Annotated in this window: 49 protein-coding genes (2 of these 49 running past the window's edge); 27 read left to right on the top strand and 22 right to left on the bottom strand. The window is 58.0% G+C overall.

Annotation, left to right across the window (positions count from 1 at the left end; all coding sequences use genetic code 11):
• Both msrA and O2597_RS14800 read left to right on the top strand, forming a co-directional pair.
• A protein-coding gene (gene msrA, locus O2597_RS14805) for a peptide-methionine (S)-S-oxide reductase MsrA (protein ID WP_269526057.1) crosses the window boundary here: on the top strand, window positions 1-325 show its 3' portion. The gene continues 299 nt to the left of window position 1, outside the view; only the last 325 of its 624 coding nucleotides appear in the window; its start codon lies beyond the left edge, outside the window; the stop codon is at window positions 323-325.
• Between the two features lie 110 nt (window positions 326-435).
• Window positions 436-831, top strand: a complete 396-nt coding sequence (locus tag O2597_RS14800) for a hypothetical protein (RefSeq protein ID WP_269526055.1) — start codon at window positions 436-438, stop codon at window positions 829-831.
• A gap of 31 nt (window positions 832-862) precedes the next feature.
• Here O2597_RS14800 and proS read toward each other — a convergent pair whose 3' ends face one another.
• The 3 genes from proS to serS all read right to left on the bottom strand — a co-directional run bounded on the left by proS (window position 863) and on the right by serS (window position 4,077).
• Window positions 863-2,383 (bottom strand): proline--tRNA ligase, encoded by a 1,521-nt coding sequence (gene proS / locus O2597_RS14795; RefSeq protein WP_269526053.1) that lies wholly within the window; start codon window positions 2,381-2,383, stop codon window positions 863-865.
• Window positions 2,384-2,510: 127 nt separating this feature from the next.
• Window positions 2,511-2,735, bottom strand: a complete 225-nt coding sequence (locus O2597_RS14790) for a hypothetical protein (RefSeq protein WP_269526051.1) — start codon at window positions 2,733-2,735, stop codon at window positions 2,511-2,513.
• A 70-nt stretch (window positions 2,736-2,805) separates the two neighbouring features.
• Window positions 2,806-4,077, bottom strand: a complete 1,272-nt coding sequence (gene serS, locus O2597_RS14785; protein WP_269526049.1) for a serine--tRNA ligase — start codon at window positions 4,075-4,077, stop codon at window positions 2,806-2,808.
• A gap of 113 nt (window positions 4,078-4,190) precedes the next feature.
• Here serS and O2597_RS14780 point away from each other — a divergent pair, with 113 nt between their 5' ends.
• Window positions 4,191-5,294 (top strand): glycosyltransferase family 4 protein, encoded by a 1,104-nt coding sequence (locus tag O2597_RS14780; protein WP_269526047.1) that lies wholly within the window; start codon window positions 4,191-4,193, stop codon window positions 5,292-5,294.
• Window positions 5,295-5,300: 6 nt separating this feature from the next.
• Here O2597_RS14780 and thrC read toward each other — a convergent pair whose 3' ends face one another.
• Window positions 5,301-6,668 (bottom strand): threonine synthase, encoded by a 1,368-nt coding sequence (thrC, locus tag O2597_RS14775; protein ID WP_269526045.1) that lies wholly within the window; start codon window positions 6,666-6,668, stop codon window positions 5,301-5,303.
• Between the two features lie 187 nt (window positions 6,669-6,855).
• Here thrC and O2597_RS14770 point away from each other — a divergent pair, with 187 nt between their 5' ends.
• On the top strand, window positions 6,856-8,595 hold the full coding sequence (locus O2597_RS14770; RefSeq protein ID WP_269526043.1) for a cytochrome b/b6 domain-containing protein: 1,740 nt from the start codon (window positions 6,856-6,858) through the stop codon (window positions 8,593-8,595).
• 31 nt (window positions 8,596-8,626) lie between these two features.
• Here the strand turns inward: O2597_RS14770 and O2597_RS14765 are convergent, their stop codons facing one another.
• From O2597_RS14765 to O2597_RS14750, 4 genes are all read right to left on the bottom strand, one after another.
• Window positions 8,627-8,866: a hypothetical protein gene (locus O2597_RS14765; RefSeq protein WP_269526041.1), complete on the bottom strand. Its 240-nt coding sequence runs from the start codon at window positions 8,864-8,866 to the stop codon at window positions 8,627-8,629.
• A gap of 62 nt (window positions 8,867-8,928) precedes the next feature.
• Window positions 8,929-10,281 carry a YiiX/YebB-like N1pC/P60 family cysteine hydrolase gene (locus O2597_RS14760; RefSeq protein ID WP_269526039.1) on the bottom strand — a complete coding sequence of 451 codons (1,353 nt, stop codon included), beginning with the start codon at window positions 10,279-10,281 and terminating at the stop codon, window positions 8,929-8,931.
• Window positions 10,282-10,297: 16 nt separating this feature from the next.
• A complete protein-coding gene (locus tag O2597_RS14755; protein WP_269526037.1) occupies window positions 10,298-11,512 on the bottom strand; it encodes an aspartate kinase in 1,215 nt (404 codons plus the stop codon).
• Between the two features lie 127 nt (window positions 11,513-11,639).
• On the bottom strand, window positions 11,640-15,269 hold the full coding sequence (locus tag O2597_RS14750; RefSeq protein ID WP_269526035.1) for a PAS domain S-box protein: 3,630 nt from the start codon (window positions 15,267-15,269) through the stop codon (window positions 11,640-11,642).
• Window positions 15,270-15,400: 131 nt separating this feature from the next.
• Here O2597_RS14750 and O2597_RS14745 point away from each other — a divergent pair, with 131 nt between their 5' ends.
• Complete coding sequence (locus O2597_RS14745) at window positions 15,401-16,372, top strand: N-acetylglucosamine kinase (RefSeq protein WP_269526033.1); 972 nt, start codon at window positions 15,401-15,403, stop codon at window positions 16,370-16,372.
• A gap of 43 nt (window positions 16,373-16,415) precedes the next feature.
• Here O2597_RS14745 and O2597_RS14740 read toward each other — a convergent pair whose 3' ends face one another.
• The 5 genes from O2597_RS14740 to serA form a co-directional block, all read right to left on the bottom strand.
• On the bottom strand, window positions 16,416-18,092 hold the full coding sequence (locus O2597_RS14740) for a SulP family inorganic anion transporter (protein ID WP_269526031.1): 1,677 nt from the start codon (window positions 18,090-18,092) through the stop codon (window positions 16,416-16,418).
• Window positions 18,093-18,304: 212 nt separating this feature from the next.
• Window positions 18,305-18,544: a DUF6868 family protein gene (locus O2597_RS14735; RefSeq protein ID WP_269526029.1), complete on the bottom strand. Its 240-nt coding sequence runs from the start codon at window positions 18,542-18,544 to the stop codon at window positions 18,305-18,307.
• A 99-nt stretch (window positions 18,545-18,643) separates the two neighbouring features.
• Window positions 18,644-19,978, bottom strand: coding sequence for a homoserine dehydrogenase (locus tag O2597_RS14730; RefSeq protein ID WP_269526027.1), 1,335 nt, complete (start codon window positions 19,976-19,978; stop codon window positions 18,644-18,646).
• Window positions 19,979-20,113: 135 nt separating this feature from the next.
• Entirely contained in the window at window positions 20,114-20,716 is a 603-nt protein-coding gene (gene plsY / locus O2597_RS14725) for a glycerol-3-phosphate 1-O-acyltransferase PlsY (RefSeq protein ID WP_269526025.1), read from the bottom strand.
• A 113-nt stretch (window positions 20,717-20,829) separates the two neighbouring features.
• Entirely contained in the window at window positions 20,830-22,416 is a 1,587-nt protein-coding gene (gene serA / locus O2597_RS14720; protein ID WP_269526023.1) for a phosphoglycerate dehydrogenase, read from the bottom strand.
• A gap of 214 nt (window positions 22,417-22,630) precedes the next feature.
• Between serA and O2597_RS14715 the strand changes: the two genes are divergently transcribed.
• The 3 genes from O2597_RS14715 to O2597_RS14705 all read left to right on the top strand — a co-directional run bounded on the left by O2597_RS14715 (window position 22,631) and on the right by O2597_RS14705 (window position 25,288).
• Entirely contained in the window at window positions 22,631-23,545 is a 915-nt protein-coding gene (locus O2597_RS14715) for a ribokinase (protein ID WP_269526021.1), read from the top strand.
• A gap of 105 nt (window positions 23,546-23,650) precedes the next feature.
• Entirely contained in the window at window positions 23,651-24,208 is a 558-nt protein-coding gene (gene efp, locus O2597_RS14710) for an elongation factor P (protein WP_269526019.1), read from the top strand.
• Between the two features lie 186 nt (window positions 24,209-24,394).
• Window positions 24,395-25,288, top strand: coding sequence for a damage-control phosphatase ARMT1 family protein (locus tag O2597_RS14705; protein ID WP_269526017.1), 894 nt, complete (start codon window positions 24,395-24,397; stop codon window positions 25,286-25,288).
• 253 nt (window positions 25,289-25,541) lie between these two features.
• Here the strand turns inward: O2597_RS14705 and O2597_RS14700 are convergent, their stop codons facing one another.
• Complete coding sequence (locus O2597_RS14700; RefSeq protein WP_269526015.1) at window positions 25,542-26,876, bottom strand: thymidine phosphorylase; 1,335 nt, start codon at window positions 26,874-26,876, stop codon at window positions 25,542-25,544.
• Between the two features lie 213 nt (window positions 26,877-27,089).
• Here O2597_RS14700 and argS point away from each other — a divergent pair, with 213 nt between their 5' ends.
• The 7 genes from argS to O2597_RS14665 all read left to right on the top strand — a co-directional run bounded on the left by argS (window position 27,090) and on the right by O2597_RS14665 (window position 35,480).
• Window positions 27,090-28,868, top strand: a complete 1,779-nt coding sequence (argS, locus tag O2597_RS14695; protein ID WP_269526013.1) for an arginine--tRNA ligase — start codon at window positions 27,090-27,092, stop codon at window positions 28,866-28,868.
• 27 nt (window positions 28,869-28,895) lie between these two features.
• A complete protein-coding gene (locus O2597_RS14690; RefSeq protein ID WP_269526011.1) occupies window positions 28,896-29,987 on the top strand; it encodes a hypothetical protein in 1,092 nt (363 codons plus the stop codon).
• A 379-nt stretch (window positions 29,988-30,366) separates the two neighbouring features.
• A complete protein-coding gene (locus tag O2597_RS14685; RefSeq protein ID WP_269526009.1) occupies window positions 30,367-31,476 on the top strand; it encodes a cytochrome c3 family protein in 1,110 nt (369 codons plus the stop codon).
• A gap of 28 nt (window positions 31,477-31,504) precedes the next feature.
• Window positions 31,505-31,963 carry a QcrA and Rieske domain-containing protein gene (locus tag O2597_RS14680; RefSeq protein WP_269526007.1) on the top strand — a complete coding sequence of 153 codons (459 nt, stop codon included), beginning with the start codon at window positions 31,505-31,507 and terminating at the stop codon, window positions 31,961-31,963.
• Window positions 31,964-31,985: 22 nt separating this feature from the next.
• On the top strand, window positions 31,986-33,137 hold the full coding sequence (locus O2597_RS14675; protein WP_269526006.1) for a cytochrome b: 1,152 nt from the start codon (window positions 31,986-31,988) through the stop codon (window positions 33,135-33,137).
• 71 nt (window positions 33,138-33,208) lie between these two features.
• Window positions 33,209-34,150, top strand: coding sequence for an alpha/beta hydrolase (locus tag O2597_RS14670; protein ID WP_269526005.1), 942 nt, complete (start codon window positions 33,209-33,211; stop codon window positions 34,148-34,150).
• Window positions 34,151-34,154: 4 nt separating this feature from the next.
• Window positions 34,155-35,480 carry an MFS transporter gene (locus tag O2597_RS14665; RefSeq protein ID WP_269526004.1) on the top strand — a complete coding sequence of 442 codons (1,326 nt, stop codon included), beginning with the start codon at window positions 34,155-34,157 and terminating at the stop codon, window positions 35,478-35,480.
• A gap of 66 nt (window positions 35,481-35,546) precedes the next feature.
• Here O2597_RS14665 and O2597_RS14660 read toward each other — a convergent pair whose 3' ends face one another.
• Window positions 35,547-36,032, bottom strand: coding sequence for a NanQ anomerase/TabA/YiaL family protein (locus O2597_RS14660; RefSeq protein ID WP_269526003.1), 486 nt, complete (start codon window positions 36,030-36,032; stop codon window positions 35,547-35,549).
• A 323-nt stretch (window positions 36,033-36,355) separates the two neighbouring features.
• On the opposite strand from O2597_RS14660, the gene O2597_RS14655 reads away from it, so the two are divergent.
• The 5 genes from O2597_RS14655 (at window position 36,356) to O2597_RS14635 (ending at window position 41,627) form a co-directional block, all read left to right on the top strand.
• The gene (locus O2597_RS14655; protein WP_269526002.1) at window positions 36,356-37,723 is read left to right on the top strand and encodes an amidohydrolase family protein; all 1,368 of its coding nucleotides are present in this window, start codon (window positions 36,356-36,358) and stop codon (window positions 37,721-37,723) included.
• A 202-nt stretch (window positions 37,724-37,925) separates the two neighbouring features.
• Window positions 37,926-38,675 carry a MotA/TolQ/ExbB proton channel family protein gene (locus tag O2597_RS14650; protein WP_269526001.1) on the top strand — a complete coding sequence of 250 codons (750 nt, stop codon included), beginning with the start codon at window positions 37,926-37,928 and terminating at the stop codon, window positions 38,673-38,675.
• A gap of 20 nt (window positions 38,676-38,695) precedes the next feature.
• Complete coding sequence (locus O2597_RS14645) at window positions 38,696-39,235, top strand: ExbD/TolR family protein (RefSeq protein ID WP_269526000.1); 540 nt, start codon at window positions 38,696-38,698, stop codon at window positions 39,233-39,235.
• Window positions 39,235-39,660, top strand: coding sequence for an ExbD/TolR family protein (locus O2597_RS14640; RefSeq protein WP_269525999.1), 426 nt, complete (start codon window positions 39,235-39,237; stop codon window positions 39,658-39,660). Before O2597_RS14645 ends, O2597_RS14640 begins: the two co-directional genes overlap by 1 nt.
• Window positions 39,657-41,627: a hypothetical protein gene (locus O2597_RS14635; RefSeq protein ID WP_269525998.1), complete on the top strand. Its 1,971-nt coding sequence runs from the start codon at window positions 39,657-39,659 to the stop codon at window positions 41,625-41,627. Before O2597_RS14640 ends, O2597_RS14635 begins: the two co-directional genes overlap by 4 nt.
• An 11-nt stretch (window positions 41,628-41,638) precedes the next feature.
• On the opposite strand, the gene O2597_RS14630 is transcribed toward O2597_RS14635, so the two are convergent.
• Window positions 41,639-45,514 (bottom strand): S8 family serine peptidase, encoded by a 3,876-nt coding sequence (locus O2597_RS14630; RefSeq protein ID WP_269525997.1) that lies wholly within the window; start codon window positions 45,512-45,514, stop codon window positions 41,639-41,641.
• Between the two features lie 294 nt (window positions 45,515-45,808).
• The gene (locus tag O2597_RS14625; RefSeq protein WP_269525996.1) at window positions 45,809-46,954 is read right to left on the bottom strand and encodes a M24 family metallopeptidase; all 1,146 of its coding nucleotides are present in this window, start codon (window positions 46,952-46,954) and stop codon (window positions 45,809-45,811) included.
• 72 nt (window positions 46,955-47,026) lie between these two features.
• Between O2597_RS14625 and O2597_RS14620 the strand changes: the two genes are divergently transcribed.
• The 5 genes from O2597_RS14620 to O2597_RS14600 all read left to right on the top strand — a co-directional run bounded on the left by O2597_RS14620 (window position 47,027) and on the right by O2597_RS14600 (window position 52,531).
• On the top strand, window positions 47,027-47,545 hold the full coding sequence (locus O2597_RS14620; protein ID WP_269525995.1) for a DUF192 domain-containing protein: 519 nt from the start codon (window positions 47,027-47,029) through the stop codon (window positions 47,543-47,545).
• A 30-nt stretch (window positions 47,546-47,575) separates the two neighbouring features.
• Window positions 47,576-49,147 (top strand): type IV pilus assembly protein FimV, encoded by a 1,572-nt coding sequence (locus O2597_RS14615; protein WP_269525994.1) that lies wholly within the window; start codon window positions 47,576-47,578, stop codon window positions 49,145-49,147.
• A 29-nt stretch (window positions 49,148-49,176) separates the two neighbouring features.
• Window positions 49,177-50,484, top strand: a complete 1,308-nt coding sequence (locus O2597_RS14610) for an O-acetylhomoserine aminocarboxypropyltransferase/cysteine synthase family protein (RefSeq protein WP_269525993.1) — start codon at window positions 49,177-49,179, stop codon at window positions 50,482-50,484.
• Window positions 50,485-51,236: 752 nt separating this feature from the next.
• On the top strand, window positions 51,237-52,058 hold the full coding sequence (locus tag O2597_RS14605) for a DUF3891 family protein (RefSeq protein WP_269525992.1): 822 nt from the start codon (window positions 51,237-51,239) through the stop codon (window positions 52,056-52,058).
• A gap of 5 nt (window positions 52,059-52,063) precedes the next feature.
• Complete coding sequence (locus O2597_RS14600; RefSeq protein ID WP_269525991.1) at window positions 52,064-52,531, top strand: RidA family protein; 468 nt, start codon at window positions 52,064-52,066, stop codon at window positions 52,529-52,531.
• A gap of 20 nt (window positions 52,532-52,551) precedes the next feature.
• Here O2597_RS14600 and O2597_RS14595 read toward each other — a convergent pair whose 3' ends face one another.
• Window positions 52,552-52,917: a hypothetical protein gene (locus tag O2597_RS14595; RefSeq protein ID WP_269525990.1), complete on the bottom strand. Its 366-nt coding sequence runs from the start codon at window positions 52,915-52,917 to the stop codon at window positions 52,552-52,554.
• 147 nt (window positions 52,918-53,064) lie between these two features.
• Entirely contained in the window at window positions 53,065-53,277 is a 213-nt protein-coding gene (locus tag O2597_RS14590) for a hypothetical protein (protein ID WP_269525989.1), read from the bottom strand.
• 585 nt (window positions 53,278-53,862) lie between these two features.
• Here O2597_RS14590 and O2597_RS14585 point away from each other — a divergent pair.
• Both O2597_RS14585 and O2597_RS14580 read left to right on the top strand, forming a co-directional pair.
• A complete protein-coding gene (locus O2597_RS14585; RefSeq protein WP_269525988.1) occupies window positions 53,863-54,453 on the top strand; it encodes a TetR/AcrR family transcriptional regulator in 591 nt (196 codons plus the stop codon).
• A gap of 71 nt (window positions 54,454-54,524) precedes the next feature.
• On the top strand, window positions 54,525-55,274 hold the full coding sequence (locus O2597_RS14580) for an SDR family oxidoreductase (protein ID WP_269525987.1): 750 nt from the start codon (window positions 54,525-54,527) through the stop codon (window positions 55,272-55,274).
• A gap of 619 nt (window positions 55,275-55,893) precedes the next feature.
• On the opposite strand, the gene O2597_RS14575 is transcribed toward O2597_RS14580, so the two are convergent.
• The 3 genes from O2597_RS14575 to O2597_RS14565 all read right to left on the bottom strand — a co-directional run.
• Window positions 55,894-56,295: a PIN domain-containing protein gene (locus O2597_RS14575; RefSeq protein WP_269525986.1), complete on the bottom strand. Its 402-nt coding sequence runs from the start codon at window positions 56,293-56,295 to the stop codon at window positions 55,894-55,896.
• Window positions 56,292-56,534, bottom strand: coding sequence for a DUF6364 family protein (locus tag O2597_RS14570; protein WP_269525985.1), 243 nt, complete (start codon window positions 56,532-56,534; stop codon window positions 56,292-56,294). The genes O2597_RS14575 and O2597_RS14570 overlap by 4 nt, the downstream gene beginning before the upstream one ends.
• A gap of 345 nt (window positions 56,535-56,879) precedes the next feature.
• On the bottom strand, window positions 56,880-57,671 hold the 3' portion of the coding sequence (locus O2597_RS14565) for a cytochrome P450 (RefSeq protein ID WP_269525984.1). The gene runs 591 nt beyond the window's last position; only the last 792 of its 1,383 coding nucleotides appear in the window; the start codon falls outside the window, past its right edge; its stop codon occupies window positions 56,880-56,882.

Here is a 57,671-nt window from a genome sequence, read left to right as displayed (position 1 = left end):
TCCAGCAATCATCTCGTATGCAAAACTGCTCGAATGGTTCTGGAAATCGCACGACCCGACCACGCTCAACCGGCAGGGAGCGGATGTCGGCACCCAATATCGCTCTGTAATTTTCTACTATTCAGAGGAACAGCGGACCATCGCCGAAGCCGCCAAAATCAAGGCCCAAAAGCTGATCGCCGATCCGATCGTCACCGAGATCACCGCCGCTTCCGTTTTTTACCCGGCTGAAGACTACCATCAGGACTACTACCAGTTGAACGGTTCCGCACCTTACTGCCGTGCCGTGATACGCCCCAAACTTGAGAAATTACACCTCGAATAAAGACAGGGCACACCTCCTGCCATGTAAATATTTCGTAAAGCCTTGCCTCGTCGTTCACTTTGAGGATTTAGGGATTAACAACCACATTCCGCTCTGTTCCGTTTCGCCCAATGCCATACATGATCGAATGGAGAGAACGCGGGGTGTATTGGACCTACACGGGAACCCTGACTGGAGAAGACTTGCTTCAGTCCAATTTCGAGATCTATGGGGATGAACGTTTTGACGACTTAACCTACCAGATCGTCAACCTGCTTGAAGTCGACAAGGTTGATGTTTCAGAGAACCACATGCGAAAAGTTGCTCATCTGGACATGGCGGCGGCGCGTTCGAACAAACGAATACGCATCGCAGTGGTGGCCAGGACACCGGAAGCCATCGCGTTGAACACTCTGTACGAGAAGTACGTCAGCGGTGACAGCTGGCCGTCTCGCCTGTTCGAAACCGTCGAGGAAGCCGAAGCATGGATCCATGCCCCCCGGGACCTTTATCCGCCCGAGCAGTAAACTGAAACGAATTCACCGGTGCGGCCAGCGCCTAGTAAGACTTGGCAAAAATCACCCGCTTGCCCGGCTTGCCGGTGAAGACACACGGCACGACCTCGTCGAGCGTCGCATTCGGGATGCAGCGAACCGTCACCTTGTACTGCTTGGCAATGCGATCTTCCAGCTCCGTATCACAACAGAAGCCCATCGATGCAAAACCACCGTGGATTTCAGGCTGCTCCTGATTTTCCGGAGTGAAAAACTCGATAAACTCGGCCTCCGTGGTTATTTCACGGGTATGGGCATAACGGAAGGCCTTGGCCTTGGCGAACAGGTTGTCCTGAATTTCGTCCAACAGCGCCGAGATGCCGGCAACAAAGTCCACCCGAGGAATCCCCTGCTTGTCTTTCGGTGCACGGTCGCGACGGCCCACAAAGACCGCATTATTCTCCATGTCGCGCGGGCCGACTTCGACACGAACCGGAATCCCCTTCTTGATCCAGCCCCATGCTTTTTCGCCACCACGCATATCGCGGTCGTCGAACTCGACCTTGACCCGGCCATCGAGGAAGTTCTGTCCTTCCAACTCTTTCTTCAGCTCAAGACAATATTCCAGCACGGCCGCACGGGTTTCTTCCTTCGGCGTCACCGGAATGATCACGACATGGGACGGAGCGATACGCGGCGGCAGAACCAAGCCGTCATCATCGGAATGCGTCATGATCAAACCACCCACCAAGCGTGTTGAAACCCCCCACGAGGTGGTCCATGCATACTCCTCCTTACCTTCGGCACTGAGATATTTGATCTCACTGGACTTGGCGAAATTCTGCCCCAGGAAGTGCGAGGTACCGGCCTGCAGGGCCTTACGGTCCTGCATCATCGCCTCAATCGCAAAGGTGGCATCGGCTCCCGGGAAACGCTCGGCTTCGGTTTTTTCACCGGTTATCACCGGCATCGCCATGTAGCTCTCGGCGAAGTCCGCATACACTTCGAGCATCTTGCGGGTCTCTTCCATCGCTTCTTCCGCAGTCGCATGAACCGTATGCCCCTCCTGCCAGAGGAACTCAGCCGTACGCAGGAACAGGCGGGTGCGCATCTCCCAACGGACCACATTGGCCCACTGGTTGATCAGCAAGGGCAGGTCGCGATAAGACTGGACCCATTTGGAAAACAGTTCCCCGATAATCGTTTCGGAAGTAGGACGCACAATCAGCGGTTCCTCCAAGGGACCGGCCGGCTGGAGCTTGCCGTCCTCATCCGCCTCTAAGCGGGAATGCGTCACCACCGCGCATTCCTTGGCAAAACCTTCTACGTGGTCCGCTTCCTTCTGCAGAAAGCTCATGGGAATAAAGAGCGGGAAGTAGGCGTTCTTGTGTCCTGTTTCCTTGAAGCGGCGATCCAGCTCACGCTGGATATTTTCCCAGATCGCGTAGCCCCAAGGCTTGATCACCATGCAACCGCGCACCGGAGAGGTTTCCGCGAGATCAGCGGCCTTGACGACCTGTTGATACCATTCGGGATAATCCTCGACCCGAGTCGGAGTAATTGCGGTTTGTGCCTGCTTAGCCATAAGGGGTGGTAGCAAAAGCGCCCCGCTCCAGCCTGCAATCCCAAACTGCAGTCAGCAAGATGCCGCCAACAACACGAACCGCCTTCAGCAAACGTACGTTGAAACAGTCGCGTCCCCAAATGCCGCCTCAGCGGTGATCGCCCATCCAGCCACCTTGCACAAAATCAACCAAGGGCGCGACCACTCCGGGAAAGAAATTATAGAGCACCAGTCCAACAGCCACGATCCCGATGACAATAATCAGGCCTTTCCCCGCGCTCTGGATCAACTTCAGCACCAAGACCACCAGCACGATCAGTATGGCCCAGACAACAAAGTTGCCGGACATCAAGGCGTCTAGTATACCTTCCATACCTCCTTATCTTCCAAAGACGGCGGGCACATGCAAGCTTATGCGACTCGGGCAATGAACGTAGCGAGCACTACTTAGCCTCCCCGATAAACTCTTGCTGCATCCAGTATTGGAGGCATTCCGGCACTTTCACGCGTCCGTCGGCCTGGAGGTTGTTCTCCAGAATCGCCGCCAAAACACGAGGCACGGCCAAGCCCGAGCCATTCAAGGTATGAGCCGTAACAGGCTTACCGTCCGGCCCGCGGTAGCGGATCCCCGCCCGACGGGCCTGGAAATCGGTAAAGTTACTGCAACTGGACACTTCCAGCCAACGCTTCTGTCCCGCCGCAAACACTTCGAGGTCATACTGCTTGGCGTGCGGGAAGCCGATGTCACCGGTGCACATACGCAAGACCCGGTAAGGCAACTCAAGCTTTTGCAGGAGACCTTCCACATCCGTGCGTAGTTTCTCCAGCTCATCCATACTGCTTTCCGCCGAGGTCCACTTCACCAGTTCGACCTTGTCAAACTGGTGCAGGCGGTTCAAGCCGCGGACATGAGCGCCCCAGCTGCCAGCCTCACGCCGGAAACAGGGAGTATAGGCACAACGGCATATCGGAAGCTGCTCCGCATCGAGGATCTCATCCCGGTAGAAATTGGTCACCGGCACTTCCGCAGTCGGAATCAGGTACAGCCCTTCGTTCTCGTCGACGTACATCTGCCCCTCCTTGTCCGGCAATTGCCCGGTCGCGGTTGCACTGGCAGCATTGACCACGATTGGAGGCATCACCTCCTCATAGCCGTTTTGCTGGGCCTCCTGAAGGAAGAAGTTGACCAGGGCACGGACCAAGCGCGACATCTCGCCGACATAGAAGGGAAAACCGGCCCCTGCAGCCTTCACCCCACGCGCAAAGTCGATCCGGGCTTCAAACCAGGGGATATCGAAGTGAGGCACCGCATATGGGAATGCCGCATCGGCATCGCCCCAAGTATCCGCGACGACATTATCGTCCTCGGTCTTCCCCACCGGCACGCTCGGATCGGGCAAGTTCGGAATGGCGAGGAAAGCATCTTGGAATTTTTGGTCCGCATCCTTTGCGGCCGACTCCAGCTCTTTCGCCTGGGCGGCAATCGCCTTCATCTCCTGCACCTTCGCGATGAATTCCGGAGAGCCCTTCTTCAGCGAGGCCATCTCCTGGTTCGCAGCTTTTTGCGCGGCACGGGCTTGTTCGGCCTCTGTGATCCGGGCACGACGGGCCACATCGAGCTCGAGCACCGCATCGATGTCGCAGTCGAATTTCTTGTTGGCTATGGCAGCGCGAACAACGTCCGGCTGCTCGCGAAGGAGCTTAATGTCAATCATGGCTCAGAAAAGGAAAGCGCGGATGAGAAGGCAAAGGAGCCGAGGGGTCAAAGCGATATTTAAGGTGAAATCAGGATTGGAACCCCGATAAAAGCGTCACATGGTGCCTTTGAGTGAAAGTCATCCAAATACTGCCCGAATTGAATGCCGGGGGTGTCGAACGCGGCTCCCTTGAGATCGGCCGCGCACTCGTCGCCCGCGGACATAGCTCTATCGTCATCTCGAATGGCGGCCGTTTGGTGGAGCAACTGGAATCGGAAGGGAGCCGCCACATACAACTCCCCGTCCATCGCAAAAGCCTGTTATCACTCAAACTGGTTGGCGTGCTACGTGCCTTATTCCTGAAAGAACAGCCGGATGTCATACACCTGCGTTCGCGCGTGCCGGCCTGGCTGGCCTGGCTGGCATGGCGCAAGATGGACCCACTGACCCGCCCCCGTCTGGTGAGCACCGTGCATGGCCTGTACTCGGTCAACTTCTACTCGAAAATCATGACGCGAGGGGAGAAAGTCATCTGTGTCTCAGAGACCGTCCGCGACTATGTCAAAAAGCACTACCCCGACGTCTCCGCAGGCAAGCTTTGCGTGATCCACCGCGGTGTCGATCCAAGCCAGTATCCCTATGGCTATGCCCCGGAGACCGAATGGCTCCAGCAATGGGAAAGGGATTATCCGGACTTGTCAGGCAAGTATGTCGTGACCTTACCGGGACGAATCACCCGCTGGAAAGGACAACTCGATTTCATTGAAGTCGTCGCACGCCTGAAGGAAGGTGGCATTCCGGTTCATGGACTCATCGTAGGGGAGCCTCATCCCAAGAAACTCGAATTCTTCGAAGAGGTGAAACAGACCATCTCCGAGGCCGGGTTGAAGGAGCATATCAGCCTGGTCGGCCATCGCAGCGACCTGCGAGAGATCATGGCAGTCTCCGATGCGGTGGTCTCCTGTTCGACCGACCCCGAAGCCTTCGGTCGGGTCAGTCTGGAAGCGCTTTCCATCGGTAAGCCGGTGGTCGCCTATGACCACGGGGGCGTGCACGAGCAACTCGATGCGCTTCTCCCGGAAGGAAAGGTTCCAGTCGGCGATATAACGGCCATGGCTTCGCGTCTCAACGACTGGTATCAAGCGCCGCACCATCCGGAACAGGACAATCCCTTTACGCTGGAGAACATGCAGTCCCAGACGCTCTCGGTGTACGAAGAGCTCCTCCGAGCCTGACCCGCCTCAGGACGGGAGGTTCACATGCTGCCGCATGAAGGCCTTGATCGCTTCCGGAGTCGGTTCGACCTGGTGTTTCACAATCTGACGGGCCTTGAGCGCTTCCAAGGAAGGATGGGTCGACTCCAGCCCGATGGCATCGACGATCGTATCCGGGAACTTCGCCGGATGCGCGGTCGAAAGAATGATTTCGGGACCGTTCTCATCCACAGGCGCAAATCCACAGGCGGTATGGGGATCGATGACGTAGGTAAAGGAATCGTAGATCCGTCCGATAATGCCGGGGATCTCAGAGTCATCCGTACGTGAGCTGCTGAAGCTGCTGTCATCAAAATCCTCAAAGACGTACTTTCCGGTCTCCTTGAAGGTCTTCATGATTTCACGTACCTTGGCCGGATCCTGCCCGACTGCGTAATAGAGGAAGCGCTCGAAATTCGAAGCCACCTGGATGTCCATCGAAGGCGCCAGGCTCGGAGCCACCGCATCCAGTTCGTAGGTCCCAGTGGCAAAAAGCCGGTGCAGGATATCATTCTGGTTCGTCGCCACTCGGAAGCCCTTGATCGGCACGCCCATTTGTTGAACCAGCCAACCGGCTAGCACATTGCCAAAATTTCCCGTCGGAACCACAAAGATGACAGACTCACGGATCTCAGCCGGAAGACGGAAGAAGGCCGAGAGATAATAAACGCACTGCGCCAGAATACGGGCTAAATTGATGGAATTGACTGCAGACAAGCCCACTTCCGCGGCAAACTCGCGATCCTCAAACACCGTCTTCATCGCCGTCTGGGCGTCGTCAAAACTGCCCTGGATCGCCAGCGGAAAGACATTATCCGCCCCCGTACAGGTCATCTGACGCTCCTGCAGCGGGGAAATCCGCCCATCCGGATACAGGATGAAAGTCGTCACACCCGTCTTGCCGAGCAAACCGTGGATGGCTGCCGCACCGGTGTCCCCCGAAGTCGCGCCCAGCACTGAAATCGGACGTCCCGTCCGTGCAATCTGCGCCTCATAGAGATTGCCCAGCAACTGCAGGGCGAAATCCTTGAATGCCAGCGTCGGCCCGTGAAAGAGCTCCAGAACATAGTGCGTCTCGTCCAACTTGCGGATCGGAGCGATCTCAGGATCGTCGAACTTTGTATAGGAACGCTGCACGATGCCACTGAGCTCGGAACGATCGAGATCGGTCGCAAAGATGGCAAAGAAGGCCTCACAGAGTTCGGCGTATCCCAGCGATTCCCACTCCGGAAGGTACGCAGTCAGGTCCGGCAGTGCTTCCGGCAAATAGAGGCCACCGTCCGGTGCGAGGCCCTGCTCCACTGCGGTCGAAAAACTGACAGGCGGCACCTGTCCACGCGTGCTGATGTATTGCATACCCGATAAGAAGTCGGAATTCAGACGGCTTTCGTCAATAGACAAAGTCGAGCAGCCACCCGGATCGGCTCAGACCAAGCCGCAAAATCCCAGCTAATACCACCTCGAAATACATTTAATACCAAGATTCGCCGGGACTTATCTCATTTAAAGCGGGACAGGAAATAACTATTCTTTGGGCATCGAAATGCGACTGTACCCCATCGCTTTTACACTGCTGAGCGCCCTGTTCGGCAGTCTACTTCACGCATCGGAGCCCGCCCCAGCCTTCGATAACGCCGACTGTTTCCTCTGCCACGACGATGACACGGCGAAGTTCGAGAACGGGCCGCGTACCGGCCAGTCGATCTATGTCAATCCGGAGACCTACTCGACATCCGTCCACGCCGAGCTGACCTGCATCGAGTGCCACGAAAAACTCGACGTGGACAGCCATCCGGATGGCACGCCCCTCGCTCCGGTTTCCTGTGCGAAGTGTCACGAAGACCAGTCCGCCAGCTACGGGGTGAGTGCCCACGGCGCCAACGGCACACTCAAGCACGGCGAAGACACCATCGCCTCCCCCAGCTGCAGCGGCTGTCACGGCACTCATAACATCCTCTCACCGTCCAAACTCGAGTCACCTCTCAATTTCCTCAACCTCACGGAAACCTGCGGCCAGTGCCACACGCAGGTCGCCACCGACATACGCGACAGCGTGCACGGCTCCCCCGAAGCCCGTGGCCGCCGCGAATCACCCGTCTGCACCGACTGCCACAGCGAACATGCCATCGCCCCCTTGGAGCGCGCGGCCAGCATCCATCAATCCGGCGAGGTCTGCGCCCAATGCCACGCCAGCGAGCGCCTCAACTCAAAATACGGGATCGAGCCCGACCGCGTCGGCAGCTACCAAGCCAGTTACCACGGGCTGGCCACGCGCCTCGGCGACACCGCCGTCGCCAACTGCGCCAGTTGCCACGGCTACCACCTGATTCTGAACTCGGAAAACCCGCGCTCCAGTATCAACCCTGCAAACCTGCGGCAGACCTGCGGCGAATGCCACCCCGGAGCCAGCGAGCGATTCGTCAGCGGCGAGATCCACCACCCCTCCGCCGAGCCCGGCAAGAGCGACCTCGGCGCACGCGTCAACCTGTTCGTCCGAAGCTTTTACAAACTACTGATCGTCGTCGTGATCGGCTTCATGCTTTTCCACAACGGACTGGCCTGGCGTCGCCGCGTGCTGAAGCATCTGAACAATCCACGCCGCACGGTCGTCCGGATGAGCCCGCAACTTCGCATCCAGCATGCCCTGCTCGCCGGTAGTTTCATCTACCTCGCTCTTTCGGGCTTCGCCCTCGCCTACCCCGACTCGATTCTGGCCTGGGTCCTCGGCGGACACGAAGGCTTCCGCCGCTGGAGCCACCGCATTGTCGGCGTGTTCATGCTCCTGCTCGGTGGCTACCATGTGCTCTTCCTCCTCATCGCACGAGAAGGCCGGCAGTTGCTCCGCGACATCTGGGTGCGTTGGCAGGACTTCCGCGACATCAAGCGCAACCTCGCTTTCTACCTCAACCACAAGGCAAACAAGGCGCGCTTCGGCCGCTTCGGATATCCGGAAAAGCTGGAATACTGGGCCGTTTTCTGGGGCACCCTCATCATGGGGCTCAGTGGCTTCCTCATCTGGCTGAAGATTCCCGTCACCCAATACCTGCCACGCTGGATCATCGAGGTAGCGACCTCCGTGCACTTCTACGAGGCCGTCCTCGCCGTGCTCGCCATCATCGTCTGGCACCTCTACCATGTCATCTTCGATCCGGGCGCTTATCCCATGAACGGCGCCTGGCTGGACGGCAAAGTCACCCCCGAGTGGATGGAAGAAGAGCATCCGCTGGCAGAGCGGGACGATGCGCCCCAGCCGGGCGCAAAACACGACGAAAATCCTTCTTGAAACTCAGCTTGCTGATAATGCAGGTGGCGATTCAAGCCTGCCCGACCACAACCGATACGAAGATTAGGGCCAGTCCGGACAGTTGCATGAAAAACGGCTTCTTAGCCTCGCTCCAATGGACAATCAGAAAAATGAGCTGCACCGGGGAAAGCAGCAAACAGCCAAGGCCCCAGAGGACACTGACCGAGAAACTTTCAATCAGGAGCCATATCCACCCGATAATTACAATCGCCAATCCAATAAGATCCAGTGCTGTTACCAGTGATTCCACATACAAATCCTCAAGACGTTACTTCAACCCGTCAAATAATTTTCGCCGACGGACGTCGTCTGCTAGAAACGGGAGGCAAAGCTTTGCCGTAATTGAACCTGCGCATCCGGCCCCTCCACCCAACTGTCTCCATCCAGCCCGTAGACGAGGACCGGCTCAAAATAACCGGCCCCCACCGCCTGATTGATCAAGTCCTCGGCGGAGAGGCAGACCCGACCGGCATGCGGCTGGAGCTCAAAACGAACATCCGCCACGCCGTGATAGGAGCGATAAACCAACTCCGTGCAGGCGAGACGGTCGGCCGAGCTGAAATCGAAGATAAAGTCATAGAGCTTGCCCGCATGCGTGAGCCCACGCGCGATCACCAGTGCCACGGCTTCAGCTGCGAGTTGTGGACGAAGTACGGTAAAGGCATCGACCTGGAGGGTGTCCTCCGGCGGGCGCAGGCGCACACCGTCTTTTTTCGCTTCTAGAAAACGGATGTCTTCGCCGATCCCTTCATGGGGCTCCAGACCGAGCCGGGCCCGTTGATGATTACTCCCAATATAAAAGGCGGCATGCGGCCAGAAGCCAGGCAGGAAGAGGTTACTCACCGCATCGTCGTGCCGGGTAACCAAGACATCGCCCGGTTGCAAAAACGACTCCAAACGTGCGCGTATTTCCGGTGTGACCCGCTTGCCCGCGCCGCGCGGTTTCACAAAGGGCTGTTTCAGTTCAGCGATGGCACTGCCACTGATCCGGAACAGCTGGAACATCGTCTTCTGGTAGCCCGAACGGCGACGGCGTAGATAGGAATGGATCCGGTAGCGTAACCGGCTTTGCAGGAAGTCCTCTCGCCGGGCACTGAAAAACGCCTCCTCGCCCCGGATCAAGCCGACCAGCGGTCTCAAATCTTCGTGCGATTCCAAGGCCTCGATCCCTTCGCGGTGCCGGCGGAAGTAATGAACCGCATCGTCGAAGCCCCACCACCGACGGGGCGATGTCAGGCTCTTGTACACCTGCGTGAAACTATTACGCTCCAGCCCATAGCGAGGCTCCGCCTCATCCAGCTTCACCTTGACCAGCGGGTGCGCTTCCGCCAACGCGACAAGATAACTGGCCGAACGGACCAGAATCGTCGCCGCACTGAATGCAACCAGAAAGGCCTCCAGACTGGGCGTGGCGTCCGCTTGGTACTTACCGGCACTGATCGCCCGGACGCACTCCAGCAAGCTGGTCCGAACCGCCAGATAGCGGGCATAGATCTCACGCAAGCGCTCATCCTCGTCCGGGAGAAAGTAGCCCCGTGTTTCCGCCGCGGCAAACGCATCCATATAGGAGCGGACTTCCGCCTCGCGCGGAAGCGACTCGGCGGCAGCCAGCACAACCGGCACGTACGACAGGGGGTCGACCACATGTGCCGCAGGCTCGGTCATTTTCGTGCGGGGAAAACTAGGCGCCTAGGTCAAAAGCCTTGTGCACGACCCGGGTCGCTTCTTCCGCATCCGCCGGGTCGATACCGACCGAGATCTTAATCTCAGAGGTACTGACCAACTGGATGTTGACGCCGGCCTCGGCCAGGGCTTCGAACAGTTTTGCGGCCACACCGGAATGTGAACGCATGCCGACACCCACCACGGAAACCTTGGCGATGTCGCTGGCTTCAAACAGCTTGCCACTGGCTTCATCGGGGAAAGAGGCAGTCACCGCCTTTTCCGCACGGTAAATATCATCCCGCGGCACCGTAAAAGTCATGTTCGCCTTCCCTTCACGGCCGAGATTCTGGACGATCATATCGACACTGATCCCCGCATCCGCCAGCGCTTTGAAGAGCTTGGCAGCGGTCCCCGGACGGTCCGGGAGATCGCTCACCACGATCTTGGCCTGGTTCTTATCAAGCGCGACGCCACTCACGACGACGTCTTCCATGGAAGCGACTTCTTCTTTCACGATGGTTCCGGGATTGTTGTTAAAACTGGAGCGAACTTCAAAAACGACGTTAAACTTCTGGGCGAACTCGACGGCACGGTTCTGCATGACCTTGGAGCCGGAGCTGGCCAGTTCGAGCATCTCCTCGTAGGAGATTTCATTGAGCTTTTTGGCATCCGGGACCAAACGGGGATCCGCCGTATAGACACCGTCGACATCCGTGCAGATCTGGCAAAGGTCAGCCTTCAGGGCGGCCGCGATCGCAATCGCACTCAGGTCGGAACCGCCACGCCCGAGCGTCGTGATCTGGCCCTCGGGGGTGTGCCCCTGGAAACCGGCCAGGATGACGACCTTGCCTGCATCCAATTGATCTTTGAGGTCGCCGCCGGAAATACTGGTGATCCGCGCGCGGGTATGGAAGGGGTCGGTCAGGATGCCGGCCTGCAGACCGGTCCGGGAGACCGCAGGCACCCCCAGCGAATGCAGCGCCATTGCCGTCAAGGCGATGGTTTCCTGTTCGCCGACCGCGAGGAGCATATCCATTTCCCGCTCATCCGGATTCGGGTTGAGAGCCTTGGCCCGGGCAATCAATTCGTTGGTCACGCCGGAACGCGCGGAGACCACCACGACGACCTGGTTCCCGGCATCGTAGGTTTCCTTCACGCGGCGGGCCACATTCTTGATGCGGTCCACATCGCCGACCGAGGTGCCACCATATTTTTGGACGATTAAAGACATTGATTTGCAGATGAAACCGCCCAAAGCAATACGAGCCGCGCGAAGTTTCAAGGCCAGAGTTACATTGCCGGCGAATCCGGAAACCTACTTCTCAATCAAGTAGTAGACGGTATCAGGTCCTCAAAACTCATTCAGCCAGAAATGACTGCAAGGCCTTCAAAGCGGCATTTTTCGCCTTGGAGAGCTCATCCGCACGTTCCAGCACTTCTTCCAACAGGCTTTCGATGGGGTACATTTGAAGTTCGCGAGCGAGCGCACTCAGCGAGCAGCATTCGCAGTTCAGCGCCACCCCTTTCAGGGAATGCAAATGAAAACGGAGCGTTTCGGGATCCTCCCGCACAAGCCCCTCCCGCACCCCACGGTGGTGCTGTTCCATCTCCTGACAGGCACGCGCCGCCGCGTCACGGGCCGAGGCGACATCCTGCATGAGACGATTGAGATATTCATCCCGGTCAAAAACCGGCATCACATCGGGATCCTCAGCAGGTCGATCCGGCGGGGAAATCACCTGCACATGCGGACCACTCTTCAGGAGAAACGCATCCAGTTCGACGATCAGCTTGTTCCGGTCGATCGGCTTGGAAATGTACGCGTTAATGCCGGCATCGAAACAGGCCTTGCTGTCTTCCGGCCGGGCGTGCGCCGTGACCGCGATAATGGGAATCTCCCGGTTCCCTTCCCCCGCTTCGCCGCTGCGGATCCGCCGGGAAGCCTCGTGCCCGTCCATCCGGGGCATTTGGACATCCATCAGCACCAAGTCATAATCCTTGGATTTCAAGGCCTCGATCGCCTCAATCCCGTTTTCGACAAAATCGATTTTCAAGCCGGTCCGTTTGAGCAGGGTGGCCGCTACGAGCTGGTTCGTCCGGTTGTCTTCCGCAAAAAGCACCCGGGCCTCCAAGTCCTGGTACCGGCCAACGTGCTTGGGCCAAGACTTCGCAACCGGACGAGTCTCCGGGGCGGGCTCGGCCGCATCGGGAACATCCACCTCGACGACCGGCAAGGTGAGGATGAACCAAAATTCAGCCCCGGAGCCGTACTCGCTTTCACAGCCGATACGCCCGTCCATCAAGCCGACCAGATTCTTGGAAATGGCCAGTCCCAATCCCGTCCCACCGTAGAGCCGGGAAGTACTGCTGTCGATTTGACTGAACTCCTTGAATAATTTGTCCTTCAGCGCCCGCTTGATCCCGATCCCCGTATCCTTGACCGCAAAACGGAGCATTACGGAATTGTCGCGGCGGCGGCTGGCGGTTTTTTCCACCACCACGTCCACCCGGCCACGCGCGGTAAACTTGATCGCATTGCCAATCAGATTGACGAGAACCTGCCGTATCCGAGCCGGGTCGCCCCGCAACTTATCGGGCACATCGCCCTTGACTTCACAGTAGAAACCGAGGCCACGTCCGTTCGCCTTGTGAAGAAACATCGTATCGAGTTCCCCCAGCAACTCACCCAAGCTAAAATCGCGAATCGCCAGCTCCAAACGACCGGCCTCAATTTTGGAGAAATCAAGGATGTCATTGATCAGACCAAGCAGCGCCATTCCACTGCTGTTAATGATGTCGACACACTCCTGCTGCTCGGGCTCGAGGCTCTTGACTTCGGAGAGGATCTCCGCCATCCCGATGATCCCATTGAGCGGCGTGCGGATCTCATGACTCATGTTCGCAAGAAACTGGCTCTTCGCACGGTTCGCTTCCTCGGCCCGATGCGCCAAGCGGGCCAGTTCTTCGCGTTGTTCGACTGTATGTGTGATATCCCAGTTTGTTCCGATCATCCGCAGCGCCTGTCCCTCTTCGTCAAACTGCACAATCGAGATGCCACGCATGTGCCGCACGGCACCGTTCGGCCAGACAATCCTGAATTCTGTATCGAAATCGGCGTTCCCCTCCAGCACCTGGCGTACAATCTCAGCCATACGCTCCCGGTCCCCTTCATGCAGGCTCTCATACCAGAGTTCATAGCTTGCCACAACTTTCAGGGGCGAGCGGCCATACAGCCGGAACATCTGCTCGTCCCAGATTAATTCACCGTTCAATATATTCCATTCCCAGATGCCGATACCTGAACCACGTGTCGCCACGGTCAGGCGATCCTTCGTCGCCAATAACCGCGCTTCCAATTCACGGTTCGCCGTCACGTCTTCCATTTGCGAAATGAAGTGCAGCGGGTTGCCCTCCGCATCACGTACCAGTGATACCGTCAGATTCATCCAAAGCTCGTGCCCTTTCGCATGCAGGTAACGCTTATACAATTGGTAGCTATTGCGTTCCCCCTGCACCGCTTCCCTGTTAAGGTCCATCCCCAGTTCAAGATCGTCCGGGTGGACAAATTCCCGAAAATGCCGTCCGACAAGATCCGAAGGGGAATAGCCCAACATACGGCAGAGCTTCTGATTGACCTCGGTCCAGGTTCCATCCAAGTCGGCGATCACCATACCACTGCCCGAGTTCTCGAAAGCACTGCGAAAACGCTGTTCGCTTTCGTGCAATTCTTTCAGAGCCTGCTTGCGCAGCGAAATATCACGTGCCACCCCGACGTACCCGCGAACCTGTCCCTCTGGATCACGCATCGGCGTGACAATCAAGACCACCGGGACCCGGGCTCCATCTTTACGAAGATAGGTCCACTCCCGCCGGTCCAAGCCCTCTTGGCGCGCCTTCGCAACGAAGATTTCAAACCCCTCGACCGTCCGTCCCAGCGCATCCTTCAATTCCCCCGCATAGGCCGACACCTCCTCGGGCACATGGAAGATATCCGGACTACGCCGTCCCAGGACTTCCTCTTTTTCATAGCCCAGCAATTTCTCTGCGCCGGAATTAAATACGGTAATCATCCCCTCACAATCGGTCGCGATAAAACTGAACTCCGTGGCCGAATCCAGAAGGTTGCCCATGAAACTGGATGCGGATTCATAGTTGATCCTCAAGCGCTTCTCGCGGTCGATATCCTGCAGCACACCGTAAATACGCACACACTGCCCGTTCTGGAACGCCGACTGGCCGATGGCGCGCACCCAACATTCGCGTCCCTTGGCGGTCAGGATCAAGAGCTCTTCATCGTAGGCCACCCCTTCTTCGATCGCACGTCGCACACACTCACGGATCCGGCCCCGCGCCCAACTCGCCTCATAGAATGCAATCCCGCTTTCGATATCGGGGACATAATCCGGATCAACCTCGTGAATCTCTTTCGTCGTCGGCGACCAATACAGCTTGCCCGTCCGGCAATCATATTCCCAGGCCCCCAGACGAGCGACCCGGGCGGCCTCATACACCAAATGCTGGCTGTCGCGCAGCTCCATCTCGATCTTCTTTTCCCAACTGATATTGCGCATGATCGAGACATACTGGCTCGCCTTCCCATCCGGACCACGCACTGCATAGAACAGCGAACGGACCCAGAAAAACTCGCCTTCCCCCGCGCGCAGGCACAGCTCTCCCTGCCAGTTTTTCCCACCATCGAGGTCCGTTTCGACCAAGTCCCATTGTCCCGGCATGTACTTCTCGCAGATCAGCCCCGGATAACTTGCACCCAACGCATTGCCGCCCGCAGGATAGAGCAATTGGTTGAATGCATCATTGGCATAGGTGATCACGAAGCCGGTATCCATGATTGCGACCAGGGCATACTCGTTGAGCGCCGCGAACAAACCATCCATTGCATCGGGACTTAAGGGAAATTGAGATTCGGCCGGCGGGTTCTGATCCATGATCAAGTGAGTCTCGGCAAAGCTAGCCGCGAAGGCAGGCATTGACTAGTAAAAACGGGGAGGCATTCCACCTTGGAGTTTGTTAGGCGTCCGTCAGCATGGGAATGCCTTCTCGTTACAGGGGCTCGCAATTCGCGCTTTTGTTTCAGGCCCGGAGCATCTAATAAGAAAGCATGCGTAAAGTAATCGGGGTCGACGGCGGAGGAACCAAAACACATGCCGTCTTGGCCACGGAGGCCGGAAGGGTCCTCGGACAAGGGACTGCCGGCGGTTCCAACCTGAACGAAGCCGGTGTCGACGGCGTACAAAGCGCGCTGCACGCCGCCGTTGCCAAAGCCTTCAGCAAGGCCGGGCTGCGCATGGAACCCGTCGATGCCCTCTTCCTCGGCATGGCCGGCGCCAGCAATGAAACGGACCGTACCCGCATACGACAGGCAGCTCTTAAACTGGACATTGCAGCGCACGCACGGATCGAAGTCGACCACGACCTGCGCATCGCCCTGAGCGGCGGCTTGGGAGGACGTCCCGGTATCGCACTCATCGCAGGAACGGGATCGGCCTGCTACGGGCGCGATGCATCCGGCACGTCCGTACAGGTAGGTGGCTTTGGTTGGCTGGTGGACGACTTGGGCAGCGGCTATTGGATCGCATGCCAGGCACTCAGCCGGAGCGTCCAACAGGCAGACGGACGACTGCGCGAAAGCCGGTTGAAAACAGCGGCCCTTCAATTTCTAGGCATCCCCTCAATGGATCGGTTCCGGGACCGTGTCTACAAGGAGGGGCTCCGACGCAGTGAACTCGCAGCCTTCTGCAAAGTGGTTCTCGAGCTGGCAAAAGCCGGAGATCCCGACGCCGGTGCGGTCGTATCCGAGGCTTTAATACATCTGGCACAGTTGGCGGAAACCGCGGCAACCCGGCTCAAGCTGACGTCAACCGAAATCGTTTTCGCAGGCGGCCTTGTTTCGAACGAAACATTCCGCTCACAACTTGAATCCGTAATCCGCGACAGGTTAGCCAACGTAAGCTTCACCGCCCCCTGCCTGCCACCAGTTGGCGGCGCGCTGGTAGAAGCATTACACTTGCTGGGAGAGCAGGTCCCGCAATCCGTACTGACAAACATTGGCGCCGGCCTCAGGACCGCCTAGCTTTGGGCTACCGTCTTCCCTGGATAAATCAGAGCTGAGCAAATCAGTCCTTTTTGTCCGAAGCGAAAATGGTGATATCCGCAGATTCGACACCAGTCAGGGATTGGGCACGCTTCAACGCATTACGCGTCGACATGTTGATATTATTGGCATCAAAACGGAAGAACTGCTCCTCGCCCAACACTTCCATGAGGCCCGACTGCTGGAAGATCCGCTCGACCTCGGTGTGTGCCCCGCTGACCAAGATCGCACAATGCTTGGTCTTCGCGAATGCAATCAACTCCTTCAGGGTGATCGCCACCGTGGCATCCAGATGGTGGGCATTCCGCATGCGGAGGATGATCGCCCGCTGGTTCGGGTGCCCGACCAAGTGTCGCATTTGCTCGAGAAAGAGGTCACTGGAAGCAAAGAACAAATCGCCCTCCACGTGAACGATGGCGATCTCCGGCCGCTCGGTTTGCTGGCTGGCCTCGACCAGGCCGCCTTTGTCGTCGAATGCGATTTCCTTGAGGTCCGGACGGGCGGCCTTGCGCATAAAAAGAACGATGGATGCCGTGGCACCGAGATAAATGGCGGTATCCAGGGGCAGAAGCATCCCCCCGATCAAAGTGACAAAGAACACCGCGGCATCGCTCTTGGTGGTCCTCACCATCATGGTGATGTTCTTCATATTGATCAGAGAGATCCCCACCATGATCACCACTGAAGCCAACGCAGGCTTCGGCACATAACCGACAAAGCGCCCGAGAAGGAACAGGCCCAAGATGAGAAGAACCCCGCTCATGACACTGGAAATCGGGGTACGGGCGCGACTGTCAAAATTGAGCACCGAGCGCGTCAGCGAGCCCGAAACAGCCATCCCCGAGCCAAAAGCACAGGCGAAATTGGCCATTCCCATACTGAGCATCTGCTGGTTCAAATCGACTTGGTCCCCGGCCTTGGCGGCCAGCGTCTTGGAAATAGACGAGCTTTCCAGCAGCGAAAGGAAGGCCACGGCAAGCGCCGCATTGGACAGGCCATAAAAGTCATTCCAGTTAAAATGCGGGATACTCAAGGGCCAGTTGGAGGCACTGATCGGCTTGAGCATTTCCACCTCGACGCCGAGATGCCTCAACCAAGCCGTCAGCCCACTCACCAGAACCAAGGTCACCGCTACGGTCGGCAAACCCTTTGCGAAACGCTTGAGAGGGATAAAAATAGACACTGTCAGAGCCCCAACGAGGAACGCTTCCCAGTGAATTTCGGGGAGTCCCCGCACGAGATTATAAAGGGACTCCGCAAATGTCCCCGCTCGCGCAACATGCAACCCCAGCACCGTCTTCAACTGGTTGACGATGATGAGAAAGGCCGCCGCGGTGATGTAACCGGTGATGACGGTACGCGAAACATACTGCACCATCGACGCCACCCGCAGAAAGGCGCCGAGTATCATGAAGACGCCAACCAGAAGGAGCAACAGGGGCAAGGCCAGCACCGCCTGCTCCGGACTGTAGTTCAGGGTCAGGAAGGCCGAAAGCAACATCACCGCAGTCGCGTTCGAAGGCCCGAGCATGATAAAGCGCGAGCTGGCCATGATCGGGCCGGTGATGGTGGAGAGCGCGGAACCGAAAATACCGATCTGAACCGGCAGGCCAGCAATCAAGGCGTAAGCCATGCTCTGCGGGAAATCGAGCAGCGCAACATTCAGGGCAGCCCGCGCGTCACCGATTGCTTTCTCCACCGAATAATTGCGCAATGTGTCCAGCAACGGAAAAAATCGAAGCCCAAAGCGCCGTTTTACTTCACTACCCTCTCCCATAAGCGATTCTACGTCCGTTTTTCAGACAGAAAGCGGGCCAGCATTCAGAATGCCTCTTTAATCGCAACTGCGAAATCCACAGCATTCATCATGTTCAAAGCCCTTATAGGGGCTATGACAACAGATGCCCGGAACTAGCCTAGAATCAGCAAAACCAACCAGGGTGTAAAATTAAAAACCATGATGAACAGTTTGTAATGGGCCAGGTAAGTCTGAAGCGCTTTCAAGGTCTCGCTCCGGTCCATTTCGAACAGGCCCTTGAAGATCGAGCAGATAAAATCCTTCAGCAGCCAGACCGCCAGCGCGCTCATGCTGTAAAGGATGGCGTTGATGACCAGGCACCAGAAAAAAAACTGTTCCAGATCTACATTCATGCAAGACATCAAGGCTAGTGCGCTCAACTGTAAAACGCAACTCTTTACCCGGCCCCGGGAACGGGCTCCAGCGAACCGGCTGGGGCGGCAGACCTGCGCTTAAATCAACTTGGAGGGATCGAACACGCGGAAGCTCACCGGCTTTCCCAACACAATGGCTTCGGCCGCCAGACTCAGCTTGGCGGCATTGACGGCGGATTCGCCGGCCTTGTGGGTCGTGACCATGATCAGGGCACTGCCGTCTTCCAGTTCCTTCTGGTTGACGGTCGCAAAGCTGATGTGGTGCTCGGCCAGGATATTGGAGATCCGGGCCAGCACGCCTTCCTGGTCCTTGACATGAATACGCAGGTAATAGCGGCCTTCCAGCTCCTCCGGTGTGGTCAGTTCGAGTCCGTCCGCCAGTTGCTGGTACACTTCCTCGTCCTCTTCGCTGATTACCGGTGCCGGCGCGCCCTGAAGCATGAAAACCGCATCGGCGATATCGCTGATAACCGAGCTTGAAGTCGCGTCCTGTCCGGCTCCGCGCCCGATCAAAACCGTGGTACCGACCACGTCGCCGGTCACGCTGACGCCGTTGTACACTTCATCCACCCCGGCAATGACTTCCTTCTTGGAAATCAAAGCCGGATGCAGGCGAACGGAGAGCTTGTTGGCCTCGAAATCCCGTGCAATCACAGCGAGCAACTTGATTTTGTAGCCAAGCTGACGCGCGATTTCGATGTCATCAGCCGTGATGTCACGGATGCCTTCACAAATAATCTCGTCCAGCTTCACCCACTTCCCATGGGCAAGGTAGGCGAGGATGACGGCCTTGTGGGCGGCATCGATGCCATCGAGGTCCAGTGCCTCGTCCGCTTCCACATAGCCCAGCGCGCGGGCATCGCCCAGCGTCGCGTCAAAAGTCAAACCTTCCCGTTCCATGCGCGTCAGGATGTAGTTGGACGTGCCGTTCAGGATTCCGAAAATGAGCTTGAAGCGATTGGCCACGAGCGCCTCGCGGATGGTCTTGATGATCGGAATGCCCCCGGCCACCGAAGCTTCGTAGAAATAATGTCCGCCGCTCTTGCGTGCGAGTTCAAAGAGTTCCTCACCATGTTCGCAAATCAGCGCCTTGTTGGCAGTCACGACTATCTTCCCCTGGCTCAGCGCACGACGTGTCAGATCCAACGCCTCCCCGGTGCCCCCCATCAGTTCACAGACAATATCGACCTCCGGATTTTCCACCACTCGGGCGGGATCGGTCGAATAACGCTCCGCCGGCACTTCGACCTCACGCTGCTTGCTAGCATTTTTGACCACAATTTGCGTAATGTCGAGATGGGCACCCAACCGCCGCTCCAGGGCCTGGCGGTTGTTTTCTATATTCTTCCAGACTCCTTGCCCGACGACGCCGAAGCCAAGGAGACCGATGCGGATGTTACGTTTCTCTGCCATGATATTGAGGAAGCGGACAGCCAATACGAGCCAATCGAAGTTTCAAGGACAGACTTTGCTTGAGCCAGGTTCGCAATCGCGCGCAAGGCAAAGGGAGCGCCGTAGAAATGCGGCGCGACAGCCGAAACGAGCCGCTTACTTCTTGAAGCTGTTTTCCTTCCCCTGAAGGAGGCGCGAGATGTTCGAGCGATGACGCACCACGATCAAGACGCCGAGCAAGAGCGCGAGGGTCATGCGCGGATCCGCCACACCGTGCAGGCAATAGGCACTCACCGGCAAACTGAGCGCAAACACGATCGAGGCCAACGCAACGATCTTGCTGGTATAATACAGCGCCAGCCAGGCAATCAGACCGATCAACAAGACCAGCGGCATGAGAGCCAGCAGCCCTCCCATCGTGGTGGCAACGCCTTTTCCCCCTTTAAACTTGAGAAAAACCGAGAAGCTGTGGCCGATAATCGCAGCCACCAAGCCGATAATTCCCATCCGCAGGCCCAGTTCGCCTCCAACGAGCAGCAGCGGCCAGCCGGCTGCGGCAAAGCCCTTCAAGGCATCGAAGAAGAACACCAGATTCCCCCACTTTGCCCCGAGCGTACGCTTCACATTGGTCGCACCGGGATTGCCGCTGCCTTCCTTGAAGATATCCACCCCCTTGGCTTTGGCCACGATCACCGCAAAGCTGATCGAACCGAGGAGATAACCGATGACGGAAACAAGCGTGATCTGGAACGGGGACATGGGCAAATGGACGGGGGACGCTGGCCCTCAAGCATCCACATTGACGAAAAACCTATCTTTAAAGCATGAAGGCGGATGGCTGAGGGCAGCCATCCGCCTTCTACCCGAAACGCTTAAAGCTTGATCACGCGATACTTTTCAATCGCAGGATGCTCGACCAGTTTCTTGGCTGCGGCCTCGGAAGGTGCGCTGTCGAGCTCAAAGACACTGACCGCAAAGCCCTCGCCCTTGTCGCGGCTAAGCGACATGTTGGCGATATTGACCTGGTCCTCGCCCAGGGTCACACCAATGAATCCGACGATGCCAGGAACATCCTTGTTCTTCAGGACCAACAGGGTCGCATCGGTGTTCACCTCCACCCCATGACCGTCGATGGTCACGATGCGCGGGTTCTGGTTCTTGCCGACCAAGGTGCCGCCGATGGTGCGGGTCTTGCCGCCCTTGCAGGCAACCTCGACCTCGATCAATTCGTTGAAGTCCGCATGCGTGCTGCTCTTGACCTGCTCGCTTTCGATTCCCAGACGCTCGATCTTCTTCGGCGCATTGACGTTGTTCACGTGGTCCGAGATCTCGCGCAGGTAGCCGCGCTGGATCGCATTGGTCAAAGGCAGGGTGTCGAACTCGACGATCTTGCCATAATAACGGATCGTGATCTTTTCCACGCCTTCCGGCGCAAGTTGCTGGGCAAAAGTACCGATCTTCTCGCCCAGTCCGATATAGGGACCGAGCTTTTCCAGCACCTTCGGGTCGACCGAAGGCATGTTGATGGCATTGATCACCATGCCGCCCTTCAGGGTCTCAAGCATCTGCTTGGCCACGTCAATCCCGACATTTTCCTGGGCTTCCTGGGTGGAGGCGCCGAGGTGCGGGGTGAGCACAAGATTCGGAATGCTGCGGAGCGGGCTGTCCTCGGCCGGCGGCTCGTCCTCATAGACGTCCAGACCGGCGGCAGCGACCTTGCCGCTGTTCAAAGCTTCAATCAAGGCAGCTTCTTCGATGATACCGCCACGGGCACAATTGAAGACGCGTACGCCGTCCTTCATGCGGGCAAAGGCGTCCGCATTGAGCATGTGCTTGGTCTCGGCCGTCATCGGCATGTGTACCGTGATGTAGTCGGCCTGCTCGATCACTTCGTCCAGGGTCGCCTGTTTCACGCCCAGAGACTTGGCACGGGACTCGGTCAAATACGGGTCATAGGCCAGCACATCCATGTTGAAGGCCATGGCACGCTTGGAAACCTCGGCACCGATACGGCCCAGGCCCAGCACACCGAGGGTCTTACCGTTGAGTTCGGAACCGGTGTACTTCTTGCGGTCCCACTTGCCTTCGCGCATGCCGGAACAAGCCTGCACAATCGGACGGGTGCCCGCCAGCATGTGAGTAAAAGTCAGTTCTGCCGTGGCAATGGTGTTGCCGGTCGGCGTATTCATCACGATCACCCCTTTATCGGTGGCGGCCTCGATATCGATATTATCGACCCCCACACCGGCACGCCCCACAACCTTCAGCTTCGGCGCAGCCGCAATGACTTCGGCAGTGATCTTGGTATCGGATCGCACGGCAATCGCGTCGACGTCCTTGACGAGTTCAAGGATCTGCTCTGGGGAGGACCCGTAGGCTTCAATCACTTCAAAGCCTGCTTCAGCTTTGAACAAATCAACGCCAATGGGTGAGATGCGGTCTGCGACTAGTATTTTCATGGGAAAAGCGCGCGATTAAATTTCCCCCGCCCCGAATTGCAACGAAAAGAAGTCCCCGCTTTGCCATTGCCCGCTCAAATCGCCGTGAAAAAACCACAACTGGCACCCAAACAACAACTTAGTACCGGATCGGAAAATGCGGCCGTCCGGTTGACAAGAAGCCGTGTTCACCAAGCATATTGCGGGGTACCGCAACCGGTCACATCCATTTATTATGCGCACCCCTATCCTGAACCTCGGTTCTCTCAACATCGATCACGTCTATAAAGTGCCGCATTTCGTGCGCCCGGGCGAAACACTTTCTGCGGAGTCCTACGTCTGCAACCCCGGCGGCAAAGGCCTGAACCAATCGATCGCCGCCGCCCGGGCGGGTGCCAAAGTCATTCATGCGGGTGCAATCGGGCAGGACGGTGTTTTTCTAAAGGACATCCTTCTAGACGCCGGAGTCGATACCACACGTATCGTCACCCGGAATGTCGCAACCGGACATGCCTTGATCCAGGTCAATGCCGACAGTGAAAATGCGATCGTGCTCCATGGCGGGGCGAATCTGGCACTGACACCGGGCGATGCGGATGCCGCCTTGGCCGACCTGCCCCCCGGCACCATCGCACTGACACAGAATGAAACCAACCTGACGGTCGAATTCCTGCACAAAGCGAAGCGCCGTGGGCTCACAATTGCCTGGAATCCGGCTCCGATTAACGATACCTGTGAGAACGTGCCTCGCGACATCCTTGACATCTTAATTGTCAATCAGGTCGAGGGGCAGGCTCTCAGCGGGGAATCCGAACCTGATGCGATCGTACGTTCACTGTCGGAAGGCATGAAGCCGGGCGCGACCGTCACACTCACACTGGGCAAGCAAGGTTCCCTGACCATGTCGATGGGGCGCATGCTTCGAACGCCGGCCTTTCCAGTGCCCCATGCGGTCGATACCACTGCCGCCGGAGACACCTTTATCGGTTACCTGCTGGCCGGTCTGTCTCAGCAGACTCCACTTGCAGAAGCACTGGTTCAAGCCAGTGCGGCCTCGGCGCTTTGTGTCCAGAAAGCCGGGGCCGCCTCATCGATCCCCCTCGCAGCCGAGACACGAGCCCTCCGGAACAGCGACCGCTCAGGCAATTAATCCCTGGGACTCATTGCGTTCTCAATGCGCCTAGCCGCTTGACAGAGCCTGTCCGGACTGGCAAATCGATGCGTTTTTCATCTTTTCACCTCAACCACCTTCAAAATGGCATCTCCCACAGACGTTCGTAAAGGCAAAGTCCTGAATTACCAAGGCAACCCGCACCTTGTGCTGGATGTGCAGCACCGCACACAGGGTCGCCAAGCCGGCTTCATGCAGGTCACCATGCGCAACCTGAATACCGGGTCCAGCACCACCACCAAGATCCGCACGACCGATTCCGTCGAGATCATGCACACCGACAACAAGAAGCTCGAATTCAGCTATGTGGACGGTGACGGTTACCATTTCATGGACCCGGAATCTTTCGAGGACATCATCCTGGACGAAAGTCTGGTCGAGGATGCCAAGGACTTCCTGGTCGAAACGACCCCTTACAGCGTACTGCACGTGGATGACAAGCCGATCTCCATCGACCTGCCGGCCTCCATCGAAATGAAGGTCATCGAATCTCCGGAAGGCGTCAAAGGCGACACCGCCAGCAACGTCCAAAAACCCGCCAAGCTCGAAACCGGCCTGACCATCCAGGTGCCGCTCTTCATCAAGGAAGGCGAAATCATCAAGGTTTCCACCTCGGAAAAGGCCTACATGGGCCGCGCCTAAGGCGATATAAGTCGGATAAGCATTTGCACAACGGCAGGCACCTTCAAGGGCCTGCCGTTTTTCATCCCCCCCCCCCTCGGGATAGGCGACAAGCAGCCAGAGCAAGAAGGCCGATGCCCGACTACCGGAGCACCAGAGCTGCCGATTTGTTTTGTGCTTCTTCACGTGAAGGGTTTCACTCGAACCATGAATCGGGCCCCCTGTGCGATGCGGACCAAACTGGACTGTTTTTCCTGCTTCCTGCGCACGGGTCTGCAAACGGCACGTCTTTCCGGCACCAATGATGACGAACTGCAGCGTCTGATGACGCGCTTTTTAAAAATCCTGCAGGACTTGCCGGACAAGGAGTCCCCCTTGGGGGTGACTTCCAGGATCCAAAACCTGATCCGCAAAGAAACAGGCGTGCAGGACCCCTACCTGAGCGTAAAAAACGAATGCACACGGGAGGCCGAACAATACCTTTCACAACTGAACTCAGAGGTCTCCTTGGCCCCCGCTCCCCTCGACACAGCCCTCAAACTGGCCGTAATCGGGAATGTCATGGATTACGGCGCCGACCCACTCTTCAAGCTCGGCAGCCTCACCAGGCGCTTGAACACGACGGAGTTTACAGTCGATGCCACCGGACACTTCATCTCAGAGCTGAATTCAGCCCGAAGGATGGCCTACATCGCCGACAATACAGGGGAAATCGTCTTCGATTCGATCCTCATCGAGCGCCTGTTGAATGACTACCGTATCGAAGCCCTACACCTCGTGATCCGGGATGAACCCTTCCTCAATGACGTCTCCGACGAGCGCCACATCCCCGACGCACTCCTCCACAACCCCCGCGTCAAAATCGAACGCCTCTCGGTCGACCCGGCCCGCCGGAATGAAGCCGTCTGGCAAAGTGTGATCGCCTGCGACATCGTTTTAAACAAGGGCATGGCGAACTTTGAAAACTACGCCGACCAACCCGGATTCTTTTTCCTCCTGATCAGCAAGTGCAAGCTGGTCAGCGACCTCATCGCCGCTCGCGTACAACACCCGGTCACCACCGGAGACTGGATCTTCCTCCACCAAGCCAAGGAGGCCTGATTCCACTTTGAATAAGGTATGACCTAATTCATCCCCCTCCCACCTGCAACAGTCTCCGCTCTACGAGCTTCCCGCTACGCTCTCCGAGCTACGCCGGACACAGACGCCGCTCAAGAGCAGGTGCCCTCCCCCATCTCGTATCTCGTATCCCGCATCTCGCATCTCGCATCTCGAAACTTCCCCATCCCCACATCCGCACAAAAAAGCCCCGGCCTAAAAGACCGGGGCTTTGCCTTAAAATGCAATCGCGTGCTTATGCCACACGCTCGACGATCAGTTCCGGCGGATTCGGACGCTTCGGAGCCAGACGGTAGGCGCTCTTGAGGAATTCGAGCGCTTCCTCCATCTTCGCCTCGTCGTTGTAGTGGATCATCATGAGCGGCTCGCCCTGCTTGACCTGCGTGCCCACCTTCTTGATCTCGGACACACCGACTGCGGGGTCGTACTTGCCGTTCTTCTGCAAGGCCAGCTTCTGCACACCCTCGGCAATCATGCCTGCATTGATAGTGTGAACGTAGCCGCGCTTCGGCGCCGGCAGCTTGCGGATGTGCTTGGCGGTCGGGAACTTGTCCGGGTCGTCGATTACCGATGTGTCGCCGCCCTGGGCCTCGACCATTTCCTTGAATTTCTCGAGGGCCGATCCGTCCTGGAGGTGACGCTCCACGGTCTGCTTGGCGGAAAGGGTCGAACCGGCCACACCGGCCAGACGAACGATTTCCATCCCCAGCTTGAGTACCAACTCCTTCAAGTCCTCAGGTCCTTCCCCCTTCAGCAGTTGGATGGCTTCCTTGATTTCCAGCGCGGTACCGACGGTATCGCCGAGCGGCTGGTTCATGTCGGTCACCAGAGCCACGCAGCGGCGCTTCATGGAACGGCCCACACGGGTGATGGAACGGGCCAACTGCTTGGCTTGCTCCACATCCTTGACGAAGGAACCGTTGCCCCACTTCACGTCCACCACCAGACCTTCGGCACCTTCAGCCAGCTTGCGGCTGAGAACGGAACCGGTGATCAGTGGGAGACTCGGGATGGTACCGGTCTGCAGACGCAGCTTGTACAGCATGGCGTCCACCGGCGCGATTTCTTCGTCCTGCTTGATAAAGGTGCAACCGACTTTCTTCAATTGAGCCTTGAAGCCTTTCAAATCCAACTCCGGATTGAACTTCGGAATGGCCGATAGCTTGTCCAGATTGCTGATGACGTGCTCTTCATCCACCCCGTTCATGGTCGGCATGACCACACCGCAGGCCGCCGCCAGCGGCCCCAGAACCAGAGTCGTCTTGTCACCCACACCACCGGTGGAATACTTGTCAATCTTCGGACGTGCAATGCCGGTCAGGTCGATCACCTCCCCGGAGAGCATCATTTCCTCCGCAAATACCGCGGTTTCCTGTGCGGACATGCCTTGGAAGAAAATCGCCATGGCCAACGCAGCTTGTTGAAACTCAGGAAGTTCCTCATCCAAGATGGAATCGACAACATAGCGGATTTCCTCATCGGTAAATTCCCCACCGTCCCGTTTTTTCTCCACCAGATAGCTGAAAGATGGCTTGATAAACTTTCGTGCGCTTATGATCTTCTTTCTCATTCAGTAATACTATAATAGATGCCCGTTAAGCTGCCCTAATGGCATAAACCTTTATGCATGAGCTTATTAAGCTTTCTTGTCGAGCTTAAAGTAAGTCAGGCCTCAATTATTACCTCGACTGACCACTATGCAGAAGCGCTATAAGTCACCTCAAAAGCGCCTTGGTTCCAAACGCGAGCTTGACCCTTTGGCAGCAGTATTTTGCTTGGGCGGATGCAGGTCTGGTTCAATCCATCCACAGGAATCGAAAACGCGCTCAAGCAAATCGCGGCGAACACCGAGGGCTTCGGTCCGGAGTTCGTCCCCGGTGTGCGTCCGGCGGACCCCAAGTTCGGCGACTTCCAAGCCAACGGGGTGCTCGGCTTCGCCAAGCGGAACAAGGCGAACCCGCGCGAGCTGGGCCAGAAGCTGATCGACGCGGCCCAGGCCTCCGGTTCCTTCGACCCGCAAATGGTCGAGCTCTCCCTCGCCGGCCCGGGCTTCATCAATTTCAAACTCACGCCCGCCTTCCTCTGGCAATGGCTGCAGCAGTTCTCCACCCGCGAGGACTACCAGGGCGGCGCCGGCGACCTGAAGAAAGGTCGCAAGGTCGTGATCGACTACCCGAGCGCCAATACCGCCAAACAGGCCCACATCGGACACCTGCGCCCCATGGTGATCGGCGAAGCCATCGCCCGCCTGCTCGATTTCTGCGGCGCCGACACCATCCGCGACAACCACATCGGCGACTGGGGCACCAATTTCGGCACCCTGATCATGAAGATCAAGCGTGACGGGATCGACCTCAGCAACATCGGCGATCACCCGCTGGCCGCACTCGACCAACTCTACAAGGACGGCAGCGCCCTCGAAAAAGACGAACCCGAGCTGCGTGATGTTTCCCGGAACGAGCTGGTCAAGCTGCAGAGCGGCGACGCGGAAAACACCGCCCTCTGGCACCAGATCGTGGACATTTCCATGGCCGCCTTCGACAAGCTCTTCGCCCAGATGGGCGTGCATGTCGACATCGCCCTCGGCGAATCCTTCTACCGCGACAAGGTCGAGCGTATCTACGAGGAACTGACCCAAGTCGGCCTGGCAGAGGAAAGCGACGGCGCCCTCGTGGTCTGGCACGACGAGGTCAAGAAGTTCGCCCGCGACAACGAGCGCCCCTTCCCTTTCAATATCCGCAAGCAGGACGGCGCCTCCAACTACGCTTCCACCGACCTCGCCACCGTCCTTTACCGGGTGGAGGAGTTCAAGGCCGACGAGGTCGTTTACCTGACCGACGCCCGCCAGCAGGACCACTTCCAGCAGCTCTTCCTCACAACCGAGAAATGGTTCAAGGCCAAGGGCTATCCCCTGCCAGCCATGAGCCACGTCTGGTGGGGCACCATCCTTGGCGAGGACAAGAAACCTTTCAAAACCAAGTCCGGCGAGTCGATCAAGCTCCAGGCCCTGCTCGACGAAGCCCGTGACCGCGCCTTTGCGGTGGTCACGGAAAAGAACCCGGACCTGCCGGAAGACGAGCGCATTGAGATCGCCACCGCCGTCGGCATCGGCGCACTCAAGTACGCCGACCTGTCCTCCAACCGCACACAGGACTACGTCTTCAGTTGGGACCGCATGCTCAGCTTCGAGGGCAACACAGCCCCCTACCTGCTCTACGCGGTCGCACGGATCAACAGCATCTTCCGCAAGGCCGGCGTCGACCCCGAGGCCCCCATCGAAGGTGCCAGCCAGCTTGAAACCGATGCCGAGCAGGCCCTCGCCCGGAAACTCATGGGCTTCGTCAACGCACTCGAACTCACGCTCAACGACTTGCGCCCACACTTTCTCTGCACCTATCTCTTCGAACTAGCCGGTGCCTACAGCAGCTTCTACAACTCGGACAAGGTCATGGTCGACGAGGCCGATGTGAAAGCGCGCCGCCTCCTACTTTGCGCACGCACCCGCACCGTACTCAAGACCGGGCTCGAACTGCTCGCGATTACGCCGCTGGAACGGATGTAGACACAATCCACGGCGACGCGCTTCATCATGCCCCACCACGCCGTACTCATCTTTATCACAGTGATCGCCTGCTCCGGACTATGGAGCAAGGCGTACGCGAAGGACTTGCCTCAGCGTGATCCTTGGCTCTGGCCATTTGCATCAAATTCCATCTGGAATATGCCGATCGGCAGTGAAGCGGTCTACGTACCGGCCAACCTGCCCGCGCCCAAACACATCGGATGTGATTTGGAGATTTACGCAAAGACAAATGCCGGGGATCCAGTCGTACCGGTGTATTCGCCCACATCATGGGGCCAACGCTGGCCGGGCGACCGCAAACTGGGCGAATTGCGCATCCCGGCCGATCTGCTTATTGCGGACGCGGATCCGCCACATACACCGAACGCGTGCACCGTCATCCTGATGCCGGACGGACGCACCATCCAGCAACTGGAACCGGCCTGCCGCCCCACACCGGATGCACGTATCGTCGGTTGGCTGCATCCCAACAAAGAGGACCTCTATGGCCAGGGTATCACCGGGACCCACTACGGCTCCGGCTTGTCTGCCCTCGGCGGCTCCATTCGCCGTGGCGAACTTTTGTCCAACTTCCCCCTGCGCCACGCATTGAAGATCAACCTCTGGGCACAGTATTTACATTACAGCATCGCTGTGCCCGGTTTCCGATGGCCGGCCGACCGAAGCGACAGTTACGCCCCCGACCGTTACCACGGCGAGAACCCACAACTCGTCATGGGCACCCTTCTGGCACTCCCACCGGAACTCAAACCCGAACAACTGGAAGTCGAATCAGAAGTCGGCCTCAAAATCTTCCATGCACTTCAGGACTATGGCGCCTACGTAGCAGACGATACCGCTTGGGATGCCTCCGACCTCTGCGTTGAAAAAGGAGTCCCCAACGAGGTACAAGCCAAGTATGGTTACTCACTCGTTGGGAGTGACGGTATTCTCGTAAACGAAATGAGTCGCATGGTGACCGCATTGATGCTCGTAGCGAACAACAGTCCCCAAAGCATTGGCGGCGGGGGTCAGCCAAGACAAGCCCTCGCGCCCGCACTGACAGAGCCAATGCGCAGCACCAGCCCCGAAACGCCCCCGGTAGACCCATACCGGTAGCCGCGCCCAGTCAGCTTGGCGGCATTCATCCCGAGAAGGAACCCGGCCAGGTCCGGAGGATAAGCTTGCCCAGTGAGAGACTACGCGTTAAAACCGAGGGGTCTTTCAGTCAGCCTTTAATCGGGTTTACAGATCCTCTACCCCACCTCAGTTGCATCCGGAAACAACAGTTTTCCCGCCCCGTCGATGGATGCGAGCCGGACGCAAGGTCCGACCCTTCGCATTCTTGTGCTCAATTCCGGGCAAGATACGATCCGGGACGGCCCCCCGAGGAAGCAAAGCACAGGTCTGGCTCATTTCTTTGCACTGCCTAATTGCTTCAAACCTCTCGGCACAGGACAATTTCTGCATCGAATGTCATGAGGACGCCTGGAAGACCATGGAACAAAGCGTCCACTCCCGTGCGGGGGTTTATTGCAATAGCTGCCATGGAGGCGACCCGAATGAGTTTTTCCAGGAGGACGCCATGGACCCCGCCAAAGGATACATCGGCATCCCCTCAAAGCCCCAAACCGTAAAATTGTGCGGGACATGCCATGCCGATGTGGAAGCCATGAATTTCTATGGCATTCCGACCGATCAGCTGGCCCGTTACAAGACCAGCCGTCATGGTCAGGCACTCCTGGAGCACGGTGACAACAAGGTCGCCGCCTGTACGGACTGTCACGGATCCCACGACATTATTAAAGTCGACGCCCCCAACAGCCCCGTGCATCCGCTGAATCTACCCGAAACCTGCAATCAATGCCATGGCAGCAGGGAGCTCATGGATACCTACGGACTGCCTTCCGACACCCTGAAACGCTACCGCAACAGCGTCCACGGAATTGCGCTTTACGAAAAGAAGGACCTCAGTGTGGCCCACTGCGCCCGTTGCCACGGCAGTCATGGCGCCGTGCCCCCAGGGGTCAGGGAAGTATCCTCAACCTGCGGCAAATGCCACCCGAACGAGCGGGAATTTTTCCGCATGAGCACACATGCAGGGATCACCGACGCTTCCCGCTTTAACGAATGCGTCTCCTGCCACGGGCACCACGAGGTCCAAGCACCCGGCCCGGCACTCTACGACACCAGCTGTATACATTGCCATGACAGTGACTCGGCCGCTTTCCACAACGGCCAGGACATCAAACAACTCTTCCTGCAAGCTTCGGGCGCCGCCAACGACACTGCGGCACTGATACGCAAGGCCTCCATCGAAGGTTTGTTTGTGGAGAACGAGGCGGCATTACTGGAACAGCTCCACAGCAAACTACTCGAGATGGAACCGAGCCAGCACAGCTTGTCACTGGAGAAACTCGGGACGTATCACGCCACGATCCTCGACACCGCGAAGACCGCCCAGGCTGGAATCGAGAAGAAGTACCGATGGCTTTGGTGGCGGAAAGCCGCCCTGATCCCGATCTGGATCTTCATCGCATCAATGATGACCGCCTTGTGGACCTTGCACAAGCGCCTGAAAGACAGGCACGAGGAAGATCCGGACTAAGTCACTAACTTCAACCATACGCGGAACCATGAACGAACCGGTAAAAGAATCGGAGACGACACCGAAGAAACAGTCCCGGCGTCAGTTCCTCACGATCTTTGTCCAAGGCGGCATCTTCGCGACCCTGGCCGGCATGCTCATTCCCGCATTGGTCTATCTCTGGCCGGTCACCAAACAAGGTCCATCCGGTGGCATGCGGGAGATCGGCCGTCTCGATGACATCCCGGTCGGCGGCGCGAAGAAAATCGTGGTGGACGGCAGTGCCCTGCTCTTGCTCCGTACCACCGAGGGGGTCCGGGCATTTTCGGCGATCTGCCCCCACCTCGGATGCCTCGTCAATTGGGACGGTAAAAACGCCCAAATCGTCTGTCCCTGCCATGCCGGTATTTTCGACACCAATGGACAGGTCGTATCAGGCCCCCCGCCCCGCGGTTTGAAGGCTTATGAGGTCATCCTCAAAGACGACCGGATCTTTCTGAAAGTCTAAGTTTGTACGACTGAAACGCGCCATGAACAAAACATCCCTAAGAAAATGGTTGGCCGAGCGCTTCGACCGAGAGGGGCTGAAAAGCCTCTTCGAAAAGCAGCTACGGAAGCCTCTGCCGAAAAACATTGGCTGGTTTCATACGCTCGGCAGCCTGTCCCTGTTCCTCTTTCTCAGCCAGTGCATCACCGGCGTGCTTCTACTGGTTTACTACCGGGCCACGGTCAACGAAGCCTTCGAAAGCGTGAAATACATCGTGACCGAGGCTTACATGGGCTGGTTGATCCGACAGGTGCATGCCTGGGGCGCCAACCTGATGGTCGTCGCGGTTTTCCTGCACATGCTGAGGACTTATGTGACGGGCTCCTACAAGAAACCCAGAGAGCTCACCTGGGTCTCCGGCGTCGGACTACTCGTCTTCACCCTCGCATTCGGATTTACCGGTTATCTCCTGCCATGGAACCAAGTGGCCTTTTGGGCGACGACCGTGGGAACCGAAGTCGCCGGTTCGATTCCATTCGTCGGCGACTGGATCAAGACCTTCCTCAGGGGAGGCACCGATGTCGGCGGCGAAACACTCTCACGTTTCTTTGTCGTCCACGTCATCGTACTCCCCTGGCTGCTCTTCTTCTTGATCGCCTTTCACCTGTCTCTGGTCCGGTTGCAGGGTATCGCAACCATGCAGCCACATGCAAAAGAACGACTGCTTTCGAAATCAAAGGGCATCCCCTTCTTTCCCCATCATGTCACAAAGGAAGCGGTGGTCTTGTTTTTCCTGCTGGGGATACTGATCTCTTTGGCGGTACTGGTTCCCTTCGATCTGGGCGAGAAAGCGAATCCGCTCGAAACACCCCATGCCATCAAACCCGAATGGTATTTTCTCCCGATGTACCAGGCGATCAAATACTTCCCGGAGTGGGTGGGGATACTCATGCTGGGCTTGGCTCCGCTTGCCCTGTTGCTTTGGCCCTTTCTCGACAGGAACCCCGAACGCCACCCGAGGAAACGCCCGATTGCCATGGCATTGGCCTTCGTGATCGTACTCTCCCTGCTCGTCTTCGGCATACTGGGCTACTTGTCCGAATCGAGACAAAGCTTTTTAGGGCGCACTTACGAATTCGACATCTACGGAATACCCCATGCCGTACCTGACGATACTTCAGATGCTTCCGACTGAATGAGCAAACCGAACGGGAGTGAGGCTCGAAAAAACTTGTAGGACTCGTCGCTTTGTTTCGAGATCGGTTCATGCGCACATGGATCCCCCTTTCCTTCATCCACATATTGATTCTTGCGGCACTGGCCAACTTGGCCGCGGCACAAGAGACGCCGGCTTCAGCTTACGGCAAGATCAGTAAGGACATTCCCTACAAGGATACGAGCGAGCGCAACGTGCTCGACGTCTACTACCCGGCGAGCGGTGAAGGCCCGCGGCCCACCCACATCTACCTCCACGGGGGCGGCTGGACCGGCGGCGGCAAAGGTGTCGGCGGCAAGATGAAGGCGGTGTTCGACCCCCTGGCTGAAGCCGGCTTTATCGGGATCTCGGTCGAGTACCGCTTGGTCAAAAAAGGGAGCGGCCCCTACATGCGCACCTGCGTAGTCGATTGCATGGACGCGATCCGCTACATCTTCACCCACGCCGAAGAACTCGGAGTGGATACGGACAACATATTCGTCTGGGGCGGCTCCGCCGGCGGCCACCTCAGCCTGCTCTGTGCGACCGCCCCCTCCGGCACCTTCCCCGGAGACCTGCCGGATCCGGAGGGCGGTATCCATTTCAAGGCGGTCGCGGCTTGGTATCCGCCGACCGACATGCTGCTCTACGAGGATATTTCGGTCGAGTACAACCACAAGCTCCGCGACCTCAGTCAGCGTATCGGCCGCACGGTCGAGGACGATCCGGTCGCCTTCATCGAAATCAGCCCGCTCGCCCATTTGACCAAGAAGGACCCTCCCGTCCGTATTTTCCACGGGGATTCGGACCCGACGGTCAACATCCAACACTCGATCCGGTTTGACGAAAAGGCGGAAAAACTCGGCGTGCCCTGCGAGTTGATCACGGTCAAGAACGCCAATCACGGATTCGGCAGCGGCAACGGCCAGCCGATTGAACCGGGCATCGACGTCATCACGAAAGGCACTGCGGGATTCTTTATCGAACATTGCTCAAAGCCCTCAGCGGACTAAATGAATGCCCCCTTGGGTTGAAGTCGCTTACCGGAAAGTAACCGGCGGAAATCAAAGTTCCGCATCGAACGGGATCAGTGAAGACGCGGCAAAAGTCGTCGCACCCAATTTCTTCATCCAGGTGCTGGCTTCGGTGGCAACCAAGACCGGCGACCAACTGCTGAGCCCGCGACTGGTACTGACCTGGCTCCTCGCCAGCATCCACGCGCCGGCCGCCGCCGTCAGCTTGCTGGTTCCCGTCCGTGAAGCCTTTGCCCTGCTGCCTCAAGTTCTGGTCGGTGCCCAAGTGCAACGGAGCGCCATCCGCAAGTGGTATTGGGTCGGCGGCAGTATTTGCCAGGGACTCTGCGTCTTCGGCATCGTCTGGGTCGCCACCCAAACTTCGTCCCCGGACATGGCGGGCTGGGCCTGCCTGGCCCTACTCGGCTTGTTCAGCGGCGCGCGGGTCTTTAACTCGATCAGCGGCAAGGACCTGATGGGCAAAACCCTGCCGAAGCGTCAACGCGGCATCGCCGGGGGTACCGCCAGCGCTGTCGCCGGCGGCAGCACACTGGTAGTCGCCCTGTACTTCATGACCCTGGAACAGGCCAAGACCGATCCGGCGGATATTGCCCGCATTCTCCAGCTCGCCGGCAGCTTCTGGTTCGTCGGCGCCGTCCTCTTCCGGCGCTTACGCGAGTTTCCCAGCCCGGAGGTCGATACGGACCAGGCCATCTGGCAACAAGCCTTTGCCGGCTTTGACCAGCTCCGATCGAACCGCGACTTCCGCAATTTTGTCGCGGCCCGCACCGGCCTCATCGGCAATGCGCTGGTGCTGCCATTGATCGTGCTCGATGTCTTCAAGAGCAGCGAAGGTCGCGGCTTCGTGCTGGGTGCACTGATGGCGGCAAGCGGCTTGGCCGCCCTCTGCAGCGGCTTCATCTGGGGCAAACTGGCTGACCGTTCCAGCCGGCGTGTCCTCGTCTCCGTCGGCCTCGGCGGGGCAGGCATCGCGCTGGCCGCCATTCTGGTGCGCACGCTCAGCCCGGCCGGTCCCCTCCAAACCGTCTTGCTCGGCATTGCCTTCTTTCTCTTCGCTATCATCCACCAAGGCACACGGATCGCCCGGAAGACCTATCTCATCGATCTGGCCCATGCGGACGACCGCGCCACCTTGGTGGCCGTAAGCAACACGGTCATTGGCATCAACCTGCTGTTGGTCGGTGCCTGCATCGGTTACCTCACCCAGATCGATCCGAGGTGGGCCATCGCCGGCTGTGCCGCCTTCAGCCTGATGGGAGGATTGCTGGCAATGCTCCTGCCGGAAGTCGAAGCGATCCCCGACACTTAAAGCCGTAGCCGAAGTTTGAAACTTTGGCGGGATCTAAGAATCACCAAACGCTCACGAGTTCCGCGTCTATAGCTCCAGCCGGTCCAGAGCGACTTTCACGACGACCTTTTTCACGGTCACCGTGGCATCCTCCGGGTGCAAACCGGGCATATGGGCATCCTGGGGCAGCAGCAGCGCAAAAGTGCCCGGACGCATGCTCAGTTGCAAGGCGGCCGGTGCTTCATACTGAAAAAACTCGGCGTCCTTCTCCTCTGAATACGGGGTCTTGGTGGTGAGCTCGTGGGTCGGATAGACCGCGATCCGCTCGGCATTGACCAAGGACATCTGGATATCCGCAAATTCCCGGTGCGCTTCGAGCACGGCGTTCGGCGCGCTGTCTTCCTTCGTCTCGTAGGACATGACGCGGGCAAACAGCGTGTCTCCGTCAATTGGATACTCGCGCTCCTCCGCATCCGGCCCGAGGCCTTCAAGAAAGGCGAAGGCCTTTTCCCAAGCCTCACCGAGTGAATACGACTGCCAGTGCTGAATATGGTCAACGATCATGCAGGCCATGATCATAGCTTGCCGACTGCCAAAGCAAGCTTCTACAAAACGCTTCGCAGATAAAAACCCCTCCGTCCCGGACAAGCCGGGCCACCTCCCCTTGCCAAGAGGAGGAACTCTTTCAACAACTCTGTAGAGTGGTTTGCGGCTATCCAAGCTCCTCCCCTGCTGGCAAGGGAGGCCTGTCACGGCGTATCAAAGAGAAGACGGATGTCCCGGCATGTCCGCCGGAGCCTTGGCGTAGGAGGAAGGGGTTCGCCCAACGCAGCCAAAGTTGAAGGAAATTTTCCAGAAACGGTAGAGACTGCACGCGACCTGCTAAGTGGGCTTCCATGCATCGTTTCACACTACTCTCCTTTCTCAGCATCGCCACGCTCGGCCAGGCAGCCACACTCTACCAAGGGGCCACCATCGTCAGCCTGGCCGACGGGGATGACACGGCAGTTCCCGGCTGGATCCTGGTTGATGACAACGGTTATATTGAAGCTTTGGGCAGCGGCGCGGCACCGGAAGCCGCCAGCGAGAAGGCCAGCGAGTCGATTGACCTAAGCGGGCAAATTGTCATGCCGGGCTTCGTCTCCGGACACAGCCACCTCTGGCAAAGCGCCTTTCGCGGGATCGCCCCGGACGGGGAACTGTGGCCTTGGCTCGACGCCATCCACCGCACCTACGGTGATGATTTTGCCGAAGGCGACCTGGCCGCCGTCACCACCCACGGCGCCTTGGACCAGCTCGTCCATGGAGTCACAACCACCTACAACCATAGCCACTGGCTCGACTTCCCCGCAGAACTCTACTTCGAACAGTTCCAAGCCGAAGCCAAACTACCGCAACGCTTCGTCTACGCCCACTGCCTGCCACTGAAGGAATCCCCCGCCGTCTGGCGTGAGCAAATCGACACCTACTTTCCCGAGGTCCAACCCGCACCGGATGCACCCTTCCTCGGCTTGAGCCTGAATGTTCGCAATTACGGCTCGGAGGAAACCCTGGACGAGCAAATCAAACTGGCAAACGAACTCGGGCTCACCTACCAGCTGCACTACCTGGAGCAATCCTCCCGTCAGGAAGGCGACCGCGCGGAATGGCCATCCTACATGGAGCATAAGGTCGTCGGCCCCCGTACGACCTTTGCCCACTTCATTCATACCGATGCAGCCATCCTGAAGGACGCGGCCGCAGCCGGTGCCGCCATGGTCTGGAACCCGCTCTCCAACGGCCGCCTCGGCTCCGGACTCGCCGACATTCCGGGCTACCTGAAAGCCGGACTCGGTGTCGGCATGGGCGTCGACGGGCAAGCCAGTGCAGACATCTCCGACCCTTTTGAAAACATGCGCATGGGCCTGTATGCCACCCGCATGCAGGATGAAAATGCGGATGGCCTGCAACCGATCGACATGCTCCGCCTGCACACACTCCGCACCGCGGAGGTCCTGAAGGTCGACGCCTATGTGGGCAGCCTGGAACCCGGCAAATTCGCCGACTTCCTCGTCATCGACCCGAAGTCGCCGGCCACCGGTCCCGTCTGGAACCCGGCCAGCCATCTGGTCTTTTCCTGTAGCTCCGCCAACATCACGGCCATTTACGTCGGCGGCAAAAAAGTCGTGGAAGACGGCAAGGTCCCCGGCCAGGACTTGGCCGCCCTGAGCACCGAGGTCGCCCAACGCATTGCCGCGATCCAAGAACGGCAAAGCCGGAACTAAGACCGAGCGGAAACCAGCGATATTCAGATCCAGCGAATCAGATTGCCTGAAATTACCGAGCAATCCGCTTGACCCCGCAAAGCGCATGGGGATTCGTCTACGCAACAATTGCGCAAAAGGGACGTTGCTTGCCTGTTTTCCAACAAGTAAGCATGCGCCCGGCAATACATCGAACGAACCAACAGAACCCCAGAAGCTTTTCATGAAAATCAAAGCCCTGCTTGTACTACTCATGCTCCCAGCCGGCCTGCTATCGGCCCAAGAAACCGGCATTGTGCCGGATACGAGTGCCACCGGCACGATCGACTGGGTCGCCGAGGTCCTGAAGGGCGGTGCCACTTCCATCTTCCTCTTGCTCGTCGGCTTCGTCGGCTTTGTCTTTGTCATCGAACGCCTGATCGTGGTGCGAGCGGCCAACTTCATGCCCCGCTCGCTGGAGAAGAAGCTGCTGGATTCCAGCAAGCAATCCGACTTCCCCGCCATGGCCGAAGCTTGCAAGCAGGACCCCAGCATTCTGGCGCAGGTCGGCGGATACATCGCCACACACACACACATCCCCTTTGAAATTCTTTCCTTCGGGGTCACCGATATGATCGCACGGACCGTCAGCCGCCAGCACCAGCGCACCTATCCGCTGGCCGTCGTCGCCACCATCTCACCGCTCCTCGGGCTCTTGGGGACCATCATCGGGATGATCGAAGCCTTCCAGAAAGTCGCCCTCATGGGGGATACCGGGGATGCCTCCGTCCTCGCGGACTCCATCGGCAAGGCCCTGATCACCACCGCACTGGGTCTCATCATCGCGATCCCCTCACTCGCCTGCTACCACTATTTCAAGTCCAAGGTGAACAGCTACGGCATCCGCTTGGAAGAAGCAGTCGACAACATGATGGCGCCCTGGCTGCATCCGGAAACCACCGACCAGCCGTCCGGCGAAGAAACCCAAGCCTGATTATCCCGGCGGATTGCGCCATGCCCCCAAGCTCCCAGCAACTACGTCTACAGGCCGGCCGCGGCTCGCGGGTCGCCACCTTGCGACGCCTCCGTAGCCGTCGGCGCAAGGAGGAGAACATCGAGGTCGATATCTCTCCCTTGATCGACTGCGTCTTCCTGCTCCTCATCTTCTTTCTCGTCACCACCATGCTGAAAAAGCTGGAGAAGCAGATTCCGGTCGAACTGCCCGACTATACTTCCGCCATCGCCTCGGTCTCCGAATCCGACACGATCATCTACGCACTCGACCAGGATGGGAATTTCCTCCGTGCCCGTGACAAGGCACGGAGCCTGAATGGCCTCTACTATGACCCCGTGCCTTCCTTTATTGCGGACTTGAAAAAAGTGGCGGAAGCCCATGGCACCAACATACCGATTCGCCTCGATACGGACCGTGATGTGCCGGTGCAAAAGGTCATCGATGCTCTGGACATCCTTTCCCTTCAGGGTTTCGAAAAGGTCGGCGTGCGCCTGCGCTACCGCAACAATATCGATTACGCTCTGGAGGGGCTGCGCTGATGGCGAGAGATCCATACGAAGAAGACGATGATGTCGGGCTCAGCATGTCGCCCTTGATCGACTGTGTCTTCCTGCTCCTGATTTTCTTCCTCGTCACAACGATGTTGAAAAAGGACCTGAAGGAAGTGAAGCATTTGAACCTGCCGAGTTCCCGCTCCTCGCTGGAAGTGCCTCCGGACGATTCGGTCCTGGCCATCGCGATTGATGCGGACGGGCTCCTCTATCTGGAAGGCGAAGAAACCACACTCACCGACCTGCTCGACGAGCTCCGTGAAGTGGAGCAAATCGACCCGGAGCGCCGCATCCGCTTGGACACCGATGCCGATACCCCCTTCTACCGCTTTGTCGAGGTGCTTGATGCGCTCAGCTTCCGGAACCTGCGCAACGTCGGGGTGCGCACCTATCATGAGAAATACGATTCATGAAGAGCCTCAAAGACAACACCCCGCTACTCGTCGCCTTTGTGATCGCCTTGGTCTTTTGCGCTGCGGTGTCGTTGGCCCTGTATTTCAACGAAGACCTTCGCCAGACAACCTTCGGACTGATCGAGCAGGTCCGCGATGAAAACGGCGAGATCGTCAAGCGCGTCAAAGTCGAAAAACCCGAGCCCAACCGCGAACAAGTCCGTGAGATCGCCCGTCACCAGGAAAAGAAGAAGCGGGAAAAACTGAAAGAAAACGCCAAGAAGCTGCGTAAGTCGGTAGTGGAACTGGAAGAAGCCGCCGAAGCCCGCAAGTCCTCCTTGTCCAACCCCGATATCTGGGACCACTTTGCGAAGCTCGCCGGCAATCTAAAGACTTCAACCGGCTACAGCCGTTACTTACGGAGCAAAAGCCGGTTCATGACCGATCAGGAAGGCATGTATGCCGCGATCCAAGACATGAAGAACCGGGGCGAGCATCACGCCGCCCGGATGCGATCGCTGTCACTCTTGAGCGAAGTCGAGAGTGATGCCGCATGGGAAGGCCTGAATGAAGCGCGGGAATTGGTCAACACCGTGCAAGCCAGTCAGCAACTCATCCTGAAAGCATATGGTGTCGCTGAGACGAAACCCGAGGGAAAGGACAAGCAAAAGCTCCTCCGTCATGTGCAGGAACGGATCGACCAGATCGAAAAAGTGAACGCCCAGGCCAGTCAATACCTGTCCGAATACGAAGGCTACTTAATGGACAAGGTGATGCCTGAGTCATTCACCATGGAAGCGAGCGAGCCTCCCGCCCCGGAACCCGAAGCGCTGCCTCTGCCCAGCGAAGCGGAACTCGAGTCGATGGACACCTCGGAACTTTACGAAAGCATCCAGGAAATGACGGAGCGCATGGACGAGGCCTATGCGGATAACAAGGCGTCGGAACTTGCCGAGCTCGAACAGATGAGCATCGAGGAAGCCAAGGAACAGCTCTACACCGCCAAAACGGATACCGGACCGGACCTGAGTGAAGCCTTGAGCCAGAATGACCCCGAAAACTCAGAGGAATTTTCCGAGTTCAATGAGGCATTGGAGCAAGCCGTCAACGCCAGCAACCGGATGTCCCGCCAGGCTGAAAACAAACAGAAGAAAGTCATGGGAGACTTGAACCCGTCACAAGATCACGACGAATCGAACGGGGACAAACTGAAGGAAGCACTCAATCAAGGCGCGGCAATCAAAGCGCAGATGGCGCAGGCAGCAGCCAATGCCGGACGCGGCAAAGGCAATCTCCAGGACATGCGCAGTTTGATGAACCAGAGCTACGGCATCTCCAGCGGTCATTCAAACGGAGGGACCTTAGGCGGAAGCAACAGTAATGGCCCCTACAGTGCTGCAGCGCTCGGCGATTACAACGGAGCCAGCAGCAACCCCAACCGGATCGATCTGAACCGCGACAGGACCCTCAAGCAGGCCCTGCCCGGCCGACGTTTCGACATGGATTCGAAGCGCAAGGGGTGGATCTTCATCGACACCTGGTATATTATCGGCCCGTGGAATCTGCCCAGCCACAATTCCTTTGAGACCATCTTTCCACCAGAGACCGACATCGACCTGGACGCCACCTACGAAGGCAAAACCATTCGAGGCAAAGCACTGGAATTGGAGTGGCACTTTGTTCAGTCGGAAGGCTTGCGAATCAAACCCCCGGACGAAACCAGTGGTTCCGTCTATTACGCTTACACCGAGGTCTTTTGCGAAAGCGAGCTCGATGCAATTGTGGCCGTCGCCAGTGATGACCGTTCCAAATTCTGGATCAACGATATGGTCGTGTTTGAGGATGCAGGCCTGTCCGGCTGGGAACTGGACGAAGGTTTCCGCCGCGTCCTCCTGAAAAAGGGTTACAACAAGATGCTGGTCCGCTTGGAAAACGGCCCCGCGGTGACAAACTTCTCGGTCCTGCTGTGCCCCATCGATGCACTTTGATTTGCTCCCGGTTAAGGGAGCGAAACATCAATATAGCCGAACCCAAAGGGATTGATCTCAGGGTCGATGACTTCGTCGATCACCACGCGCTCCCAGAAATCGTCGATCGTGGTCACACTCTCAGTAGTACCAACAATGGGGTAGAAGCTACCTGCCTCCAGCGAGTTGGACCGCATGGGTGTATAAACCAAACCGGCCCCTCTGCGACGGATGTATTCCATCTGCCAAACCATGCCCTCTCCTTCAGGGATTAATGAGTACAGGGGTAAGCCTGCGGTGCCCCCCGACACCATCCGGGTCGAATCTGCCTCCCCTAGATTCATGTTGAAGGCGTACTTCAAGAGGTTGGAGACTCCATCATCGAAAGGTGTCCCCTCCGCCGACTTATCCACATCCGAAAGACCGGCCTCGGCGGCGGCATTGAGAAAAAGCTCGGCCGCGCTGCCGCTCGTTCCAGTCAGCCCGACATCAAAAGGATTCTCATCACTATCGTTATTCGCGATCTGAAATGCGGCGGCACGCACACCTCCCGCAGTCGGCGTGAAGCTGAGGGTAAAATTAAAACTGCCTCCGGGCTCGAGACTGGCCGGCAGCGGTGAGGCGGCATAGTCGCCGGCATTTGCCCCGACCAAGGACAACGACAGTCCCATCAACGCGAGATCTCCGGTGTTACTCACACTGAATGTACGACTCAGGCTGGAGCCAAGCGCCACCGACCCGAAATCGGCCGTATCCAGGCCATCCGTCAATTCGGAACCCGATAGCTCAACCACAATCTCCGGGTTCCCCTCAGGGCTAAACAAGATGGCAAGAACGATCGAACCTTCCAGCACATCATACCCGTCCACCGCGATTTGATAGCTCGTCCCGGGCTCAACGGAAAACGAAACCTCACTGTGGTAATAGCCCAAATCGAAATCCCAGTCATCGTTCGATGCAATTTCTGTCAATGTATCGACGGAGGTTCCGGTGTACACCCCCATCGTCGTATCAAAGCTGCTGCCTTCCGTGGAAATTGTCACATTCCCCGAAACAAGTGGCGTCCACGACCACCAAACCGATGCCAACGGACTTGAGTTTGCAGCATGATCCGGCTCACCGCTTTCCCCGCTGGCCCCCGCATTCGTACCTGTCGTCGAAACACTACCGGACCCCAGGTCCAGCCGATCCGAAAAATTGTCATTCCCCGGGGCAGGCGGCGCAACAACCATCGAGTAGGTCAAAACGATTTGCCCTTTTTCCGCAGCGAACCCATCCACTGCAATGTGGTAGGTGGTTCCGGCAACAACCGGCATCTCGATGATACTTTCGGTCCCGAAGAAATCGTCATTGCTGGCAATCTCGGCCAGGTCGTTGACCGCTGTTCCGGAATAGCCGGCCAAGGTTGTATCGAAATCACTCCCGATCGTTGCGACTTGCAGCGTTCCATTTTCAGGGGCGGTCCATTGATACCAAACCGATTCAATGGGCTGACTGGCCGAGGCATGATCCGGCTCTCCGGATTCGCCCCCCGCACCGAGATTGCTGCCGCCGACCTGCCCCTCCACTCCCGAGAGCGTCAGGGCATTCGCAAACAGGTCGTTGAACGGTGCCTCGCCTGCTTCAAGTACCTGCACCTCCGCCGGGTCACTGAGCACGCTTCCCTCGGCATTGGAAACCAATACGGTGTAGCTGCCCTCATCGCTCAAGCTGGCCGAAGCAACCGAGTAGGTCGCCGACGTCGCTCCGGATATAGGCACGCCATCCAAGCGCCATTCGTACTGCAGCGGCACATCTCCGATCGCCAGAACCGACAGGGAAAATGCATAGCCCACGGCGGATGTCAGCCCTTCCGGTTGATTTAAAATCTGTGGCGGCCCTTCCCCGCCTCCGGCCACCGGGTACGTCAGTTGAATTGCCCCGGCTTCCCCCTCATAGCCATCCACTTGAATCAAATAAGCCTGACCGGCAACTGCCGGAAAACTCACGGCACTTTGGAGAGAGAAAAGGTTCTGGTCGTCATTTTCAGCAATCAACGAAAGCGATGCCAGCGCATCTCCATCATAAATCGCCAAGGTCGTGTCATAGGCACTCCCCTCCGTTGTAATCGTGGCGGTGCCGGTCGTTGCAGCGGTCCATTCCCACCACACCGTCTTGCCTCCGGCCACATCCGGATTCAACGGCTCATCCGCCTCCAGACTCGCGAGGATGTTGGAACCACTGGCCTGGGTCGTTCCCGGAGCCAGCACAATGCGGTTTGCAAAATCGTCGTTCGGTGGCGGCGCAAGCACAGGAAAGATAAAACTCCCGCTGGCAGAAGTCTTCCCGGGCGCACTGGCAAAGACATTCAGTGCGGTCGAGTTGACTCCTGTCGGCACCGGCAAACTCGCAGTGTACACGGCATCGTTCGCAACCGCATCGGGTGCCACTCCATCATCATGAAAAGATTGCGCCGCGCCCCCATCCAAATCGCCGGTAACCGTCGCACCGGTCACAGGTATCAGATCCGTTACCGTTACATAAAATTTGGCGGCCTCCCCCTCCGGCAAGGGCCCGTCTGTGGATGCCTGCAATTCAAGCACACCGTCCTCGGCAAGTTGCAGCGCGGCATAAGCGTCGACCATCCCGCCGGTTCCGATACGCCCGGAAAGCGAACCTAGTGGAGCTGCCGCAGAGAACAAACGGTTCTTCAGCTCTGCCACACCTGCGGCAGGGAACTCACTGACGAGTAAGGCAGCGACTCCCGCAACATGCGGAGTTGCCATACTGGTACCGCTATAGCTGGCATAGGCCGTATCCGAACTTGAAATACAAGAATAGATATCCACACCGGGGGCTGCGATATCGACACTGGACACCCCGTAATTCGAAAATCCGGCAAGCGCACCCGTCCGGTCAATCGCGGCAACCGCCACCACATTATCCACCTCGTAGCTGGAAGGATAATGTGGCAGAATATCATTATTCAGTCCCGAGTTCCCCGAAGCCGCGACGAAGAGGATCCCCGCATCATTGGCCGCTGAAATCGCATCGAACATCGCCTGGCTGTAACCGCCGCCTCCCCAGCTGTTACTCAGGATATCAACGTCCTGCTCGATCGCATATTCAATACAGGTGATGGCATCCGAAATATTGCCGGTTCCGGATGCTGACATGAATTTCAGTGCCATCAACTGGACATGATAAGCGACGCCGACATGCGGACCGGCATCATTGGCACTGGCCGCGATTGTACCGGCCACATGAGAACCATGGTCATGGTCATCCATTGGATTGCCGCTGCCGGTGATGGCATTGATTCCATAAATGTCATCGACATAGCCGTTGCCGTCATCATCGGTTCCATTTCCCGGAATTTCACCGGAATTGACCCACATGTTATGGATCAGGTCCTGGTGGGTATATCGGACCCCGGTGTCAATCACACCAACCACGACGGCCGGCTCTCCCGTTGTGAGCCCCCAAGCAGCCTCGGCATTAATATCCACCCCCGGAAGCCCACCATTCTGACCGGTATTTCGAAGCCCCCATAAAACGCCGTCCACATAGGCCGTGTCCGTGGGACTCTGTAGTAACTGCACCACCCAGTCCGGTTCGACGTATTCAAAAAGACCGCTGGCTTTCAACGCCTTCATCCGGGACACCAAACCTGCCGGTTCCAAAGCACGCGACGATTCAGACCCGCCTTTCTCCAATAACTGCAAGCCCGCGACACGCGTGAATGCGCGGTTCACTTTGAGCCCCTGCTGTGCGAGCAGGGCATTCAATGCCCGGGCATCGCTCCCAGGCTCCTTCAATTTAACCAGAATCCCCGTCGCGGAGACTTTCCGGCCTTCAAATGCCAAAGCAGGCGGCGATGTCGCAGTTTTAGCAGTGAGCTTTATTTTCGCCCCAGCCGGGAAATCCATTTCCGGCACTCCAGACAGCAAGGAATGAGAGGTCCACAAGAGGCAGACCACCGGGATCAACAATCTACGGTTCCACGTCCTTCGCCAATGAATCCTCCCGTTCATGTGACCATAGATGATGACATTGCTTGAACGCTCCCTCTCAGAATCAAGGCAACGGTCCGAAGAGTATAACCCATAAGGTCCCCTTCGGTCAATGCCATCGAAAACTTATACCCTTTGTTTACAGCCGTCCCTTACCTTGAAACGGAAGAATCGGGCGAAAACCGAATACAAGCAACTGATGTCAAACAACTAACGGATCTGCCAGCGATAGTGCATGGAGGAGAGCTTCTCGGCGCCTTCCTTGGTGACCCGGACCACGTCCTCGATCCGGCAGCCCCCGACCTCGGGATAATAGAGGCCGGGCTCGATCGTAATCACCTGCCCCTTGCGCAAGCGCGGGGAACCGGGGGACACCCGGGGTTGCTCGTGCACCTCCAGCCCCAGGCCATGCCCGGTCGAGTGAAAGAAACCGACGTAGCTGTCGCCTCTTCGTTCGGTCGGGTAACCGCGCTCCAGAAAGACGGCATTGACCGCCTCATGCACAGTTCCTCCGGCGACCCCCGCCTTGACCTTGGCAAGGGCCGCTTCCTGGGCGGCACGGACCGCACCCACCAGGGCGGTTTGCGCCGCATTGGCCTTCCCCTTGAGGAAGGTCCGGGTCATGTCGCCGTGGTAGCCGGTAGCCTGGACCCGGGGAAAGACATCGATGATGATCAACTCGGCCGGGCGCAGGGGGCCGTGTCCGCCCTCGTGCGGGTCACAGGCCTGCTTACCACCGGCCACGATGGTATGTTGTGCCACCGCGCCTTTCTCCAGGCAGGCTTGGTCAATGAGACAGCGTAGCCGTTCGGAAGTCAGGGTGGCCGATTCATAGACCAGGCGCTTGCCCTCGATCCTGGACGCGCGCAGCACGGCCTCGGCCGCCCGGATGCCTGCCGCGCTGGCGGCATTCCCCGCCCGGAGGGCGCGGGCCTCCGTATCCGTTTTAAATTCACGCTCCGGGAAAAAAGCGTCCGCGCTGGCAGAAATCTTCAGGCCGGATTCCCAGACACGCTGGAAGATCCCGGCGGGGAAGTCAGCGGGCACCCGCACCTGCCGGGCCTTGTAGCACTTCGCGAAATAGCGGATCAACTCGGCCGGCCCGACCTCCGCAACGTCCAGCTTGAGGGCCCGGGCCGCATGCAGGCGCGTGTCGTCCAGCTCCAGGACCTGGTCGTAGCGGGACAACTGCTTGACCCGGCCGTATTCGAGCCGGTTCACCACACCGATACTGCCTTCAGGTCCCACCAGGGACAGGAATGGATCCGGCACGAAGACGCCGGACAGGTAGAGGACATCGGCCGACTGCTCCGAGGAAGCAAAGAGCACACGAATCTCTGAGGTTTTACTTTGCATAGCGTTCATCCGCGTTATGTATCTATTTCCTGGCTCTGCAAGCCGCGTTCCACCCTGCATCTTTCTCTGCCCATGCGCCTGAACAATTTCCTGCTCCTGCCCCTCGCCTGCTGCGCCCTCTTGCTCGGGGCCTGCAAGCCGGACACTCCGGTGTCTGCGGCACCGAAATCGTCGGACCACTACTTCGAAATTCAGCTCGGGGAGCACCCGATCCAACTGCAACTGGCCACCAACGATCCCGAGCGGACCAAAGGCCTGATGTACCGGGACGAGCTGAAGCCCGACCATGGCATGCTCTTCATCTTTAAAGATGCCAGCCAGCGGGCCTTCTGGATGCGAAACACCCGGATCCCGCTCGACATCGGCTATTTCGACACCGAAGGACGCCTGATGGAAATTCACGCGCTCTACCCTTACGACGAAACCTCCGTCCCTTCACGCAGCCATTCCATACAGCTGGTCCTGGAGATGAACCGCGGCTGGTTCAAGGCCCACGAGGTCCATCCCGGCGACCGATTTGACATGGCCGACGTGCGCGCGGCACTCTCCGGACGCGGCCTGACCCCGGAGAAATACAACCTGCCCGAATAATCACCTTTCAACGCGCCTCTTCCCCGACACATGCACAATCCATCCTCCCGTCATGGCCAGCTCGTAGCCTGGTCGGAGCGCTTCAAGCAGCCGCCCCGAAAGCCTGGATTCTTTATTTATTTCTGCCTCATCCTCGGCACCCTGATTGCCTTTGCCCCGATGCTCGGCTCGGATTTGCTCTGGACCCCCTACGACAGTGTGGAACGCAGTCCCTACCAATCCATGGAAAGCTGGACCGAGGTCCTCTCCGGCGACAGCCTGCGCAGCCAGGACCCGCTGAGCTTGCTATCCAATTTCGCGGAAGCGGCCCTCCCGCTGCCCACCCCGGCACTCCACCGCAGCATTAACATCCTCCTGCACCTGGGCGCCGTACTCATCCTCCTGCAACTGCTCACCCTACTGCGGGCCCCCGGCCGCGTCCTCGCTTCCACCGCATTTGCCTTCCACCCCGCCGTGGTCCAAACCTTGTTCTGGCCAGGCTACCGCACGGAGATCCTCGCCCTGGTCCTCATCCTGTCCTGCCTCTTCTTCGGGCTCCGGAACCGCAGCAGCAAGGACTACATCGCCGCACTGCTCCTGGCCGTCCTCGCCTCACTGCTCCACCCGGCCGCCTTGTGCCTGCCCGTCCTGCTCGGATTGGGCATCCTCTACCAGGTCCGCCATCCCCACATGTCGGACTTCAACCGGGTGCTGCCCTTCCTCGGCCTCGCCACCTTCATCGGCGTCTGGACCCTCGGTGGGAGCACCGGCACCGCGGCCGCCCCTCTCCCGGAAGGCCTCTCGCAACTCAACCTGGCCGGCGAGAACATGTTCTTTTTCATCCGCCAGAGCTTCATGCCGCTTATCCTCGGACTGTTCCACCCCTACACCGAAGGCTCGCAGTATCAGGTCGGTGCCCAAATGAGCCTGCTCCCCTTCTGCATCTTTATCCCCCTCTACATCGTCATTGGCATGAATTTCAGGAAGCTGTGGAGCCGCTCGCTGCTCTTCGGCCTGACGGCCTTCCTCCTGCTCTCGATCTATGGCGCCACCCAGGCCGGCTACTACCTCGACGGCAGCCTGGCCCACGAAGAACACAGCCTCTACATCGTGCTCCCGATCGCCCTTTCGCTGCTGATCTGCCACCTCGCCGGTTTTGTCCGCTTCATTGCCCAGCCGCTCAAACCGCTCTGGGCCGTCGGCATCTCAATCGCCCTGATCTGCCTCTTTGTCCTCACCGCCTCCTATTCCTATGCCATCGGCGACCAAGTCCGCATGTGGCAATCCATCGAGCTGCTCTGGCCGGAGTCCTGGATCCCCAAAGCGGCCCTGATCGATTTCGAGTCCGAACGCGGGACCGAGCTCTACACGGCCGATGAACGCATGGTCCGGCTCGAAGAAATCCTGGAGGCCCGACCGGAACAACATGAGCGCCGCCTCATGCTCGCCCGCATCTATGCGGAGAAGGGGCAGGACACGAATGCCAACCGTGAATACAAGCGCCTCCTCCGCGAAGCCGAGCCCGACAACGCCCTGCTCGAGGAAGCGGCCACCTTCTTCGACAGCGTCGGATTGACCTGGGATGCCAACAACGCGCGTGCACGCATCCAGCCGCAACCCTAATTGATTTTTACCGAACCTGGAACATTGCTATGATTGAAAAGAAAACACCCGGAATGGGCACTCTGGCCCTCCACGCAGGACACGTCCCTGACTCCGAAACCGGCTCCCGAGCCGTCCCGATTTACCAGACTACCAGCTACATGTTCCGCGACTCCGAACATGCGGCCAAGCTCTTTGCCATCGAAGAGCTTGGCAATATCTACACCCGCCTGATGAACCCCACCACCGATGTGCTGGAAAAGCGGGTCGCCGCACTCGAAAGCGGGGTCGCCGGTCTGGCCCACTCCAGCGGACAGGCCGCCATTACCAACGCCATCCTCAACATCGCCGGTGCCGGCGACAATATCGTCTCCGCCGCCCAGCTCTACGGCGGCACCTATACGCTCTTCAAATACACCTTCAAGAAGCTCGGCATCGAGGTGCGCTTCGCCGATGCGGAAGACCCTTCCAGCTTCGAGCCGCTGATCGACGACAAGACCAAGGCCATCTACGGCGACACCGTCGGCAACCCGAAGCTCAATATCTTCCCCTTCGAGGAAGTCGCAGCGCTCTGCGAGAAGTACAAGGTACCGATGATCATCGACAACACCGCCGCTTCGCCCGCCGTCTGCCGCCCGCTTGAGCTTGGCGCCCACATCGTGGTCAACAGCCTGACCAAGTATCTCGGCGGCCACGGCACCAGCATCGGCGGCATCGTGGTCGACGGCGGCAATTTCGACTGGGGCTGCGGACGCTTTCCGGAGTTCACCAATCCGGACCCGAGCTACCACGGCATGGTCTTCTGGGATGCCTTCCAGGCATTCCCGCCCGCCGGTGGTGCCAACATCGCCTACATCATGAAGATGCGCCTGCAGTGGCTGCGTGACACCGGTAACTGCCCCTCCCCCTTCAATTCCTTCCTCCAGATCCAGGGCATCGAAACCCTGCACCTGCGCATGGAGCGCCACTGCTCGAATGCACAAAAGGTCGCCGAATTCCTCAAAGGCCATCCGGACGTCAGCTGGGTCAACTATCCCGGCCTGCCCGATAGCCCGCACCACGCCGCCGCCGGGAAATACTTCGAAAAGGGCATGTGTGGCGGCCTCCTCGGCTTCGGCCTCAAGGGCGGCAAGGCCGCCGGTGCCAAGTTCATCGACAGCCTCAAGGTCTTCAGCCACGTCGCCAATATCGGCGATGCCAAGTCGCTGGCCATCCACCCGGCCACCACGACCCACCAACAGCTCACCGAGGAACAGCAGATCTCCACCGGTGTCACCCCGGACTTCGTCCGCCTCTCCGTCGGCATCGAAGACATCGAAGACCTCCTCGCCGACCTCGACCAGGCCCTCAAAGCCTAGCCCCCGAGAGAAATCAAATTTCCAGCCGGGCCGGTTCCAAACTGACCCGGCTTTTTTGTGCAATCAAACGTGGCGTGCCCGCTCGCCGGGCGCCCTCCAAGCCACTCACAAAACAAGCAACACCTCAAAGCGTGCGACAAGCGCACACACCACAAATGGTAGCGCAGCACCGTCCCCGGTGCGCACTGCGTCGTGTCAGCCTCACCCTATCTGAACTCGTGCGGCGCGGGACGCGCCTGCGCTACCAATCAAATCCTCTTTCCTCCCCTCTGCGTCCTCAGCGTTCTCTGCGGTTAACAAACCACGTCCTGCACGTAACTGGATTCAGGCTGAAAACGAACCCCTCCGTCTGCGACAAGCGCAGACATCCGTCTTCTCTTCGATACGCCGTGACAAGCCTCCCCTTTGCCAAGAGGAGGAGCTTTTGCTTTACAACACCCTAGATTAACACGCGATAACACAAGCTCCTCCCCCTTGGCACGGCGTAGTCTTAGACGAAGACGGGTGCTTGCAGGGGAGGGGGACCGCGCAGCGGCCTGTCCTGAGCTTGTCGAAGCGGTGGAGGGGTCCTACTCAAAATAAAGCATCATCCCCGTAGTCGCGTTGCTTCAGCCGCGCGACCGAGCGCACCTGCGGCACCGATAGCACATACGGGTAGCCGGCTTCCTCCTTCGCGACAGCTACGGCGGACAGGAAAGCAGACCACCTACGAATCCACTTCGGCAAAGATCATGCTAAGGGCTCTGCCCTGTATGATACGAATTGAAACCGAAAACGATTGGCTCCTCCTCACCCACCCGGACCACGCCGCGCTCGCCGGCGAGTTTGCCCGGCATTGGAAGAACGGCGACTTTGCCCCGCCCGAGCCCTTTATCCACATTCTCGACGCCTGCACGCGACACGACGACAGCTGGGGCGACCGCGACGCCAAGCCGCTCCTCACCCGCGAGATGAACCCCAGCGCCTTTTCCGAAGAGCTGGTCGGCACCTATGACGCCTTCGAGGAAATCGACCTCGACGACTACCTGCGCGTCCGAGGCGAGGCCACCGAGGCCGCCGCCCTGCGCGATCCCTATGCCGCCGTGCTCATCTCCATGCACACGGTCAACCTGCTCACCGTGCAGGCCGACCTCAGCACGCTCAACGCCGAGGAGACCGTCATCCACAGCGCCTTCATCGAAGGCCAGCTCAAGCGCCAGGCCGAGCTCAAGGCACAGCTCCGCGCCCTGCCCGACATCGCGCCGCTGGCCAGCGACGAGCAATTCGAAAAGGGCTTCCGCTTCCTCCAGGCCTGCGACAGCTTTTCGCTCTACGCAGGGGTCGCCTTCTCAAAGGAAGGCAAGCTCCAGCACCCGCACCCGATGCGCGACGGAACGATCACCGAGATCAAATGGCTGCCGCAGGGCGACAACCATTACATCCTCGATCCCTACCCGCTCGACGAGCCCGTGGTCGAATTCCAGATTCCCTACCGCCGCGTGGCCAAAGCCGCCACCGCCAGCCTCGAGACCTACCAGGCCGCCTACGCCGCCGCGCCGGTCGAGCTGGTCACCATCACTGTATCCAAAAAATAACGACAATGAGCGCCGAAGCCAAACTCAAGGAACTCGCCATCGAGCTGCCCACGCCCCCGAGCCCGGGCGGCAACTACCTCAGCCACCGACGGATGGGCAACGTGCTCACCCTCGCCGGTATCATCAGCTTCAGCAGCACCGGCGAGCAATGGACCGGGCAAGTCGGCGACGAGCGCAGCCTCGACGACGGCTACGCCGCCGCCAAAGTCTGCGCGCTCAACGTGCTGGCCACCATCCGTGACATCACCGGCAGCCTCGATGCGGTCAAACAATTCCTCTACGTCGGCGGCTATGTGAACGCCATTCCCAACTACGGACAAAGCCCCTCCGTCATCAACGGCGCCTCCGACCTCTTCGAAGCCGTCTTCGGCGAACCCGGCAAACACGCCCGCGCCGCCGTCTCCGTCGCCGGCCTCCCGAAAAACGCCACCGTCGAAATCCAGGTCAATGTGGAGCTGAAGGACGGGGCATGAGTAACTGCGACTGCCGTCTATTAAAAATACAGGGGCGGGTGAAAATAAAGTAGTACGACACAAACGACGTGCAGAACGCAGACACTCCAAGCAGCGAATCGCTCCTTTTTAGCGACATATGCACGCCCGAAAAGACATCCGTAAACGGGATACTGTACAAAGGCCAAGACAACAAACGGCAACATAATCGATTCAAAAAAGTAAGTCGATACCATCGAATAGGGGTACAAAAACTTAGCGGCTAGATAATTACCGTGGCCAGCACCTGCCGACATGATTGACAATAATAGCGCCACCGGAGTCACTAGAATGCCGACAAGTGTTCCTGCGGTCGTTGCGGATATCAAGGATGAGCGCGGCTCAGGCAGTTCTTTCTTTATTTCCATTTTGAGATACCTGCTAGGATAAAAACAACTGCTAAACAATACGTTGGCAGCTCATGCCAGGGAAGGACATTCATCCCTCACGTAAAAATCACTCGATCCAATAATGCTGATCATTTTAACCGCATGATCGACGTGATAGGTGACCACTTAAATGCCTTTCTGCTCTAAAGAATCGTGAATATCCCTTAGCGATACCGAGTCGATACGGTCACCGCGTTGCATAGCAGCCAACCTACGGGAACTTTCTTCGGCATAATCAACGTTTTCCGAAAGATCCTTTGCCTTCAGATAAGCAGCAAAAAAAGCCCGGTCTTCACGTCCCATTGAGTTAACCGCCTCTATGACTTCCGCTCGTGACATGAATAGAACACTACCGACTTCCCTGCTTCTACAAATTATTTTTTGGTAGAGCGATTCGGGTCAAACGCAAAAATATAAAGATCCTACCGGTCGAAATCGCTGTCATGCCAAGCCGTAGCCTTGGCGAAGGCTGGTCTCGCTTCCGCTACAGTCCATCCCAGCAAGCATTCAATTGATGCGTCGCTGCACGCAATCTGTGTCCATCCGTGTCCATCTGCGGTTAATGAACATCACGTCGTTGTAAGAATGATCCAATCAGAAATCATTCTGTTCTAACAACGCATCCAAATGGTGCCCCATTCGGCTATGGTTCAAACCAGCTGAAGCCCGGTATCTACAACGACGCACCCAAAAACACATTCGTGCTTATTCGTGTCCATTCGTGGTTCCCACAAACACGTCGCTGCTAGAATCATCCTGTCAAAAAGAATCCTGTTCTCACGATCCATCCAAATACTCCCCCCATTCGGCTACAGACTACGGATCGACCCGTTGAAGCCGCCCAAATACACACCGATTCACAAATTTCAAAAAAATCTCACCACCATCCTTGACTGATCGGTTTACATTAACAAAGTGCCTATCATGAAACCGGGACCCGCCAAACAATTCGACCAGCATGCCGCCTTGCTGGCGGCGGTGCATGTGTTCTGGAACCGGGGTTATGAAGCGGCCTCGCTCTCAGAGCTGACCGCGGCGATGGGAATCGGAAAGAAGAGCCTTTACGATACCTACGGCAACAAGCGGGCGCTCTTCCTGCAATCGGTCGCCTACTACAGCGACCTCCGTCTCGAAAAGATCAGCCAGGTTCTCCTGAAGGACGGATCCCCGCTCAAGAACATCAAGGCATTCCTCGACCTGCTCAAGAAGGAGCACTCCTGCGAGGGCAGCAAGGGCTGTCTCCTGGGCACGAACATCGCCGACTTTGATACCAGTGATGCGGAAATCGCCGCGCTGCTCCGGCAGAAGCTGAACGAGTTCGAGGCTGTTTTCTACCAAGCCATCTCCAATGCCATCGAAGCCGGTGAAGTGGACGCCGCCTGCAGCGCGAAAACAGCGGCTCAGATGATGACCTGCGTGACCCAAGGCATGGCCCTGATCGGCCGCGTGAGTCATTCAAGCGACACCCTCGAAGGCGCCAAACAATCCATGCTCAACTTTCTCCGCCCCCGCTGACTTTTTTTGCCCACAACTTTGACCGTTCGTTCTAATTTACAACCTAAATCATACATAACAAAAGAAAAACCATGAAAAACACCACGAACATAGAGAATAAAACCATCCTCGTGACCGGCGCCAACCGCGGCATCGGCAAGACCATCACGGCTACGCTGCTGGACCGCGGCGCGAGCCGGGTCTATGCCGCCGTGCGCCGGGTCGACACGCTGAAGCCCCTACTCGAGCAATACGGGGACCGAGTGATCCCCTTGGAGGTGGATCTCCAGGACAATGCATCGATCCAAGCCGCTGCCAAGCGGGCAAGCGATGTCGACATCGTGATCAACAACGCCGGTGTGCTGCAAACCACTCCGCTCCTGAGCGAGGGGTCCATAGACTCCCTGAAATATGAACAGGACATCAATGTCTACGGCTTGATCCGCATCGCCATTGCCTTTGCCCCTGTGCTGAAAAGCAATGGCGGCGGCGCCATCGTGCAGCTGAATTCGGTGGCCTCCATCAAATCCTTTGAGGAGCTCGCCACCTACTCGGCCTCCAAAGCGGCATCGTATTCGATCACCCAGGCCCTGCGCGCCCTGCTGGAGGATCAAGGCACCCAAGTCGTCAGCGTCCATCCCGGCCCGATCGTCTCCGACATGAGCATCACCGCCGGAATGGATGACATCGCCGAACCGCCCACCGTCGTCGCCGACGCCATCATCGAAGCGCTCCAATCCGGAACCTTCCACGTTTACCCGGATGCGGTGGCAAAGCAGCTCGGCAGCGCCTACCAAAGCTACGCCGAAGCGATCATCGAACCCAAGCTGGTCGAAGCCTAAGCCAAACGAAACCATGCCCCGGCGTGAACCATCGCCGGGGCATATCTTGGATGACTCACGACTTCCCATTCCGAAAACTGTCCCATTCCGTGGCGTGTCCGCTCGCCGGACGCTTTGCGACGTTGTAAGCCATCCCTATCCAAACAGTATTCGTAGGCGATCTGCCTTCCTGTCCGCCATAGCTTTAGCGAAGGAGGAAGCCTGTCGCCCGCATGCGCAAACGGCAGCAACAGTCCACACGGTCGCGCGGCTAAAGCAACGCGACTACGTGGAACCGCTTCAGCCTGCAAGATCCGTGTCCATCCGCGTTCATCCGTGGTTAAAATCGACGGCTTAAACAGCGTTGGTTCATAACCGCCCGCTTCCTGCCTTCGCCAAGGCTACGGCGGGACGTGTCGCTCGAGAACGCGGAAAGCGCGGAGTTGGGTTCGATATAAAACCGACTCTCCCTCAAAGCTCTGCGTCCTCAGCGAACTCTGCGGTTTAACATAACAGAGTTGTAAGCATCATTCTGCCAATAATTATTCTGCCTTCACAACGCATCCAAATTGCGACCAATTCGGCGACCGATGAGCCCACTGAAGCCTAGCACGACGGCGGATGGAGGAGGCATCCATCCCTACCACTCGATCAACTGCGGCTCCATGGCTGGAACGCGCGACTGCTTGAAATCAGCGATGTTTCTAGTCGCGATGACGACCACATTCGTTTTCAGCGCAACCGCCTCGATCACAGCATCTTCGAAGTCTTTGATCTTACTTTGAAGCGCCTCCTCAATCTCCTGCTTGCGAAAGGTACCGACTGTGCAAATACGGAGCAGGTCATTCAAGAGCGATCGGGCCTTTGCTTCGCCACGATGCTTTTTAACGAGGTAATGCAGCGTCGTCACTGTGGTCGGGCAAATGATCCCGATTATCATTTTCTTCTCTGCGGCAGAAAGGATACGCGCGGAATCGAGTAGAAAGGGCTGACGGGCCAGCCAAACATCAAGAATCACGTTCGTATCGATCAGGACCCTCACAGATATTTATCCTCCAGATGCTTGCGATAGTCTTCGCGCTCATCCTCAAGATCAACATCGCCCAGCACGCCGACCATGGAAGCGGTAATTGCTCCGAGCTCGTCCAGCTCCGGATCATCTTCTGCCTCCGTAATGAAGTCACTGAAGATCCGCGAAACCGAGGTGCCCCGCTTGTGCGCAAGCTTTTTGGCCTTACGGATCACGGTATCGTCCATGCGCAATGTCAGCTTCGTTTGCATGACGTATAAATAAAGCCATTTATACGTCAAAGTCAATCACTGCGGCAAGGACGGATCGAAATCGCTGCCATATCAAGCCGTAGCCTTGGCGAAGGCTGGTCGCGCTTGCGCTACATTCATTCAAGCAAGCGCTCACTTGATGCGGACTTTCACACCATCCGCGTTCATCCGTGGTTAAAAATTACGGCTGACAACACAGCTGTTTCTTAACCGCACGCTTCCTGCCTTCACGACGCATCCAAATTGCGTCCAATTCGGCTTCAGCGTAAAGCCCTATTCGTGCCTATTCGTGCCCATTCGTGGTTTCAAATAACACGTCGCTGCTAGAATCATCCTGTGTTCCCCCTACTCCGGTCGTTCCGGCAGCTCTTTTCGCTTGTGGAAGCGCACGAGCAGCGGTTCTTCGGCGGGAGCGACGGCGGCGTCGTACTTGGCCTTCATCGAGGGTTTGGTGATGAACTCGATGTCGTAGTATTTGACCACGTCGGCAGTGAAGAGCGGCGGCTGGATGCGAGCGAGCGGGCTGCCCATACACTTGTGTTTGCCGCCGCCGAAGGTGCCGTGGACATCGCGCGCGGGCAGATCGGGGTCCTCGATGTAGCGGCTCGGGTTGAAGCGGTCCGGCTCCGTGTAGATGTCTTCGAGGAAGTGGGTCAGCGTGTGGAGGTGCAGGACGTCCGCATCACCCGGAATCTCGTAACCGCCGTAGGTGAAGCTTTTGGCGGTCATCCGGTTGAAGACCGGCACGCCCGGACGCAAGCGCTCGATTTCCAAAGTGGTGGCGCGCAGCTTCGGGTAAGGCTCGATCGTATTGAAGTTGTAGGGATCCCATGGCTCGAGTTCCTCACGCAGCTCCTTGAGCCAGGACTCGTCCATGTAGGTATGAATGAGCGACCAGGCCACGATCATGGACGAAGTGGTCGAACCGGCCATGAAGAGCTGCGATAAGTCGTGGATCATTTCATAGCGCGGAATGGGCGGTCCATCCGGATCGCGTGCCTGCAGAACGGCGGAGAGGATATCCTCTTTTTCCGGACCTTTGTTGCCCTCACGCTCATCGAGAATCGAGGCGAGGTATTTAAAAACCTTACGGCGGCGCATACGCTTCGGCGGGTACCAATACCAGAGCCATCGTTT

This window comes from Coraliomargarita parva (assembly GCF_027257905.1).
GTDB classification, from domain to species: Bacteria; Verrucomicrobiota; Verrucomicrobiia; order Opitutales; family Coraliomargaritaceae; genus Coraliomargarita_A; species Coraliomargarita_A parva.
The sequence above is the reverse complement of the archived record's forward strand: the minus strand, read 5'-3'. Positions and strand labels throughout refer to the sequence as shown.

Excerpts from the sequence above, each read along its gene's own strand:
- O2597_RS14595 (WP_269525990.1), bottom strand. The coding sequence starts at position 52,917 with ATGGAAATAAAGAAAGAACTGCCTGAGCCGCGCTCATCCTTGATATCC.
- efp (WP_269526019.1), top strand. The coding sequence starts at position 23,651 with ATGGCATCTCCCACAGACGTTCGTAAAGGCAAAGTCCTGAATTACCAA.
- thrC (WP_269526045.1), bottom strand. The coding sequence starts at position 6,668 with ATGCAATACATCAGCACGCGTGGACAGGTGCCGCCTGTCAGTTTTTCG.
- O2597_RS14690 (WP_269526011.1), top strand. The coding sequence starts at position 28,896 with ATGCCCCACCACGCCGTACTCATCTTTATCACAGTGATCGCCTGCTCC.
- O2597_RS14650 (WP_269526001.1), top strand. The coding sequence starts at position 37,926 with ATGAAAATCAAAGCCCTGCTTGTACTACTCATGCTCCCAGCCGGCCTG.
- O2597_RS14620 (WP_269525995.1), top strand. The coding sequence starts at position 47,027 with ATGCGCCTGAACAATTTCCTGCTCCTGCCCCTCGCCTGCTGCGCCCTC.
- O2597_RS14590 (WP_269525989.1), bottom strand. The coding sequence starts at position 53,277 with ATGTCACGAGCGGAAGTCATAGAGGCGGTTAACTCAATGGGACGTGAA.
- O2597_RS14750 (WP_269526035.1), bottom strand. The coding sequence starts at position 15,269 with ATGCCTGCCTTCGCGGCTAGCTTTGCCGAGACTCACTTGATCATGGAT.
- O2597_RS14735 (WP_269526029.1), bottom strand. The coding sequence starts at position 18,544 with ATGAATGTAGATCTGGAACAGTTTTTTTTCTGGTGCCTGGTCATCAAC.
- O2597_RS14665 (WP_269526004.1), top strand. The coding sequence starts at position 34,155 with ATGCCCCCTTGGGTTGAAGTCGCTTACCGGAAAGTAACCGGCGGAAAT.
- O2597_RS14630 (WP_269525997.1), bottom strand. The coding sequence starts at position 45,514 with ATGGATTTCCCGGCTGGGGCGAAAATAAAGCTCACTGCTAAAACTGCG.
- serA (WP_269526023.1), bottom strand. The coding sequence starts at position 22,416 with ATGAAAATACTAGTCGCAGACCGCATCTCACCCATTGGCGTTGATTTG.
- O2597_RS14570 (WP_269525985.1), bottom strand. The coding sequence starts at position 56,534 with ATGCAAACGAAGCTGACATTGCGCATGGACGATACCGTGATCCGTAAG.
- O2597_RS14655 (WP_269526002.1), top strand. The coding sequence starts at position 36,356 with ATGCATCGTTTCACACTACTCTCCTTTCTCAGCATCGCCACGCTCGGC.
- O2597_RS14680 (WP_269526007.1), top strand. The coding sequence starts at position 31,505 with ATGAACGAACCGGTAAAAGAATCGGAGACGACACCGAAGAAACAGTCC.
- O2597_RS14580 (WP_269525987.1), top strand. The coding sequence starts at position 54,525 with ATGAAAAACACCACGAACATAGAGAATAAAACCATCCTCGTGACCGGC.
- proS (WP_269526053.1), bottom strand. The coding sequence starts at position 2,383 with ATGGCTAAGCAGGCACAAACCGCAATTACTCCGACTCGGGTCGAGGAT.
- O2597_RS14615 (WP_269525994.1), top strand. The coding sequence starts at position 47,576 with ATGCACAATCCATCCTCCCGTCATGGCCAGCTCGTAGCCTGGTCGGAG.
- O2597_RS14755 (WP_269526037.1), bottom strand. The coding sequence starts at position 11,512 with ATGTCTTTAATCGTCCAAAAATATGGTGGCACCTCGGTCGGCGATGTG.
- O2597_RS14760 (WP_269526039.1), bottom strand. The coding sequence starts at position 10,281 with ATGACCGAGCCTGCGGCACATGTGGTCGACCCCCTGTCGTACGTGCCG.
- O2597_RS14640 (WP_269525999.1), top strand. The coding sequence starts at position 39,235 with ATGGCGAGAGATCCATACGAAGAAGACGATGATGTCGGGCTCAGCATG.
- O2597_RS14730 (WP_269526027.1), bottom strand. The coding sequence starts at position 19,978 with ATGGCAGAGAAACGTAACATCCGCATCGGTCTCCTTGGCTTCGGCGTC.
- O2597_RS14685 (WP_269526009.1), top strand. The coding sequence starts at position 30,367 with ATGGAACAAAGCGTCCACTCCCGTGCGGGGGTTTATTGCAATAGCTGC.
- O2597_RS14670 (WP_269526005.1), top strand. The coding sequence starts at position 33,209 with ATGCGCACATGGATCCCCCTTTCCTTCATCCACATATTGATTCTTGCG.
- O2597_RS14790 (WP_269526051.1), bottom strand. The coding sequence starts at position 2,735 with ATGGAAGGTATACTAGACGCCTTGATGTCCGGCAACTTTGTTGTCTGG.
- O2597_RS14625 (WP_269525996.1), bottom strand. The coding sequence starts at position 46,954 with ATGCAAAGTAAAACCTCAGAGATTCGTGTGCTCTTTGCTTCCTCGGAG.
- O2597_RS14770 (WP_269526043.1), top strand. The coding sequence starts at position 6,856 with ATGCGACTGTACCCCATCGCTTTTACACTGCTGAGCGCCCTGTTCGGC.
- O2597_RS14715 (WP_269526021.1), top strand. The coding sequence starts at position 22,631 with ATGCGCACCCCTATCCTGAACCTCGGTTCTCTCAACATCGATCACGTC.
- O2597_RS14745 (WP_269526033.1), top strand. The coding sequence starts at position 15,401 with ATGCGTAAAGTAATCGGGGTCGACGGCGGAGGAACCAAAACACATGCC.
- O2597_RS14705 (WP_269526017.1), top strand. The coding sequence starts at position 24,395 with ATGAATCGGGCCCCCTGTGCGATGCGGACCAAACTGGACTGTTTTTCC.
- O2597_RS14675 (WP_269526006.1), top strand. The coding sequence starts at position 31,986 with ATGAACAAAACATCCCTAAGAAAATGGTTGGCCGAGCGCTTCGACCGA.
- O2597_RS14605 (WP_269525992.1), top strand. The coding sequence starts at position 51,237 with ATGATACGAATTGAAACCGAAAACGATTGGCTCCTCCTCACCCACCCG.
- O2597_RS14800 (WP_269526055.1), top strand. The coding sequence starts at position 436 with ATGCCATACATGATCGAATGGAGAGAACGCGGGGTGTATTGGACCTAC.
- O2597_RS14635 (WP_269525998.1), top strand. The coding sequence starts at position 39,657 with ATGAAGAGCCTCAAAGACAACACCCCGCTACTCGTCGCCTTTGTGATC.
- plsY (WP_269526025.1), bottom strand. The coding sequence starts at position 20,716 with ATGTCCCCGTTCCAGATCACGCTTGTTTCCGTCATCGGTTATCTCCTC.
- O2597_RS14700 (WP_269526015.1), bottom strand. The coding sequence starts at position 26,876 with ATGAGAAAGAAGATCATAAGCGCACGAAAGTTTATCAAGCCATCTTTC.
- serS (WP_269526049.1), bottom strand. The coding sequence starts at position 4,077 with ATGATTGACATTAAGCTCCTTCGCGAGCAGCCGGACGTTGTTCGCGCT.
- O2597_RS14585 (WP_269525988.1), top strand. The coding sequence starts at position 53,863 with ATGAAACCGGGACCCGCCAAACAATTCGACCAGCATGCCGCCTTGCTG.
- O2597_RS14645 (WP_269526000.1), top strand. The coding sequence starts at position 38,696 with ATGCCCCCAAGCTCCCAGCAACTACGTCTACAGGCCGGCCGCGGCTCG.
- argS (WP_269526013.1), top strand. The coding sequence starts at position 27,090 with ATGCAGGTCTGGTTCAATCCATCCACAGGAATCGAAAACGCGCTCAAG.
- O2597_RS14600 (WP_269525991.1), top strand. The coding sequence starts at position 52,064 with ATGAGCGCCGAAGCCAAACTCAAGGAACTCGCCATCGAGCTGCCCACG.
- O2597_RS14610 (WP_269525993.1), top strand. The coding sequence starts at position 49,177 with ATGATTGAAAAGAAAACACCCGGAATGGGCACTCTGGCCCTCCACGCA.
- O2597_RS14660 (WP_269526003.1), bottom strand. The coding sequence starts at position 36,032 with ATGGCCTGCATGATCGTTGACCATATTCAGCACTGGCAGTCGTATTCA.